This is a genomic window from Curtobacterium sp. L3-7 (assembly GCF_048756585.1).
Taxonomy (GTDB): domain Bacteria; phylum Actinomycetota; class Actinomycetes; order Actinomycetales; family Microbacteriaceae; genus Curtobacterium.
In genome coordinates this window covers 1-57671 of sequence record NZ_CP151474.1, presented here as the reverse complement: position 1 = coordinate 57671, position 57671 = coordinate 1, and the positions used below count along the sequence as shown (strand labels likewise).

Here is a 57671-nt window from a genome sequence, read left to right as displayed (position 1 = left end):
CCCCGCCGGCTTCGGTGAGGAGGCCGGAGACCTTGCACGCCACGTTCGGCCGGGTGGCGAAGTCCCGCATGCGTGCCCGCCAGGCGGTCGCCGTGGCGGTGCCGTCGTGCGCGATGTCGGGCTTGCCGGCGTGGTCGAGGACGAAGACGCCGTCGGGGACCGCGTCGACGAGGGTGAGGGCTGCGGCGTGCTCTCTGGCTCCGCGGATCAGGAGGTCGAATGCCAGTCCTGCCGCGGCAACGGCCCGCACGCCGCGGATGACGTCCTCGCGTGCGAGCCAGGACGGGTCCGGCTCGTCCTGCGCCTGGTGCCGGATGCCGACGAGCGGCGGGTGCGACCCGCGCTGCCGCGACCCGTGCTGCGGCGCCCCCGCTGTGGCCGTGCGGAGCGCCGCGAGTCGATCTGCCACGTCCGGCGCGGTCAGGTCGACCCATCCCACGACGCCGACGACGGGCTCCTGCTGCGCGAGGAGCCACGCGGTCTCGCCCGGGTCGTGCACGGCCTGCACGACGATCGTCGCCGTGACACCGGCCGGGGCCGTGACCGCGCGGAGGTCCGACGCGTCGAACCGGCGACGGATCGGCGCGACGGAGTCGTCCATCCAGGGGTACGTCCGGTCGGCGGGGTCCCAGAGGTGCTGGTGAGCGTCGATGATCACGCGCTCATCATGCCCGATTCATCCGATGTCCGCGTGGGCCGAGACTCACGGAGCCCGCGCCGAGACTCGGTCTGAGCGACACTTTTCGCGCTCGAACGCCCGAGAGCTGTCGCTCAGCCCGAGTCTCGGGCTGGCCGGCCCCGGTCAGACGGCGCCGGACGCCTCGAGCTCGGCCTGCAGCTCGGCGTCGGACGGCTCCACGAAGTGCTTGCCGTTGGGCAGCACCACGACGGGGATGTTCTTGCGCCCGCTGATCGCCTCGGCACGCGAGGCTCCCGACGGCTCCGCCTCGACGTCCACGTAGGTGTACTCCACACCGAGCTTGTCGAGCAGCGCCTTCGAACGTCGGCAGTCGCGGCACCAGTCCGCGCCGAACATCGTCACCTGGTCGAATGTCTCATCGCTCATACCCAGACACTACGTCCGGAGCGCAGGAGACATTCCTCAGGTCGGGCACCGATCCGGGCACGGCGCGGGCCGGCGATGCACGATGGTCCCATGTCCACGGCCAGCGAACCCGTCGCCCACCCGCACCACCGCCGTGGTTGGTGGTGGAAGACGCTGCTCGTCGGCTTCGTGCTCTGGGTGGTGACGATCGTCGTCACCGTGTACACGAGCAACACCAACCTGGTGCCGACGATCATCCTGCTCGGCAGCTTCCTCGTGCCCTTCACCGTGGTCCTCTTCGTCATCGAACGGGTCACCGGCACGGTGAGCACGATGCAGCTCGTCACGGCGTTCTTCGTCGGCGGCATCCTCGGGGTCCTCGGGGCGTCGCTGCTCGAGTCGGACCTGCAGCAGAACGCGCTGGTCTACCTCGTGGTCGGGTTCGTGGAGGAGTTCGTCAAGGGCGTGCTCCTCGTGGTCGTCGGATGGCGCGTCCGCCCGAAGACGGCTCGGCAGGGAGCCCTGCTCGGCGCGACCGTCGGCGCCGGGTTCGCCGCGTTCGAGTCCGCCGGGTACGCCTTCAACGCCGCGATCACCTCGCGGGGGATCGACCTGGTGTCGCTGCTGCAGACCGAGGTCCTCCGCGCGATCCTCTCCCCGGTCGGCCACGTGCTCTGGACCGCGATCCTCGGGGCGGTGCTGTTCGGTGCCGCGCACGGTCGGCCGCGGTTCCGCTGGGCCTGGAGCATCCTCGTCACCTACGTCGTCGTCGCGCTGCTCCACGGGCTCTACGACTCGAACTCCACGATCTCGACCCTCCTCGCGTTCCTCATCACCGGCACGCCGATCTCCGTGGCGCAGAACGGCGCGGTGCCGGCGTCGATCGTGGGGCTCTCGTCGACGCTGTACCTCGTCGGACTCGCGATCGTCTCCGCGATCGGCGTCGCCGTGCTGATCGGGATCCAGGTGCACTACCGCAAGCGCACGCGACAGCTCGGTGCCCCCGCCGCGCCGGGCTGGGCGGACGCCCCGCGCCCCGACGTGCTCCGCTGAGACCGCGACCGCTGAGACGGACCGACCGGCCACCGCACGGCTCTACCCTGGGACCATGCCGCTGCGCTCCGATCCCGACACCGCGGCCTGGGCATCCGCGGCCGTCCGGCACTTCGCGCGGACGACCAACATGCTCGTCGCCGCACGCCGCTTCCGGATCGTCGGGGGCGAGCGCGGTGACGTCGCCGCGCTGGACGCGCTGCTGACCGGTCTCGGCGCGCTCCGCGCGGACGAGCACGAGCCGATCGACCAGCTCTGGTGCCTCGGCACGCCGGAGCACAGCACGCCCGTCATCGAGCGGGAGTCCGACCGCCCCCGCGGCGCGACCCTGATCGTGATCGACGCCGGCCGGCACGCCCCCGCAGTCGACGAGGACGCGTTCGGCCCCGTCGCCCCCGCCCGACCCGGCGTGCTCGGCGTGCCGATGACCTCCGACGACGTGTTCCTGGTCTCGTCGGGCCGCGACCCCGAGGCCGCCCCCGCCGCCGAGGCCCGCCTGCGCTGGGCGCGCCGCTCGATGCCGGTCTCCCGCGCCGTCGCCGCCGAGCTCCGCGACGGCGGACTCCTCCGTGGCACCCGCATCGGCGTCGCGATGTTCCTCGAGCCGAAGACCGCCGTGCTGAGCCTGCTGCTCCGCGACGCCGGCGCCGAGGTCGTCGTCTACGCCCACGCCGACGAGACCGACGACGCCGTGGCTGACGCCCTCCGGAACGCGGGACTGACGGTCCACGCCAGCAGCACCGCGACGCTCGCGGAGCAGAAGGCGCTCGCACTCGCGATGCTCGACACCCGCCCGCACATCGTGCTCGACGACGGCTCGCACCTGATCCGCCTCGCACACCAGGAGCATCCCGACCTCCTGCCGACGATGCTCGGTGCCGCCGAGGAGACGACGAGCGGCCTCCGGCCCCTGCGCGTGATGGCCGAGCGCGGCCGGCTCGGCATCCCCGTGGTCGCGGTGAACGACGCCCGCACGAAGACGTTCTTCGACAACCGGTACGGCACCGGGCAGTCGACGGTGTTCGCGGCGCTCGACCTGGTCGACGGGCTCCCGACCGCCGTCGCGCACCGGATCCGGTCGGGAGGCTCGGCAACGGTCGCCGGGTACGGCCACGTCGGCGAGGGGGTCGCCATGGTGCTCCGCGCGCTCGGCTTCACGGTGACGGTCGCCGAGACGGACCCGGTCCGCGCCCTGCAGGCGCTGTTCGCCGGGCACGCCGTCGCCCCGCTCGCCGACGCCGTGCAGCACGCGGACCTCGTGATGAGCGCGACGGGCGTCCGCGACACGATCTCGGTCGACGTCCTGCGCTCCTGCGCTCCCGATGCGGTCGTCGCCGTCGCGGGCGGCGTCGACCAAGAGGTGGCGATCGACGACGCGCTGAGGGCCGGCGCCTCCCGGTCGACGATCGGACCGCAGGCGGAACGGTTCACGTTCCCGGACGGCCACGGCGTCGTGGTGCTGGACGACGGCGGGTGCATCAACATCACCGCTGCCGAGGGCAACCCCGTCGAGATCATGGACCTGTCCTTCGCGGCGCAGCTCGGCGCCGTGCGGATGCTGCTCGAGCGCGGTGACGAGCTGCCGCGCGCCGTCGTGCCCATCGACCCCGCGGTGGACGAGGCGACCGCCCGCGCGGCGCTGGCCGCCTTCGGGAGCCGAACCGAGCCTCCCGGCAGCCTCGCCGCACAGCCCGCCGAACGCGAGCCGGACGTCCGGACCCGCCGTTTCGGAGACCCTGCATGAGCGAGCTGCAGACCACCGTCCACTCGGCGCGCATCGTCGTGCCGATGACCGCGCCGCCGATCGCGGACGGCGCGGTCGCGGTCCGCGACGGACGCATCCTGCACGTCGGCGAGCGTGCCTGGGTCGTCGACCAGCTGGACGGCACGACGTTCACCGAGCGGCGGTGGAAGGGGGCGCTGCTCCCCGGGCTCGTGAACGCCCACTCCCACCTGCAGTACACCGGCATGGCCAGTGTCGGACGGGGCCAGTACCGCGGATTCGAGGACTGGGCCGCGGCGTTCAACGAGGAGTACGCCGAACCGCACGACTGGCGGGCCGAAGCTGCCGACGGGGCTGCGCAGTCGATCGTGGCGGGGGTGACGAGCATCGCGGACATCGTCACGGACATCGAGGCCGCCACCGCGCTCGAGACGTACGGCCTCGGCGGGATCGCCTACTGGGAGGTGATGGACTGGGAGAACGCGGCGTGGCAGGAGCACGGGCGCGACCAGGTGCTCGACGAACTCGCCCGGATCCCGACGACGCCGGGTGCAGGACTCTCCCCGCACGCGCCGTACTCGCTCGACGTCGCGCCGCTCCTCGAACTGCCGGACATCGTCCGCCAGCGCGGGCTCCGGTTGCACCTGCACCTCGGGGAGGCGGCGTTCGAAGGGGAGCGCCTCGCCACGTCGCCCGAGCACGGATCCGACTGGCACCTCGCGAACGTGCCGTCGTTCCGAGCGATGCGCGCGCTCGGGTTCGGCGCGAGCGCGACGTCGTTCGTGGACCGGCTCGGCGTCCTCGGGCCGGACTGCCACATCGCCCACGGCGTCTACATGACCGCCGCCGACCGAGCCCTGCTCCGCGCCCGCGGCACCGCCGTCGCGCTCTGCCCGCGCTCGAACGCCGTCATCGGCCTCGACCCGCCGCCCGTCGCGGACTACCTCCGCGAGGGGAGCCCGATCGCGATCGGGACGGACTCGTTGTCCTCGTCGCCGTCCCTCGACCTGATGGCCGACGTCACCGCGCTGCACCGGATCGCCCGCGCGCAGGGCTACGGCGACCACGACCTGCACGAGCGACTGCTCGCGGCGGCCACACTCGGTGGAGCGCACGCGATGGGGCTCGCCGTCGGCCCGGACCGGATCGGGCACCTCGCCGTGGGGGCCAGAGCGGACCTCGCCGTCTTCGACGTGGACGCCCGCACGGTGCCGGACGCGCTCGCCGAGCTCGTCGAGGACGGCGCCGGACGGGCCGCGGCGACGGTGATCCGGGGGCGTGTGCGAGCGGAGGACGGCCGTCTCGCAGACGACGGCCGGCTCGCGGACGACGGCCGTCTCGCGGGATGATGGTGCGATGAACGGGCAGATGGCACGACGGACGGTCGACGGCGAGATCATCGAGTGGCTGGACGTCCCGAAGCGGGCCGCGGCACTCGGGATGGAGCCGCACCCGGAGGGCGGCTGGTACGTCCGCACCTGGACCTCGCCCGCGACGGTGTCGACCCCGGCGGGCGAGCGGCCGGCCGCGACGCTCATCCACTTCCTCCTGCCCCCGGGTGAGGCGTCCGCGTGGCACCGGGTCACGAGCGACGAGATCTGGATGTGGCACGGGCCGGACTCGGTGGTCCTCGAGCTCGGCGGCGACGGTGAGCAGCCGGAACCGGGCGCGCAGATCACCCTCGGTGCCGATGCCGGCCGCGACCGGGTGAACGACGCGCAGGCGTTCGTCCGCGGTGGCGTGTGGCAGCGGACGCTCCCCGGTGACGGCGAGGTCCTGCTGAGCTGCCTGGTGTCGCCGGGGTTCTCGTTCGAGGACTTCACCCTGGCCGACTGAACCGGCAGCGTCGCGTGCCGGCGGCGGGGTCGCTCGATGACGGGCCGGGTCGCGGTGGTGTACCAGTTCCCCGTACGATTCTCCCTGCCCCCACCCCCTGCACGAAGGCCCGACCGTGACTCGTTCCCTCCGCATCTCCATCGCCGTCGCGACCGCCGCGGTCGCCGCCCTCGCCCTCTCGTCCTGCGCATCGGGGAGCGGGAACAGCGCCGACGGCACGGTCGCCGACGGCAAGCTGACGATCGCGACCGGGCAGCCCGCGTACTCGCCCTGGGTCGAGGACAACAAGCCGCAGTCCGGCAAGGGATTCGAGTCGGCCGTGGCGTACGCCGTCGCGAAGGAGATGGGCTACGCGAAGTCGGACGTCGTCTGGAAGCGCAGCACCTTCGACAGCGCGATCGCTCCCGGACCGAAGGACTGGGACCTCAACATCCAGCAGTTCTCGATCGACGCCAAGCGCAAGAAGGCCGTCGACATGTCCTCGGCGTACTACACGACCACACAGGCCGTCGTCACGACCTCGGGGTCGAAGGCCGTCGACGACACCACGGTCGACTCCCTCAAGAAGGACGCGATCGGTGTCGCGACCGGTTCGACGAGCATCGCCAGCGTGAAGGACGTCCTCGGGGTCACCCCGCAGGTGTTCAACTCGAACGACGACGCCGTGCTCGCGCTGAAGTCCGGCCAGATCGACGCGATCGTCACCGACCTGCCGACGGCCTTCTACATGGCGGCGGCGCAGCTCGACGACGGCACCGTGTCCGCGCAGTTCCCGGCGGACGGCAAGGGCGACCAGTTCGGGTTCGTGCTGCCGAAGGGCTCCGAGCTCACGAGCAAGGTCGACAAGGCGCTGCAGACGCTCGACGACGACGGCACACTCAAGCAGCTCCAGACGAAGTGGCTGTCGTCCGAGACGAACACCCCCGTCCTGAAGTAGCGCAGGTGACGGTCCCCACAGCCGTCACGGCGGCTCCCAGTCAGGTCGAGCTCGAGCGGCGGATCTACCGTCGACAGCGCGGGCGTCGAGCGGTCCTCGCATCCGTCGTGTCGACGGTCGTCGTGCTGGTGGTCGTCTACTTCGGCGTCGTGAACACCCCGGGGTGGGCTGCGGTCCAGCAGTCGTTCTTCGACCCGGGCACCGCCGTGTCGACGTTCCCGGACATCCTGCTCGGCCTGTGGCTGAACATCCGGATCCTGTTCTTCGCCGCCATCGGCGTCGCGGTGTTCGGCACGCTGCTCGCCGTCGTCCGGGGTCTGCGCAACCCGGTGTTCTTCCCGTTGCGGATGGTCGCCACCGGGTACACCGACCTGTTCCGCGGGCTGCCGCTCATCATCGTGCTGTACCTCGTCGGCTACGGAATCCCCGGGCTCGGGATCTTCCCGCGCCTGCCCGCCGAGGTCTGGGGCACGGTCGCGATCATCCTGACGTACTCGTCGTACATCGCCGAGGTGCTCCGCGCCGGCATGGAGGCCGTGCACCCGTCGCAGCGGCTCGCCGCCCGGTCGCTCGGGCTGTCGCACGCGCAGACGCTGCGGCTCGTCGTGATGCCGCAGGCGATCCGCAAGGTCACGCCGGCGCTCATGAACGACTTCGTGTCGATGCAGAAGGACGTCGGTCTGGTGTCGATCCTCGGCGCGGTCGACGCCGTCCGCTCGGCGCAGATCGCCCAGGCGGAGACCTACAACTTCACGCCGTACTTCGTCGCGGGTCTGCTGTTCGTCGTGATCAGCCTGCCGCTCATCCGCGTCACCGACGCCATCGCCCGCCGGCAGCAGCGCCGCGAGCAGATCGGGGGCACCGTATGACCGCCGTGCTCGAGCTCCAGGGACTCCGCAAGTCCTTCGGTGACCAGGAGGTCCTGCGCGGCATCGACCTCACCATCGACCGGCACGAGGTCATCTGCGTCATCGGTGCGTCCGGCTCCGGCAAGTCCACGCTGCTCAAGACGGTGAACCTCCTCGAGGGCATCGACGACGGGCAGATCTTCCTGCAGGGTGCCGACATCTCGGACCCGCGCGTGGACGTCGACGCCACCCGCGCCCGGATCGGCGTGGTGTTCCAGCAGTTCAACCTGTTCCCGCACATCACCGTGCTCGACAACGTGACGCTCGCGTCGCGGAAGGTGCACGGCGTCCCGCGCGCCACCGCCGAGGCAACCGCACGCCGGCTGCTCGACCGGATCGGGCTCGGGGACTTCGCCGGTGCGTACCCGGACCGGCTCTCGGGCGGGCAGCAGCAGCGTGTCGCGATCGTTCGGGCCATCGCGTCGGAGCCGGAGCTGCTGCTCCTCGACGAGGTCACGAGTGCCCTGGACCCGATGCTCGTCGGCGAGGTGCTCGATCTCGTCACCGAGCTGAAGCGCCAGGGTTCCACGATCCTGATGACGACGCACGAGATGCACTTCGCGCGGAACGTCGCCGACCGCATCGTGTTCCTGCACCGCGGTGAGGTCGTCGAGCAGGGCACTCCCGCCGAGGTTCTCGACGCTCCCACGCACCCGGCGCTGGTCGAGTTCCTCTCCCGCGTCGGCGCGTAGCGCGCGCTGGTCGCGACCGCCTGGAGGCCCGTCACCGGTCCGCCGGACCGCCGCCGGGCCTCCGGTCAGTGCGTTCCAGCCACTCGCCGCGCCCGCGCCGTCCGCGCCGGCTCGCACCCCCGGACGGACATCGCGCTCCGTCGGGACGGGGCGCGATGTCCGCAACGGGGTGCGAAGCGTCAGGCGACGGGAGCCGGCTCCGGCGCGCCCAGGGGCGCGACCGCCGCCACCGGCTCCGCCGACGCCACCCCGCGCCCGGCGGGCAGGAACACCGCCACCAGGGCCGACACCGCGACCACCGCTGCCCCGACGAGCACGGCTGGCTGTGCCGCGTCGACGTAGCCCGTCGGTGTGAGCTGCCCACCGGCCCCGGTGAACACCGCGGTCAGCACGGCGATGCCCAGGGCCACGCCGATCTCCCGCAGCGTGGAGTTCGAGCCGGAGGCCTTCGCGTGGTCCTCCTGCGGCATCCGGGCGAGCACCGCGGTCGAGATCGGCCCGAAGACCGCGCCCATCCCGATGCCGGCGAGCAGGAAGCCGGGGAGCAGGCCCGTGAACGTCACGTCGGCGGACATGGCGCCGGCGATCCAGAACAGTCCGGCCGACAGGAACGCCATGCCACCGGCGATGAGCACGCGGGTGCCGATCCGCGGTGCGACCATGCCCGCGAGCGGCGCGACCACCATCGGCGCGAGGGTCCACGGCATCGTCCAGACTCCGGCCTCGAGCGGGGAGCGGCCCTGCACGACCTGCAGGAACTGGATGAGGATGAACACCGCACCGAACGCCCCGAACGAGAACGTCATCGCGACGATGTTCGCGAGCGTGAAGCTGCGGTCGCGGAAGAAGCGGAGCGGCAGGAGCGGTGCGTCGGTCGTGGCCTGGCGCACGACGAACGCCACGAGCAGCAGGCCGCCGCCGACGAGTCCGGCGAGGACTTCGAACGAGGCCCACCCGGCGTCGTTGCCCCTGACGATGCCGAACACGACACCGAGGACCCCGAGCCCGGCGAACACCACGCCGAGGACGTCCGCGCGGACCCGGGCACCGAGGGTGTTCGGCAGTGCGAGCAGTGCCAGCGGGATCGCGATGATCCCGACGGGGACGTTGAGCCAGAAGATCGCCTGCCAGCTCCAGCCCTCGACGACCGCGCCGCCGATGAGGGGACCGAGCGCGACGCCGAGGCCCGAGATCCCGCCCCACGCGCCGATCGCGACGGTGCGGGTGCGGTCGGGGACGCTGCCGACGAGCAGGGTGAGCGAGAGCGGCATGATCGCCGCCGCTCCGGCGCCCTCGACGGCACGCCAGACGATGAGCGCGGTGGGGTCGGTGCTCATCGCGGCGAAGGCCGACGAGATCGTGAACACGGTGATGCCCGCGACGAAGAGGTGCCGTCGGCCGAGCCGGTCGCCGAGTCCGACGGCGAGGAGCATCAGCGCGGCGAAGGCGAGTGTGTACGCGTTGGTGATCCACTGCAGCTCCTCGACGGAGGCGCCGAGATCCGCGTGGACGGCGGGGAGCGCGCTCGTCACGACGAGGTTGTCGAGGGTCGCCATGAACATCGGGAGGGACGCGGCGGTGATCGCCAGCCAGACGGGGATGCGTCGTTTCATCGGGAGGGGTCCGTTCTGAGGTAATCGGATGATTACTAACGATGGCGACTGTAGTAATCGACTGATAACCTGTCAACCATGACTTCTGGAGCAGATGCCGCAGTGTCGCGGACCGGACGGATGCCGGCTGCCGAACGCCGCGCGATGATCCTCGACGCCGCGCGGGACCTGTTCGGCCGACAGGGCTACCACGGCACGACGACGGACCAGATCGCGAAGGCCGCCGGCATCAGCCAGCCGTACGTGGTCCGGATGTTCGGGGCGAAGGAGACACTCTTCCTCGAGGTGCTCGACGCCACGCTCGCCACGCTCGTCGACGCCTGGCGGGAGACGCTCGACGGACTGCCGCCCGGTGCGGACGAACACGAGCGGGCGCGCGCGATCGGGGAGCGGTTCGTCGACCTCGCCGCGACGCGCGGACTGCACACGATGCTCCTGCAGGCGTTCGTCTCCGGCGCCGAGCCTGCCATCGGCCGGGCTGCCCGTGAGGGGTTCCTCGGCATCTACCGGTTCCTGCGTGACGAGGCCGGCATCCCCGACGAACAGGTCCAGGGCTTCCTCGGCTCCGGGATGATCTTCAGCGTGATGCTCGCGATCGACATGCCGGCCCGCTTCGACGACGACGAGGACGCGGCGGCGCTGCTCCGCGCGACGTTCGGCGAGAAGTGCATGCAGGTCGTCGCGTTGGCGCGCGCAGCGGCCTGACCGCAACCGCCTGGAGGCCCGGTGCCGGTCCGCCGGACCGGCACCGGGCCTCCAGGCGGTTCCCGGCGCGCGTCAGGCCTGTAGCAGGAGCTTGCCGATGACCTCGCCCGCCGCCATGCGGCGGTGCGCTTCGCCCGCCTCGGCGAGCGGCAGCACGGCGTCGACCACCGGACGCACGCGACCGTCGGCGACGAACGGCCACACGTTGTACCGGACGGCCTCGACGATGGCGGCCTTCTCGGCGAGCGGCCGCGCGCGGAGCGTCGTCCCGCTGATCGTCGCCCGCTTGCGCATGAGCAACCCGAACGGCAGCGGTGCCTCGGTCCCGCTGCCCGACGCGATCACGGCGACGTGCCCGTTCGGCGCGAGGACCTCGAGGTTCCGCGCCAGGTAGTCCGGTCCCACCACGTCGAGCACGACGTCGACGCCCCGACCGTCGGTGAAGTCGAGCGCACAGGCGACGAAGTCCTCGGAGCGGTGGTCGATCACCAGGTCCGCACCGAGGGCACGCGAGGCGGCCACCTTGCGGTCGCCGCCGGACGTCGCGATCACCGTCGCGCCGAGCGCCTTCGCCCACAGGACGGCGTGTGACCCCATGCCGCCGGTGCCTCCGTGCACCAGCAGCGTCTGCCCCGGACGGAGCCCCGCGAGCATGCCGATGTTGGAATACACGGTGCACGCTGCTTCCGGCAGTGCAGCGGCCTCCACGAGGTCGACGCCGTCCGGCACCGGGAGCAGCTGCGTGGCGGGGACGACCACGTGCGTCGCGTACCCGCCGCCGGCGAGGAGCGCGCAGACCCGGTCGCCGACGGCCCAACCAGAGACGCCGTTGCCGAGCGCGCGGATCGTGCCGGACACCTCCAGCCCCAGGATCTCGGACGCTCCAGGAGGAGGCGGGTAGTTCCCCTGCCGCTGCTGCAGGTCGGCGTTGTTCACCCCGGCTGCCGCCACCTCGACGAGCACCTCGCCGTCGGAGGGCGTCGGGTCGGGGAGGTCGGTCAGGGAGAGTGCGTGCTCGTCGTACGTGATGGCCTGCATGCCCACGACGGTACGCGGCGACGTCATCCGGCGGTGGTGCGGACCCGACACCCTCGCCATCCGACCCTGTGGGTTTCCCATGTACGCTCGGTCGCGCATCCGTGTTCCCGCGAGGGACACGTCATCAGACCCTGGGGGATCACCATGCAGAAGTTCGCCGCACTCACCACAGCCGCCGTCGCCGTCGTCCTGCTCGCTGGATGCGCGTCCGGCGGAGCCGGCAGCGGATCGACGCCGACGCCGAAGGCGCAGACCAAGGCGCAGGCCTGCAAGACGCTGGAGAGCGACATGAAGTCGGTCTCCAGCGAGCTGCAGTCGCAGATGACGAAGATCCAGAGCGACCCGACCACCGCGGTCGCGAAGCTCAAGGAGTTCGACGGCAAGCTCAAGGCGGCCACCGACAAGGTGACGAACGAGGACGTCCACGACACGGCCTCCGGGTTCGAGCAGTCGTTCTCGAACCTCGTGTCGCAGCTCGAGGCCTACTCGAAGGACCCGCAGTCGGTGGACTCGACGAAGCTGCAGGACTCGATCACCGACGTCCAGAAGTCGACGCAGAAGATGAGCGAGGTCTGCGGCTGACGCCTCAGGCCGCAGCTGCCTGCGCGGCGTCGAGTCGCGCGATGTCCTCCGGTCGGAGCTTCACGGTCGCCGCGGTCACCGAGTTGAGGATCGACTGCGGCCGTGACGCGCCCGGGATCGGGATGACGACGTCGCTCTTCGCGAGCTCCCACGCCAGCGCGATCACCTGCGGGGTGACGCCCCGGTCCCGCGCGACGGTCGCGAAGTCCGCGTAGGTCGACCCGAGGTCCGCCGCTCCCGCGATGCCGCCGAGCGGGCTCCACGGCAGGAACGCGATGCTCATCTCGTCGCAGAGCTGGAGCTCGGCCTCGCTCGACCGGAACGCCGGCGAGAACTGGTTCTGCACGGACACGAGCCGTCCGTCGAGGACCTCGTTCGCGAGACGGATCTGGTCGACGTCGGCGTTCGAGATGCCGGCCATCCGGATCACGCCCTCGTCGAGGAGTTCGGCGAGTGCTCCGATCGAGTCCGCGTAGGGGACCGCCGGGTCCGGGCGGTGGAACTGGTAGAGGTCGATCGTCTCGACGCCGAGGCGCTTCGCAGAGGCCTTGGCCGCCTCCTTGAGGTACTCGGGGTGACCGTTCTGCGCCCACGCGCCCGGCTCCGGTCGGAGGTGCCCACCCTTCGTCGCGATGAGCACCTGGGACGCGTCGCCGTGGTACTCCCGCACCGCCCGGCCGATGAGCTCCTCGTTGTGCCCGACCTCGTCGTGTGCGGCCAGGTGGTAGGCGTCCGCGGTGTCGATGAGCGTCACGCCGGCCTCGAGTGCCGCGTGGATCGTCGCGATCGCCTGGCGCTCGTCCGGTCGTCCCTCGATGGACATCGGCATGCCGCCGAGTCCGATCGCGCTGACGTTGGTGTCCCCGATGGTTCGCTGCTTCATCCGCCCAGCATGCGCCGATGCTCGATGGCCGGACTCAGGAGGCCTGTCGAGCCCACGCCGGAGCGTGCTCGGGGAGCGGCCCGAACGCGATCCCGCGTGCGTAGACCCCGCTGGCCGGCGGCACGTACTTCGCCAGCAGGACCGGCAGCAGCGGCGGTCCGTCCTGCAGCTTCCCCGCGAACGCGCGCTCGAACACGATGCGGTGCAGTGCACGTTGCGCGCCCTGCACCAGCACCGCCGGCGGGGTCCTGCGGCGTTCGACCGCGGCGAGGGTCCGGTTCAGGGCCCGTCCGCGCACACCCCCGACGACCGCCGGCGCCAGGATCGCGGCCGTCGCGACGGCGTCCTGCACCGCGAGGTTGATCCCGACCCCGCCGGCCGGCGACATCGCGTGCGCGGCGTCACCGATGCACAGGAACCCCGGTCGCCACCACCGGCGCAGACGGTCCATCCGGACGTCGAGCACGTGCACGTCGTCCATCGACCCGATCGCGGACACCCGGTCGGCGAAGGACGGCCGGAGTCGTGCGACCCTGGCACGGAAGTCCTCGACCCCGCGGGCCCGGAGCGTGGCGTCCGACCCCTTCGGCGCGAAGTACGCGACCTGGTGGTAGTCGCGCCGCGGGAAGCTGAGCAGCACGTCGGTGCCGTCGAACGCGGGGACGAGTGCGGTCTCCGCGTCGCTCGGCTCCTTCGGCAGCCGGAACCACCAGGTGTCGAACGGCACGGGGAACTGCTTCGGGCGGAGGCCGGCAGCAGCGCGGAGGACGGAGTCGCGTCCGTCGCACGCGACCACGACGTCGGCGCGGAGCTCCTCGTGCTCGCCGTCACCGCGGTACGGGTGCAGGTGCACGCCGGCCACGACGCCGTTCTCGACGATCAGGGCCGACGCTGACTGCCCCATCGAGATCTCGAACGACGGCTCCTGGCGTGCTGCGCTGACGAGCATGTCGAGGAGGTCCCACTGCGGGACCATCGCCACGTGGTCGTACGGCGGGTCCAGGCGCGAGAAGTCGCCGAGCAGCAGCCGGGAGCCGTCCGGCATCGGCAGGGAGAAGTCGTCGAGCCGTGACTGCGGGATCGCCCGGAAGCGGTCGCCCAGTCCGAGCTCGTCGAGCAGACGGATCGTCGAGGCGTGCACCGTGTCGCCGCGGAAGTCGCGGTTGAAGTCGTCGCGCCTCTCCACGACGCGCACCCGGATCCCCGCCCGGGCGAGGAGCAGCCCGAGCACCACGCCGGCGGGCCCGCCGCCCACGATCGCGACCGTCGTCCGGCTCACCGTGACCATGGTGCAGACGGTACGCCCCACCGGACGGGAGGCTCGTGGCCAGTCCGCCACGAGCCTCCCGTCCGTCCCGTGACGGGGGTGGCGCGGGGCGCGAGTCAGGCGATGCCGCTGCTCGAGCTCGACGAGGGCGTGTCGTCCGCGGCGCCCGCGAACACGACGCCGCCCCACGTGATGCACGCCACCGCGAGCACGAAGCCGACCGCCGCGATCCACCACGACGTCCGGCGTCGGATCCAGGCACCGATCGCGAGCACCACCGTCGCGACGCCGATCACGAACGCGCCGCCGACCGCGAGCGCCGCGCCACCGAAGTACCCGCCGGGGGAGCACCCCGTGGCGGCGTCGCACGCCGCGGTCGCGGAGATCGTCGCGATCAGCCCGACGATCGCGGCGACGATGGTCATGAGCGCGCCGAACACCAGGAGCAGGATCGTGGTGATCCGGTCGGCGATCTTGCCGGGCGGGAACAGGGTCGTCGCGCCCTGCTGCCACTCGGTGGGCGTCGGGCGGCCCGGTGTGGGATCGGGTGCTGACCATGTCATCGCGGTACCCCTATCGTGCTTCGACGCCGAAGGCCTCGGCGAGTCGCTGGATCTTCTGCGCACGGCCGAGTCGCGGCAGGTCGGAGCCGTCGCGGATGACGCGCCCGCGCGCCTCGAAGTCGTCGAGGAAGTCCTGCGCCCAGGCGACGTCGGTCGGGGTGGGGGAGATGACCTCGTTGATGACCGGCAGCTGCTCGGTGTCGAGGCACAGCTTGCCGGTGAGCCCGAGGGACACGGCGACCTGCGACTGCTCGCGGAGGATCGGGTGCGACGAGCCGACCGTGGGGCCGTCGATCGGACCGGGCAGGTCGCCGACGCGGGACGCCACGACGAGCCGTGACCGCGGGTACGCCATCGCGAGCGTGTCCGCCGAGGTCCCGGTGTCGCGGCGGTAGTCGCCGCTGCCGAAGGCCAGCCGGAACGCGCCCTGCGCCCGGGCGATCGACGTCGCCTCCTCGATGCCGAGGGCGGACTCGACGAGGGCGATCACCGGCGTCTGTCCACCGAGTCGGTGCCAGGTGTCGGTGACCTGCGCGGGGCTCTCGGTCTTCGCGAGCATCACGCCCTGCAGACCGGGCAGCCCGCGGAGCTCCTCGACGTCGTCGGCCCAGAAGTCGGTCGTGACGTCGTTGATCCGCACCCAGGCGTCGCCGCCACCGGTCAGCCAGTCGGCCACGGTGGACCGTGCGGCGGGCTTCGCAGCGGGGTCGACGGCGTCCTCGATGTCGAGGATCACCTGGTCCGCGCGGGAACGGGTGGCGGACTCGAAGCGGTCGGACGCGGTCCCGGCGACGAGGAGCCACGAGCGCGAGATCTCGGCGGGGACCGATCGACGCCGCGACGGAGCGGCAGTGGGCGGGGCGGTGCGGTCGTCGATGGCCATGCCACGTTGGTACCACAGTCCGGGGTGGCGAACCGTCCGTGCGTCGCCCGATCTGCCCGAAACCTCGGTTCATTGCCAGAGACCACGGACGCTTCCGCTTACAGTGGGCGTTGTGTGGCGCGCGGACAGAGTGACCGGCGGCGAGGACGACGTGAACGACGACGTCTCCGCCGAGGTCACGCGCGCCTCGGGGGACGATCAGCACGTCGGGGGCGACCAGCGCGTCGGGGGCGACGAGCCGCACGACGACCAGCAGCAGCAGCACGGGCAGGACGAGACCACGAGCACCGCGGACGCCACCACCGACCCGAACGACGACGACCTCGACCGCTCGCTCCGACCCGAGCTCCAGATGACGAGCCCGCACGCGATCAGCCTCGGCGACCCGCGGCTCACGGCGACGAACGCGGCCGAGCCGGTCTGGGACGCCTGGCGCTCGCAGCTCGCCGGCGTCGGCGGCACCAGCCCGCTCGTGCACTTCGCTGACCACCCGCGTGCGCGCATCGAGCTCTCCACGACGCACCCCGGCGGACTCGCGCAGTTCATCACCGGCAAGACCACCCTGCTCTCCAGCCTGATCCGCGACGAGGTCGCCCTCCGTGCGGCGCGCATCGCTGCCGGACACGTCGAGGCGAAGGGCACCGAGCTCGCCACCGTGCGCGGCATCGACGCCGTGAACCTCGGCATCGGCATGGCCGACTGGAAGCACGGCGACGAGCAGTACCGCGGCCCGGTGCTCCTCCGTCCGCTCGCGATCCGTCGTCACGGCCGTGACTTCGAGGTCCGCCTGCTCGGGGAGCCCGTCCTCAACCCGGCCCTCGCCGATGCGCTCCGTGAGCAGTTCGGCGTCACCCTCGACGCGCAGGCGTTCGTCGCGCTCGCCCAGCAGGACGGCTCGTTCACCCCGAACCCGGTGATCGACCGCCTCCGCGGGCTGACCGCGCACATCCCCGGCTTCTCCGTGCACGCCCGGCTCGTCGTGTCGACCTTCGCCGAGGTCGCCACCGGCCTGGTCGAGGACACGAAGGACCTCTCGCACCCGGTGCTCGACGCCCTCGCCGGCAACCCCAGCGCCAAGTGGCAGGTCGAGCAGTCCTACCGTCCGGTCGAGCAGACCCCGTCGGACGAGCGCAGCCCCGACACCGACACGCTCCTGCTCGACGCCGACGACGAGCAGGAGAACGTGATCGCGCAGATCACGGCCGGCAACTCGATCGTCGTGAAGACCCTCCCGGGTACCGGCGGGACGCAGACCATCGTGAACGCGCTCGGTGGCCTCGTCGCCGCGAACAAGCGCGTCCTCGTCGTGAGCCCCCGACGCGCGACCCTGCGTGGGATCGCCGCGCGCTTCGCCGAGGTGCAGCTCCCCGGTGTCGCCGTGACGCCGTCGACGCTCCGCCGCGACGTCGTCCGGGCCATCGCGCGCAACGAGAAGGCGACCCGTCCGAGCCTCCGCGAGGTCGACGACGCCCTGGTCCGCCTCCGCAAGGTCCTGAAGGACTACCGCGGCGCCCTGTCCCGCACCGACCGCGACTTCGGCGTCAGCGTCCTCGACTGCCTGGTCGAGCTCTCGCGCCTGTCGCTCCTGCCCGTCCCGCCGTCGACGACGGCACGGCTCTCGAAGCAGTCCGTCGCCGCCATGGTCCAGGGGCGCTCCCGCGTCGCCGAGACGATGGTCAGCGCCGCGAACCTCGGGGAGTTCCGCTACGGCCCCGACGACTCGCCCTGGTACGGCGCGAAGTTCTCGTCGAGCGACGGTGCCCAGCGCGCGCACAAGATCGCGAAGGACCTGCACGACGGCGCCCTGCCGACGCTGCTCCAGCGGGCGCACGAGCTCATCGCGTCCACCCGGATGCGGCAGTTCACCACGGTGAACGAGCTCGGCATCTACCTGCGCCTGCTCACCGAGATCCGCGACACCCTCGACCGCTTCCTACCGGTGGTGTTCGACCGCTCGGTCTCGGAGCTCGTGGCCGCCACCGCCCCTCGCGGCGAGGGCGCCCCGATGTCGAGCACGAACCGCCGTCGCCTGAAGAAGCTGGCGCGCGAGTACGTCCGACCGGGTGTGCACGTGTCCGACCTGCACGAGGCACTCACCCGCGTCCAGCAGCAGCGTGTGCTCTGGCAGCGCTACGTCGCCGCCGGCGTGAACCCCGAGGTCCCCACCGGCATCGCGGACGTGCAGGTGCTGTTCTCCAACGTGGTCGAGGACCTCGCGCGCCTCGACGAGCCGCTCGGTCGCACCAGCCGCGACGAGCAGCTCGCGAACATGCCCGTCGAGGACCTCGTGCCGTACATCGGCACGCTGGCGGCGGACTCCGACGTCCTGCACAACCTGCAGGAGCGCACCGAGCTCATGCAGACGCTCCGTGACCTGCAGCTCGAGCCGCTCATCACCGACCTCGCGAACCGGCACGTCCCGGACACCCAGGTGCCCGCGGAGCTCGAACTCGCCTGGTGGCAGTCCGCGCTCGAGACGATGCTCGAGTCCGACCGGGCACTGCTCGGCGCGAACACCGACATGCTCGACCGGGTCGAGGCCGACTTCCGACTCGTCGACGACGCGCACGCCGCCGGTGTCTCGCAGGGGCTCGCGTGGCAGCTCGCCGAGAACTGGAAGGTCGGCCTCGTCGACTGGCCGGAAGAGGCGGCGGCGCTGAAGTCCCAGCTCAAGGCGGGCGCGATCACCTCGCGACTCCTGCAGGACTCCGCGCCGCACCTGTCCCGCTCGATCGCGCCGGTGTGGCTGGCGTCCCCGTACGAGGTCCCGCAGATCGCCGACACGATGCCGTTCGATACGGTGATCCTCGTCGACGCCGGTGCCGTCACCATCGCGGAGACCGTCGACGCCGTCCGCCGTGCCCGCCAGACCGTCGTGTTCGGCGACCCGGTGACGCAGACGCCGTCCCCGTTCCGGATCGCCGTCGACCCGACGCACCGCGCACTGCAGGTCGACGAGGATACCCTCGACGCCCTGCACGCCGACTCCGCACTCGCGAAGCTCTCGACCCTGCTGCCGACCCTGTCCTTGACGACGTCGTACCGGGCCGGCGGCGAGGACCTCGCCGAGCTCGTGAACCGTCGCTTCTACGGCGGCCGGATCGAGTCGCTGCCGTGGGCCGGCTCCTTCCTCGGCCACGGCTCGATCGCACTCGACTACGTGAGCGACGGCAAGGCCGTTCCCGACCCCGAGTCCGGCGCGGTGGAGAGCGTCGACGCCGAGGTGGACCGCGTGGTCCGGCTCGTCATCGACCACGCCAGGACGCGTCCCACCGAGTCGCTCATGGTGATCACGGCATCGGCGAAGCACGCCGTGCGTGTCGAGCAGGCGGTGCTCACCGCGGCGCAGGGGCACAAGGACCTCACCGAGTTCGTCATCGGCGACCGCGCGGAGCCGTTCATCGTGGCCACGCTCGAGCAGTCGGTGGCGCAGAGCCGCGACCGCGTCGTGTTCTCGATCGGCTACGGCCGCACCCCGCACGGCCGGGTCCTGCGCGACTTCGGTCCGCTCGGCAAGCCGGGTGGCGAGCGGCTGCTCGCGGTCGCGATGACCCGTGCGCGTCGCTCGATGGTCATCGTCACGTGCTTCCAGCCGTCCGACATCGAGGCGGAGCGCATGGGCCACGGCACCGTCGCACTGGCCGAGATCCTCGCCGAGGTCCGCGCCCGCACCACTGCCGAGTACGTCCCCGACGACTCCGACCCGCTGCTCGTCGACCTGGCGCGCCGGCTCGAGATGCGCGGCATCCCCGTCGCGCTCGGGCACCGCGGCAAGCTCGGCCTGGTGGCCGCGCACGGCGGCGTCTGCGTCACGATCGAGACCGACGCGACGCTCCAGCAGGGTTCGCTCCGCGAGTCGCTGCGGCTCCGTCCCGAGGTCCTCCGTCGACTCGGCTGGCACTACGTGCGCGTGCACGCCTTCCAGCTGTTCTCCGACCCGGACCGGGTCGCGAACACGGTCGCGGCCGTCCTCGGTGTCGACCGTGGGGCAACGCAGGAGATCAGCATCCCCCCGGTACCGGCCCGTCGATGAGTCGGAGGGCCTCCCGGGCCGCCGGTCCGGTCACGCCCGGCACGGACCACCTGGTGGGCACGTGGTCGCGAGCCGACGACGCGGCCGCACCCGAGCCTCCCGTCGGTCCGAACCCGGCCCCGGAGCGGGCGGGAGGCTCGGTGCGGCGCAGCAGGCGCGTCACCACCCAGCCGGTGCCGGGTTCCGACCCGTCCCCGGCCCCGGAGCCGCCCCGGCACGACCGCGGCGAGAACGACGCCCGGCTGCTCGGCGACCGCCCTCCCCACTGGGGGTAGGTACGCTGGAGGCCCCGGCCCCCGACGAGAGCAGCTGATGACCGACCCCGCAGTGCGCGAGCGCCCCGACTGGCAGACCTGGCCGAACCTCATCACGCTGGTCCGGTTCCTGCTCATCCCGGTGTTCGTCATCCTGGTCGTGCAGGGGCACCCCGGCTGGGCGCTGGTCTCGCTCGTCGTCCTCGGCGTCTCGGACTGGGCGGACGGCTTCATCGCGCGGAAGTTCGACCAGGGCTCCAAGCTCGGCACCGCGCTCGACCCCGTGGCCGACCGGCTCGCGATCATCGCCGTCGTGCTCTCCCTGGTGCTCGTCGGGCTGCTGCCGTGGATCGTCGTCGTGATCATCGTCGTGGTCGACGCCCTGCTCGCCGTGCTGTCGAGCGTGTGGTTCAAGGGGGACCCCGACCTCAAGGTGTCGTGGACCGGGAAGATCCGCTCCGCCTTGCTCTTCGTCGGGCTGCCCGTGCTGTTGTTCTCGGAGACGTCGTGGGCGTCGGAGCACTCCTGGATCCGGATCACGGCCCTCGTCTTCGTGTGGCTCGGCACCGCGGGGCACGTCCTCGCGGGTGCGCAGTACTTCGCCGCGATGCTCGCGAAGCGTCGCCGCGTCCCCGCCGCGTAGCGCCCGCCGCCTCTGCGTCGCGCCGGGCCCCGCCCGAACGTCCACCTCTGCGTAGCGCCCCCGTACGAGCATCGCGCCCCGTCGTGACGGGGCGCGATGTTCGTGCGCGGGTGCGATCGAGAACGGCTCGCTAGAGCTTCGTCGTGCTCGGGAGCCCCGGGCCCTCGGGGGCGTCGTTCGGTGCGACGTGCGCGCCACCGTCGAGCGAGCGGCCCTGCTGTGAGCGCAGGAGGTCGCGGATCTCGACGAGGACCTCGACATCGGTCGGCGGGACGTCCTGCGGCGTCTGCTCCTCGTCCTTCTGGAGCTTGGCGAACGTGCGCTTGATCAGGTGGTTCACCGGCAGGATCAGCGCGAAGTAGACCACCGCGGCGATGATGATGAAGTTGATCGCCGCGCCGATGACCGCGCCGAACTTCAGGGAGGCGTCCCCTCCGGAGACGGTCGGGATGTGCACGATCAGCGTCTTGTCGAGCATCGACGCGTTGAACACGGCGCCGATGAGCGGGTTGATCACGTTCGTGACGATCGAGGTCACGATGGCCGTGAACGCGGCACCGATGACCACAGCGACGGCCAGGTCGATCACGTTTCCGCGGAGCAGGAACTCCTTGAAGCCCTTCACGGGTCTCCTTCCGGGTCGAGGACGGCCGCCGGGCGGCGACCAGTCAAACCTAGCGAGGAGGCGCGACGGGCGTCAGGACGCGGCGGGCTTCGAGGGTGCAGCGGATGCAGCGGGTGCAGCGGCCGGCGCGGGCTTCGCGGACTCGGACTTCGCGGGCGTGCTGCTGGACGAGCCCTCGGACTTCGGTGCCGGGCGGGAGTCGGTCCGGTAGAAGCCGCCGCCGTTGAACGTCACGCCGACCGGCGAGAACACCTTCCGCAGGACACCGCCGCACGTGGGGCACTCGGTGAGCGTGGCGTCGGAGAACGACTGCTTGATGTCGAACGCGGTGTCGCACTCGGTGCAGCGGTACGAGTAGGTGGGCACGTCAGCTCCGGAACGTGATGATGCGCGACGGCGTGATGATGCCGTCCACGGGTTCGTCGTGGGGTTCGCGCGGGACCTCGTCGAGGTACTCCGCGTCGAAGATCACAGCATAGACGGGCGGACGCTTCGCCATGGAACCGAGGGTCTTGTCGTAGTAGCCGCGCCCCCAGCCCATCCGGACGCCGTCGTGTCCGACCGCGGCGGCCGGGGTGAGGATCGCGTCGACGTCGTTGATCGCGAGCGGGGACAGCACCTCGCCGACGACCTCGGGCATGCCGGAGATCCCCTCGGTCTCGCTCGACCCGTCGCCGACCGCCCAGTCGAGCAACCCGTCCTCGCGGGTGATGGGCAGCAGTACGCGGATGTCGCGCTCGAACGCCCAGTTCAGGAAGGGTCGGACGTTCGGCTCGTCCGAGGCCGAGAGGTAGAGGGCGATCGACTCGACCTGACGCTCCTCGGCGAACCGTTGCAGGGTCTCGGTGAGCGCCGCCGTGTCCTCGTCGCGTTCGGTCGTGGTCCTGGTGCGTCGGCGCTGGCGGAGCTCGGCCCGCAGCGCACGCTTCTCGTTGCCGAGATCGGGGATCATGCGAGGGAGTCTAACGATGGCGTCGATGCGGCTTTCCGACTGATCGTGTCCTCATCCCGTGTCCTCTCTTCGTTTACGTCCCCGTAATGGGGGCATCCGATACGGTCATTGGCATGGGCTTCCAGATTTCCAAGGCGGTGATCCCAGCGGCAGGGCTGGGCACCCGCTTCCTCCCCGCGACCAAGGCGATGCCGAAGGAGATGCTCCCCGTCGTCGACAAGCCAGCCATCCAGTACGTGGTGGAAGAGGCCGTCGGCGCAGGACTCACCGACGTGCTGATGATCACCGGGCGCAACAAGAACGCACTCGAGAACCACTTCGACCACGTGTCGGAGCTCGAGGAGACCCTCAAGAAGAAGGGTGACCACGAGAAGCTGCAGAAGGTGAACCAGTCCACGGACCTCGCCGACATGCACTACGTCCGACAGGGCGACCCGCTCGGTCTCGGCCACGCGGTGCTCCGCGCCAAGATGCACGTCGGCCGCGAGCCGTTCGCCGTGCTCCTCGGTGACGACATCATCGACGCCCGCGACCCGCTGCTCCAGCGCATGATCGAGGTCCAGGGCGAGAAGAACGCGACCGTCGTGGCCCTCCTCGAGGTCCCCGAGTCGCAGACCCACCTCTACGGCATCGCCACGGTCGAGGAGACCGACACCGACGACGTCGTGAAGATCACCGGCCTCGTCGAGAAGCCGGCGCAGGGCGAGGCGCCCTCGAACCTGGCCATCATCGGCCGCTACGTCATCCGTCCCGAGGTCTTCGACGTCCTCGAGAAGCAGGAGCCGGGCAAGGGCGGCGAGATCCAGCTGACCGACGCGCTCATGAAGATGGCGAGTGCGGAGGAGTGGACCGGCGGCGTGTACGGCGTTGTGTTCCGTGGACGCCGGTACGACACGGGTGACAAACTCGACTACATCAAGGCGATCGTGCAGCTCGCCTCGGACCGCGATGACCTCGGCCCCGACCTCAAGTCGTGGCTGAAGGAGTTCAACGCGGGCGAATGAGTCGACCCATCCCGCACGGGTCCGGTACCGCCGGACCCGTGCGGGACACCCCGCTCCGGAGCCTCCCCGGGGCACCGGAGGAACCTGAGCGATGACGACGATCCCGACCCTGTCCCACGGGCGGGTCACCATCCGCCCCCTCCGGCTCCGTGACACCCGTGACCTCGACGCAGCGCTCGCGACGAACCGCTCCTGGCTCCGCACCTGGGAGGCGACGAACCCGTCCGGCCACGTGTCCACCGACGTCCGCGGCTCGATCCGCGCGCTCCAGGCCAACGCCCGTGCTGGACTCGGACTGCCGTTCGCGATGGAGCTCGACGGTCGCTTCGTCGGCCAGCTCAACGTCTCCGGCGTGACGTACGGATCGCTCGCCAGCGCCTCCATCGGCTACTGGGTCGTCGAGAACGCCGCCGGCCACAACGTCACACCGATCGCCGTGGCACTCGCCGCCGACCACTGCTTCCGCACCGTCGGCATCCACCGCATCGAGATCTGCATCCGGCCCGAGAACGCGCCGTCGCTCCGGGTCGTCGAGAAGCTCGGGTTCCGGTACGAGGGACTCCGCCGGCGGTACATCCACATCAACGGGGACTGGCGCGACCACTTCTGCTTCGCGCTCGTCGCGGAAGAGGTGCGCGAGGGCATCCTCGAGCGCTGGGTCCGCGGACAGGTGCCCCCGGGGGTCGGCAGCGTGCCCCTCGCCGCGCGCGACGAGGCCGCCATGCCGATCATCACCAGCCCGCGCGCCTGAACCAGCCCGCGCCCCCAAAACCCCCAGCGCGCCCGAATCTCCCGACGACACGCGCAACACACGCCACGCAATCACGAGTGCGAAGTATCCCCGCCCCTAGCCTCTCCCCATGGGAATCGGGTCATGGGGCGGCGGCATCGTCCTGCTGGTCGCCGCGGTGCTGTGGCTCGTCTACCTCATGCCCTCGTGGGCAGCCCGTCGCCAGTACCTCGCCACCGAGCGGAACGCGATCCGGCTGCAGCAGACCCTCCGGATCCTCGCGCAGACGGCCGAGCTCCCGGACGAGGTCCGCATCGAGATGAACGCGAAGTCCCTCGCCGAGGCGCAGAAGGTCGCGAAGTCCGAAGAGGCGAAGCGTTCGGCGATCGTCCGCGCGCACGAAGCCGCACGGCAGCGTGAGATCACCCGACGACTCGCGGAGCAGGCTCCGGCGCTCGAGCGGGCCTCGGCGGTCCCCGCGCTGACCGCGATGCGCATGCGTCGTTCGCGGCTCGGCGCGACCGGCCTCGGCGTGCTCGGCCTCGTCGTCGCGCTCGTGGTGCTCGTCGCAGCGCCCGGCGCGTGGCTCGTCGCCGTCGCCGGGATCGTCGCCGCGGGTGGGTCCGCAGCCGTCCTCGCCCAGCTGCACCAGGTCGCCCAGGCGCGCAAGGCGCGGGCCGCAGCGGCTCCTGCCAGCGCGACCCGTGCCTCCCGTCCGACGACGGCCTGGACCGACCCTGCGCCGCCGCTCACGAGCCACCAGCCGACCGAGGCCCCGGCGACGGAGCGGACCTGGACGCCCGGCCGTGTGCCGAAGCCGCTCTACGTGGAGCGGCCGGCCGCTCCCGTGGCGTCCCCGGAGTCGTCGGCGGAGCTCGCTGCGCGGCTCAAGGAGCGCGTCGCCGAAGCCAAGGCCGAAGCGGACGCCGAGGCCGCGGCGATCCGGGCCGGGGACGCCGATCCGTCGCTCGCGACGGTGTCGCGGATGCGCCCGGACGTGGAGGAAGCGGTCGCCTCGTTGTCGGCGCACGACCAGGGTCGGCTCGCCGAGCGGCTCGGGCTGCGGGCCGCGTCGACGGCGCCGGAGCCGGAGCGGTCAGCGCCTGCCCCGCAGGCCGCGCCGGAACAGCCCAGCAAGTGGGCCGGTATGGGTGTCATCGGCGACGACGCCTACCAGCAGGCCGACCTCGACGCGATCATGCGTCGCCGCCGCGCGGTCTGAGATCGCGGCACGCCCGGCCGGCTCCGATCGATTTCGGTGCGGGCCTGGCGGGTGCTAGTGTGGTCGAGCACTTGGGGCTATGGCGCAGTTGGTAGCGCGTCTCGTTCGCAATGAGAAGGTCAGGGGTTCGAATCCCCTTAGCTCCACCAAGGCACCGCACGACAGCAAGGAACTGCACGACAGCTGCCCCGGACTACACGGTCCGGGGCTGCTGTCGTTTCGGCGGGTCAGCCGCCGTACTGTGCGGTCGACACGACCGAGGACCCGGACTCCTGGCACGCGGTGTTGAGCGAGCGCATCGCGAGGTCCCACTCCGGGGAATCGTCGAGTGCGGGTCCGGACGCCGGGGCCGGGTGGTCCTCGAGGTAGCGCTGCGTGTACGCGATGGCGTTCGACAGGCGCGTGTCCGTGCTCGAGAGGTGCTCGTAGCCGAACCGTGCGGCTGCGAGCAGGGCCTCGAGCTCGGCTTGGGTCAGGTCGCCCTGCTGGAGCCCGACCCGTGCGTTGAGCGTCACCGTCGAGAGTGCGCTCAGCTGGCCGCAGACGGCCGGGGCGCTCTGGTCCTCGTCCATGACGACGGGGTCCGGGTCGGCGGCGGCGGTCGGCGTCGCGGGCGTGGACGTGGGCGACGGCGTCCGGTCGGCAGCGGCGGTGTCGGCGGACGAGCACCCGGTGAGGGCGAGCGCTGCGCTCGCCAGCAGCGCTGCACCGAGGACGGACGGGCGGACGGATCGGAGGTTCCCCATGTGCCGATCCTGACGGATCGCCGGCGGGCGGCGGCACGTGGTTGCGCAATCGAGATCGGCTCGATACTGGATCGTGACGGACGGGAGGCCCGTGGCGACACCGCCACGAGCCTCCCGTCCGTCACCCGGTCACGTCGGGGACGTGACTCAGCTCGGGATGCTGGCCGTCAGCGCGCCCGTGGCGGCGAGCCGTCCGTGGATCGCGTTCGCTGCCTGCTCGAACGCCCGGTTGCCGCGCGAGACACCGATCGCGCCGCCCTTCAGCGCCGACTTTCCCGAGCCGCGCAGCAGGCGCGCGACGGTCTGCCCGTCCTGCGTCACCATGATCTGCACCGCGAGCGTCGTGTGGAACGTGCGGTCGTTCGCGAGTCCGCCGATCAGCAGCGTCAGCCCGAGCTTGCCGCGGCTGGCGCGGAGCGACCCCTGCTCACCGTCCTCGACGGTGTAGCCCTCGGACGCCAACGCCTCGCGCACCGTGGCGCGGACCTGGTCGGGGGAGGCGGACGCGAAGAAGTCGTGGCTCTCGGGCATGGCATCAGTCTGGCGTGGATGGTGCCGGGGCGGAACCATCGTTGCGGGGCCGAGCGGCCGGTGCCACGATGACCGTGCGCGCCGCGACGCCCGCCGCGGGCGGACGAAGGAGTCCATCATGACCTCGCGACTGAACCCGTACCTCGGCTTCCGCGACACCGCCAGGGCCGCGATGGAGTTCTACCACTCGGTGTTCGGCGGTGAGCTGACGCTCAGCACGTTCGGGGAGATGCACGCCTCCGAGGACCCGGCCGAGGCGGACAAGATCATGCACGGCCAGCTCGAGACGCCGAACGGGTACCTGATCATGGGCGCCGACACCCCGAACAGCATGGAGTACACGGCGGGCAGCAGCATCTCGGTGTCCCTGTCCGGCGACGACGCCGAGGACATGCGCCGTTTCTTCGCCGGGCTCTCCGAGGGCGGCACCGTGATCGAACCGTTGACCAAGGCGCCGTGGGGTGACGAGTTCGGGATGCTCACCGACCGGTTCGGGGTGAGCTGGCTGGTGAACATCACCGGTCGCTGAACTCCGCCGGTTCCCGGACGGGATCACGTAGCCTGGTCCCGTCATGGCTTCCTCGTTCACGCGCCGCTCGCTCCTGTCCCTCGCCGGTGTCGCCGGAGTCGGGTTCGCCGTCGCCGCGTGCTCGAAGTCGTCCGACGGCGGGTCACGGCCCTCGTCGTCCCCGTCGGCGTCCGGCGCTCCGGCCGCCACTCCCGCCGCGACCGCTCTCGAGCCTGCGCAGGTCCCCCTCGCCGGTGGTGTGACGGTGACCGTGACCGGCACCGGTCTCGCTGCGGTCCGCGGTGTCACCGTGGGCGGCATCGTCGCCCGCGACGTGCAGGCCACCGCGACGAAGGTGACCTTCACGGCGCCGCACCAGGCGATGTACACGGCCGGATCCGCGGACGTCGCGCTGTTCGACTCGGAGCTGACGCCCGTCGCGTCGGCGAACCAGAGCTCCGACGGCAACGGCAGTGCCGCGAACGACGGCCAGTCCGGAGCCACGCAGGACTCGTCGACCGCGACGCCCACGCCGACCGCGTCGCCGGCGCCGGATGCATCGAAGGCGCTCGCCACCACGTCGCTCGCCTATGCCGCGCTGACCGCGGTGGACCGGCAGCTCGAGTACGCGATGCGGTACTGGAAGGACTACAACCTCGCCGAGTACGGCACCATGAACCCGATCGGTGGCGACTGCGCGAACTACGTCAGTCAGACGCTGATCGCCCGTGGCTGGGAGCAGCGCGACGACTGGTACAGCCGCTCCGGAGGCGCTGCGCACTCCGCGACGTGGACGTACTGCCCGGCGATGGACCCGTGGATGTCGACGAACGCGGCGACGTTCGGGCTCACGCGTCGGACCCTCGACGAGCGCGACAAGGTCAAGGTCGGGGACATCGTGTTCTTCGACTGGAACCACAACGACTCCCCGGACCACACGACGATCGTGTCCGAGGTCTTCACGGAGCCGGACGGCACGATCCGCATCAAGTCGGCGAGCCACAACCAGGACGGCCCGTACCGCGACCTCGACGAGATGATCACGGTGCAGCACCCCGGTGGCACGGCCTGGTTCCACACGTTCGACGCCTGACGCCCCGCGGGCGGGTGGCCCGCGGATGGGCGGTCTGCACAACCGAAGTCATTTCGCGCCACGAGATGCCGTGGTGCCGCGTGCTTTCGGTTGTGTGCATGCGATCCGCACCACGGCCCGCCGCCGGCCCTACGGGTACCCGAGGAACCAGAGCAGCACGATCGCGACCGGCTGCAGGCACACGCCGACGACCAGCCACGTCAGCGCCCGCCGCCGCGTCCGGACGAACACGTCCGACCCGAGCAGCGGTGCCATCGGCATGAGCAGCCGCGGCAGGCTCTGCTGGGGGAGGAACACCGCGACGAGGTAGAGCGCGTACGAGGCCGTGAACCCGAGCACCTCCGGCCCGAGCGCGCGAACGTCGCGTCGCCGGAAGAACCAGACCATTCCCACGAGGACGAGCACGACGAGCACGATGCCGATCGGCCCGAGCCACCGCCCCGCCATCACGAACCACGGGGTCAGCGGCGCGAAGTGCTGGCGGCCCACGAACCCGACCCACCATGACAACTCGGTGTCGAGGTACGCGCTCGGCCGACCGGTGACCGCGCTCGCGATCACCGGCCACGCCAGTCCCGCGACCGCGACGACGAGCCCCGCGACGACGATCGCGATCCGGTCCCGCCACGGGAACGGTTCACGCCGACGGACCAACCCCACCCAGCGGACGACGAGGTGCACGGCGAGCGCGACGGCGAGGGCCAGGACGCCGGGCTTCGTGAACGCGGCGACCGTCCCGAGCACCGCGACCAGCCAGTAGCGCCGGTGCACGAGGGCGAGCAGCCCGCCGAAGAGCAGCACCAGGAACGTGGTCTCGGCGTACGCCACCTGCAACAGGAACCCGGTGGGTGCGAACGCGAACAGTGCCGTCGCCCACCGCGCCCGGTGCGCGCCCCCGACGGCGAGGACGAGACGGTGGAGCAGCACGCACGCTCCGGCGCCGGCGACCGTCGCGACGAGCATGCCCACGACCCAGAACGACCCATCGGTCACGGACATGACGACACGCACCAGTGCAGGGAACACCGGCAGGAACGCCCACGGATTGGGGAGTACGTGCCCGTCGCCGTCCGTCGGCAACGTCGACGGGTACCCGTGCTCCGCGATGGTCCGGTAGAACGACGCGTCCCACGATCCGGAGAACGTGAAGAACGACGGGTCCTTGCGGTACGAGGCGAAGTCCCACCCGCTCGCCGTCGCGACGACGAACATCGTCGCGAGCAGCAGCGTGCTCAGGATCCGAGACCCCGCCCAGATCACGAGCGGCGCGGTCCACGCGCCGCGCGGCCCGGACAGCAGGGACCGCAGCACCGGCCGGGAGGCTCGGCTCGCTTCCGCCACGTTGGTCACGGAGGCGATCCTCCCAGACCCGACACCGCGGCCGGGACCGCAGACCGGTGACTGTGGAGAACTCGGCTAGCGCCCCGTCACCGCTCGCCGGATCTGCTCGATCGGCACCTTCGGGGTGCGGTCGGCGCTCAGGAGCCCGTTCGTCTCCTGCATCGTGTCGGTCAGCTGCGTGTAGCAGGAGCCGGCGAGGAACGAGCTCGCGCGGATCGCGTCGTACAGCGCGGTGATGCGGACGATCCAGTCGTCGCCGTCCGAGGCCGAGGTGTAGCCCCACCCGTCCTCGCGCTGGGCACCCGGCTGGTAGTTCACGCCGCCGAACTCGGTCAGCATCACCGGCTGACCGTGGTCCTCGGCGCCGCCGACGAGCACCCAGCGGTCCGCAGGGCCCATCCCGTGGAACAGCTCCGTGCGTGCTGTGTCGTCCGCGTACCGACGCGCGAGGCTCTCGCCGTTCCCGTCGTAGTCGTGGATGGTGATGATGTCGGAGTTGGTGTGCTCCCAGCCGTCGTTCGAGATGACCGGACGTGTCGGGTCGAGTGCCCGTGTGACGTCGGCGAGCGACCTGGCGTAGGCCTGCTGCGCCGGGTCGGTGGTGATGTGCTGGACGCCCCAGCTCTCGTTGGCCGGCACCCAGGTCACGATCGACGGGTGCGACGCGTCGCGTTCGACGGCGTCCATCCACTCCCGCATCAGTCGCTGCACGGCGCGCGGCGAGAACGCGTACGCACCGGGTGCCTCGCCCCACACGAGCAGACCGAGGCGGTCCGCCCAGAACAGGAATCGCGGGTCCTCGACCTTCTGGTGGTTGCGCGCGGCGTTGAAGCCGAGTTCCTTGATCAGCTCGACCTCGCGCCGGAGGGCCGCCCGCGACGGGGCGGCGATGTGCGAGTCCGGCCAGTAGCCCTGGTTCAGGACGCTGCGGACGTCGTAGCTCCGGCCGTTGAGCACGAACACGCCGCCGTCGACGCCGACCGTCCGCAGGCCGAAGTAGCTCGCCACCGTGTCCACCGTGGAGCCGGCGCGATCGAGCAGCGTCACCGTGGCGTCGACCAGCCGTGGTGTCTCCGGCGTCCAGTGCAGCTCGTCCTCGGCCTGCCCGTTCGACTGCCGCGCGATCGGTACGACCACGTCGAACTCGTCCACGGTGTCACCGAGCGTCGCCTCGATCGTCGCGAGGTGCTCGTCCCGCTCGTCCCACCACGCCTCGACGCGGATGCGGTCGCCGCCGGCCCGGACGCCGGCGACCCGGACGGTCAGACGGACGGTCTCGTGGTCGACGTTCGTCCAGCGCAGGGACTCGATCGACGCGGTCGGCACGGCTTCGAGCCAGACGGTCTGCCAGATCCCGGTGGTCCGGCGGTACCAGATGGCGTGCGGGTCCTCGTGCCAGTCCTGCTTGCCACGGGGCTGGGTGAGGTCGTGCGGGTCGTCCTCGGCACGGACGACCAGGGTGTGCGCGGCGTCGGCGTCCCCGGTGAGGGCATCCGTCACGTCGAAGCCGAACGGCGTGTGGCCGCCCTCGTGGGACCCGATGAACGCGCCGTCGATCCAGACCGAGGCGCGGTAGTCGACGGCACCGAAGTGCAGCAGGAGTCGCGGGCTGCTCGTGCCGTACCCGGCGGCCTCGAGATCGGACCGGGTGATCGTTCGGGAGTACCAGACCACCGGGTGGAAGCCCGGCTCGTCGATGCCGGACGCGACGGACTCCGGCGGGAACGGGACGACGATGTCCCTGGCGTCCGGGAAACCGGCACGCCACGCGGCGTCGTCGCCGTCGTTCCGGAACGACCACGTCCCGTCGAGGTCGGCCCACTGTTCGCGGAGCATCTGCGGGCGGGGGTACGTGCCGTCCTGCCGTGTGGCGAGCGGGAGGACGGGCGCTGGAGTGCTGTTGGGTGCGGCGACGGTGCCGTCGAGCGTGCTCATGCGTCCATGGTGGACCAGTCCTACATCGTTGTAAACCGGCGTGCACCGATTGCCGGGACCATTCGGGGACGGCTCAGCCGATCGCTGCGTCCCGCGTCAGCACCATGACGTCCATCCGACCCTGCTGCACGACCTCGCCGTGCTGGTTCCGCAGCGTGACCGTGCGATCGACGATCCCCGTCTTGCCGGAGCTGGTGAGCCGGGTGGCGAGGATCTCGACCTCGCAGGTGACGGTGTCCCCGATGAACACCGGGGCCGTGAACCGCCACTGGTCGATGCCGAGCAGCGCGACGGCCGATCCCTCGAAGACACCCGTGCGGGCGATCAGGCCGAGGCAGAGCGACGCGCCGAGCATGCCGTGCACCACACGCTGGCCGTACCGCGTCCGAGCGGCGAACTCGACGTCGGTGTGCACCTGGTTGTTGTCGTTCGTCCACGAGGCGAACGACATGACGTCCGTCTCGGTGATCGTGCGACCAGGGGTGGTGAAGGTCTGTCCGGCGGCGAGGTCCTCGAGGTAGTGCGGCACCAGCTCATCTTCGCAGAGCCCGTGCCCGCGGCCGGTCAGAGTCCCGCGAGGAGCCGGCGCCCCTCCGTGATCCGCTGCTCGACCACCGCGCGCTCGGACGTCGCCAGCGCCCCGTACCCGAACGTGTCCTCGCCGTCGGCCGCGGCATCGACGGCAGCCTGTCGGTACGCATCCGCGGCGTGTGCGGCGTCGAGCGCGTCGCCCAGGGTGTCCTGGACCCGTCGGAGTCGTCCGAGTCGCCGCTTCCCGACGTCCGCGAGCCCGCCGGCTGCCTGCAGGGCGTACCGCAACCGACGCGCGGCCTTCCGGATCTCGTGCAGGGACACGAGGTCGCCCGTGCTCCGGTCGAGGGTCTTCGCCAGCCGCGCGCGTTCCCGTTCGATCCGTGCGGTCACGAACGCCGATGCGTCATCGCGGGCGTGCCCACCCGTCGGCGCGGAGTCCACCAACCGGTCGACGGCGTCGAGGGCGTCGAACCACGCCGCCGTCCGGAGGGTCTGCCGGAGTTCCGCTGCGGACGTCGCCCGGGTGTCGTCGAACCGCGAACCGAGTCGATCGAGCGTCCGGGCGTCGACGTAGCCCGCCGGGGTCCGCGCCGCGGATCGGAGCAGCCGGTCACGCAGGACCTCGGCGTCGCGAGCCGTCCCCGCCGTTCGACCGATCTGCGCGAGAGCGGCACGGAGGGGTTCGGTGGCGTCGCGGTCGAGGGCGCCGCGGAACGCCGCGAGCACACTGCGGGTCCGGCGCAGGACCTTGCGGAACGCGTGCACCGCATCGCGCTCGTCGGCACGCACCAGGGGGTCGACGGCGACGAGATCGGCCCGCAACCCGACGAGGGTCTCCCGGACGAAGGCCGCTGCGGTCCCGGAACGCGGCAGGTGCGCCCGTGCGGTTGCCGGACGGCGGACCGGTGCCAGGCGCGGCACCGGCCCGCGGTCGGACCGGCCGGGATCGTCCGCCGCGTCCGTCAGCGCTCGCTCGACCGCGCGTGCGATCGAGCCGGGATGCCCGTCGTCGGTGAGCGCCCACCACCGGCCACTCGTCACCAGCGTGGTGTCCGAATCGCCTTCGTCGATGCGGACGTCGGCGACCTCGACGCGGACCTTCCTGTCCTTGCCGCGGACCACCACCAGGGTCGTCGTGGTGTCCCGGACCCGGACGGGTCGGACGGTGCGACCGCGGAGGAACACCTCCACCACGTCGCGCGGCACCACCGGACCGTCGTCCGACGGCGCGGTCGCACGGTCGAGGTCGTCCGGGACGGGAGTCGGACCGTCGCCGCGGTCGATGCTCCACGTGGGCGATCCGTCCTCGGCGTGCAGGAACTCGACGCCCTCGAACGCGAGCACCCGGTCGTCGGTGTCCCAGAGGGTCTCGCGCACGGTGATCGGGGGAGCCCGGTGCACCGCGTCCGAGTACGGGTCGATCGCCGGCAGTCGTCGGTCGTCCGGGATGCGCCAGGTGTGCCGCGGCTCGGCGAGCACGTCGGTGGCGGGGTCAGGGGCGGGTGGCGAGGTCTCCATGCACGCCAGTGTCGTCCGCGGACCGGCATCGGTGCGCCGGCATCCGCATCATGTGGACACCTCTGTCAGAGTCGCGCGTTGTGGAGGACCTGGGACGGCGCCCCGAGCGCTCGCGTAGCCTCCTGACGCATGAGCGACGTCGCACAGTGGATGGCCCGCCAACGTTGGTACGCCGCGAAGGGCGGGACGCCGAACCTCCGGACGATCGCCCGGACCGACGACACCACCGACGGGGCGCGGATCACGACCCGGTTCGTGATCGACGACGCCCGGACCGGGGCCGTGCTGTACCAGGTGCCCACGACGGCGCACGCGCACGCGGTGGCCGGTCTGGAGCACGCGCGCATCGACACGGAAGGCGCCGGAGACGCCGACGTGCCAGGCGCAGCCCCCGACGCGACCACGACCTACGACGGCCCCCACGACCCCGCCTACGCCCGCTGGCTCCTCGCGCAGATCGACGCCGGCGCCGAGTCCCTCACCCCGGTCGGCCCCGTCCGCAGCGCCCGGGTCCTCCGCGGCGAGCAGTCGAACACCTCGATCATCTGCGAGACCGAGCACAACGGCACCGTCATCGTGAAGGTCTTCCGGGTGCTGCACCACGGCGACAACCCCGACGTCACGACCCAGCAGGCACTCTCGGCCGCGGGCTCGTCACGCGTCCCGAAGGTCTTCGGCGCCCTCCGCGGCGAGTGGCCGGACGTCGGACGCGCCGACGGTGTGGCGAGTGGCCACCTGGCCTTCGCGCAGGAGTTCCTCCCCGGCCTCGACGACGCCTGGCGGGTGGCGCTCGACGACGCCCGCCGAGGCGACTCCTTCGCGGCAGGAGCTGACCGGCTCGGCGCGGCGCTCGCCGACGTGCACGTGACCCTCGCCAGCGTGATGCCGACCGAGCCCGCGACCCCTGACCGCATCCGGACCGCGATCGACACCATGCACGCCCGGCTCGAGGCCGCCGCCGCCGAGGCGCCGGAGATCGCCGAACACGCCGACGCCGTCCGAGCGGTCTACGCGAGGGCCGCCGACGTCGCGTGGCCGCCGCTCCAGCGGATCCACGGGGACCTGCACCTCGGGCAGGTGCTGTCCGCGCCGGAGCCGCGTGGATGGGTGTTCCTCGACTTCGAGGGCGAGCCGCTCCGACCGCTCCACGAGCGTTCGCTGCCGGACGTGCCACTCCGTGACGTCGCCGGCATGCTGCGCTCGTTCGACTACGTCGCCGGAGCCCTCGCGCACGACGACGACCCGGTCGACGCCGGGGCGTGGGCGCACGAGGCCCGCGCAGCGTTCCTCGACGGCTACGAACGGGGCATCGGCGTCGACCTCCGCGCACACCGCGAGGTCCTCGACGCCTTCGAGATCGACAAGGCCGTCTACGAGGTGGTCTACGAGGCGCGGAACCGCCCGACCTGGGTCGGCATCCCGGTGACGGCCGTGACGCGCCTGGCCGCGCGCTCCGCGCACTGACCAGGACCACACGACGGACGGGAGGCTCGTGGCGACGCCGCCACGGGCCTCCCGACCGTCACGTCGTCAGTTGACGGGACCCGTGTACTTCTCGCCGGGACCGGCGCCCGGCGCGTCCGGGATGGCCGATGCCTCGCGGAAGGCGAGCTGCACCGAGCGGAGCCCGTCGCGCAGCGGGCGGGCGTGGTGGTCGCCGATCTCGGTGGCGGCCGCGGTGACCAGGCCGGCCAGGGCGGTGATGAGCTTGCGCGCCTCGTCGAGGTCGGTCTGCTCCTGCGGGTCGTCCGCCAGTCCGACCTTCACGGCGGCGGCGCTCAGCAGGTGCACGGCCACCGTGTTGATCAACTCGACGGCCGGTACCTCCGAGATGTCCCGGGCGGCGTCGTCGGCGTCGTCGACGGGGATGTTGGGCGGGGTGTCGGTCACGGTGCTCCTCTGTTAGACTCTTCGCGGCAGATGCTGTCCGTGTGCCCGGAACGATTCGCGAGAACCAGACCGGACCGGCGGACAACATCACGAAGAGGAGTCACTCCCACCCGCGGCCACGAATCACCAGGCTACCGGGTCACCACCGCTCCGCCGAGCGCCAGCGTTCGGCAGTCCGGCACGACTGGCAGCGTCCAGTGGTGCAGGAGTCGGGCGGCTGCCGAACGGGTCCCGATCCGTGCGTCAGATCTCCTCTCGTGCCGTCGTCCAGGCAAACGCCCCGGACGGCCATCACTGATTGAAGGAGCTCCGCATTCCCGATCCCCGTACCAACGACCGAATCCGCGTCCCCGAGGTCCGTCTTGTCGGACCCCAGGGCGAGCAGGTCGGCGTTGTCCCCATCGCCGTCGCACTGCGCCTCGCGCAGGAAGCCGAGCTGGATCTGGTCGAGGTCGCGCCGAACTCGAAGCCGCCCGTGGCCAAGATCATGGACTACGGCAAGTTCAAGTACGAGGCCGCTCAGAAGGCCAAGGAAGCCCGTCGCAACCAGGTGAACACGGACCTGAAAGAGGTCCGTTTCCGCCTGAAGATCGACGTGCACGACTACGAGACGAAGCGCAAGCGCGCCGAGGGCTTCCTCCTCGGTGGCGACAAGGTGAAGGCGATGATCCTCTTCCGTGGTCGCGAGCAGTCGCGTCCGGAACAGGGTGTCCGACTCCTGCAGAAGTTCGCCGAGGAGATCGCCGAGTTCGGCGTCGTCGAATCGCGTCCGACGCAGGACGGCCGGAACATGACGATGATCATCGCTCCGCTCAAGAACAAGTCCGACGTCAAGGGCGAGCAGAACGCCAAGCGCGCGGCCGAGAAGGCCGAGCGTCGTGCGTCGGAGCACGCCTCGAAGGCGAAGCCGGACGACGCGGCACCTGCCGAGTCGAAGGAAACGGCACCCGCCGAGACCCCGGCCGAATAGGTCAGGGCCCACGCGGGCCCTCCAGACCCACCCGCAATGGCGCGGCCCCCCATCCATCCCACGGAAAGGCACCACCATGCCCAAGCAGAAGACCCACTCCGGGTCGAAGAAGCGCTTCAAGGTCACCGGCAGCGGCAAGATCATGAAGCAGCAGGCCGGTATGCGTCACAACCTCGAGGTCAAGTCTGCCAAGCGCAAGGCTCGCCTCAACGAGGACCAGGTCCTCTCGAAGGCCGACGCGAAGAACGTCAAGAAGCTCCTCGGCCACTGAGCCCCCGGATCGTAAAGGAATAGTGCAATGGCACGAGTAAAGAGAGCGGTCAACGCCGCCAAGAAGCGTCGCGTCGTCCTCGAGCGCGCCGAGGGCTACCGCGGCCAGCGTTCGCGTCTGTACCGCAAGGCCAAGGAGCAGGTCACCCACTCCCTCGTCTACGCGTACCGCGACCGTCACGCGAAGAAGGGCGAGTTCCGTCGCCTCTGGATCCAGCGCATCAACGCTGCGTCCCGCGCCAACGGCCTGACCTACAACCGCCTCATCCAGGGTCTCAACCTGGCCGGCGTCGAGGTCGACCGTCGCATCCTCGCCGACCTCGCCGTGAACAACGCCGACACCTTCGCCGCGCTCGTCGAGACGGCCAAGAAGGCCCTGCCGGCCGACACCTCGGCCCCGAAGGCCGCAGCGTAGTCGTCACTGCCCTCACCGAAGCCCCCGTTCCGTCCGCGGACCGGGGGCTTCGTGCATGCTGCGACACTTGTGGCGTGACTGATCTCCTCGAGAACCCCCGTGCCGGCCGCGTCAAGGCCGTCGCCGCCCTGTCCAAGAAGGACCAGCGTGCCGAGACGGGCCTGTTCCTGCTCGAGGGGCCGCAGGCCGTCCGCGAGGCGATCGAGTACGCGCCGGAGCTCCTCCGCGAGCTCTACGTCACGCCGACCGCAGCAGAGCGGTACGACCTGCACGACGCGCCGGTGGACACCTGGTTCGTCACCGAGCAGGTGCTCGCCGCGATGGCCGACACGGTCACCCCGCAGGGCGTCGTCGCGGTCTGCCAGCAGTTCCCGACGTCGGTCCGGCAGGTCTTCCCCGACCCCGGTGCGACCGGACTGGAGGCTCGGGTCGACCCCGCCACGAACCGTCCGTTGCCCGGACTGGTCGCGATCCTCGAAGAGGTACGTGACCCGGGGAACGCCGGCACGATCATCCGCGCCGCCGACTCCGCCGGCGCCGACGCGGTCATCCTGACGGGCCGTAGCGTCGACCCGTACAACCCGAAGGTGGTCCGCTCGACGACCGGGTCCCTCTTCCACGTGCCGGTGTCGGTCGGCGTGTCGCTCGTCGACGCCGTGTCCCGTGCTCGCGCGCTCGGGTACACGATCCTGGCCGCCGACGTCTCGGGCGACGACCTCCCGCAGGTCCGCGCGGAGGGGCTGCTCGACGGGCCGACCGCGTGGGTCTTCGGGAACGAGGCCCGCGGCCTCACCGCCGAGGACCTGGCACTGGTCGACCGGGCCGTGAAGGTCCCGATCTACGGCGCGGCCGAGTCGATGAACCTCGCCACCGCGGCGTCGGTCTGCCTGTACGAGTCGGCGTTCGCGCTCCGGACCGCCTAGTCCTCCACAGCCGGTCCGGGGGCCGCTCTGTGCACGGCAGGTGCAGGACAGAACGGCGGTATCCCAGGGGCCGGTAGGATCGGTTGCTGTGTCAGAACCTCTCGAGATCAGCGAATCGGCGGTCGCCGACGCGGTCGACGCGGCCCTCGCCGCAGTCCGCGCCGCGACGACGGTCGCCGAACTGAAGCAGGCCAGGGCCGAGCACACGGGCGAACAGTCCGTGCTCGCGCGCATGAACGCCTCGATGCGCAGTGTGCCGCCGGAGCAGAAGGCCCAGGCCGGCAAGCTCGTCGGGCAGGCGCGGGGCCGCGTGAACGGCGCCGTCGCCGAGCAGGAGTCCGTGCTCGCCGAAGCCGAGGAGCGTGCCCGTCTCGAGGCCGAACGCGTCGACGTGACCGCGCTGCCGTCCACCCGCACGCCTGGCTCCCGCCACCCGCTCTCGCTCCTGAACGAAGCCGTCGCTGACATCTTCGTCGGCATGGGGTGGGAAGTGGCAGAAGGCCCGGAGCTCGAGCACGAGTGGTTCAACTTCGACGCGCTGAACTTCGACGAGGACCACCCCGCGCGCGCCATGGCCGACACGATCTTCGTCGAACCAGTGGACCGGCACCTCGTGATGCGCACCCACACCTCGCCGGTGCAGGTGCGGTCGCTGCTGTCACGCGAACTGCCGCTCTACGTCATCGCTCCCGGGCGCGTGTACCGCGCGGACGAGCTCGACGCGACGCACCTGCCGGTGTTCACCCAGGTCGAGGGCATCGCGATCGACAAGGGTCTGACGATGGCGCACCTGCGCGGCACGCTGGAGCACTTCGCGCGCCAGGTCTTCGGCGCGGAGGCACAGATCCGTCTCCGTCCGAACTACTTCCCGTTCACCGAGCCGTCCGCCGAGATGGACGTCTGGCAGCCGAACGCCAAGGGTGGCGCACGGTGGGTCGAGTGGGGCGGCTGCGGCATGGTCAACCCGAACGTCCTGCGCTCCGCCGGCATCGACCCCGACGAATACCAGGGCTTCGCGTTCGGCATGGGCATCGAGCGGACCCTGCAGTTCCGCAACGGCCTGAACGACATGCGTGACTTCCTCGAGGGCGACCTCCGCTTCTCGCAGCAGTTCGGAACGGTGGTCTGATGCGCGTCCCACTCCGTTGGCTCGGTGAGTCGGTCGACCTCCCCGAGGACGTCACCCTCGAGCACGTCCACGCGGCGCTCGTGTCGGTCGGTTTCGAAGAAGAAGCGGTCCACACGTTCGACCTGACCGGGCCCGTCGTGGTCGGTCGGGTGCTTGAGCGCGTCCCGGAGCCGCAGAAAAACGGCAAGACCATCAACTGGTGCCAGGTGGACGTCGGCGAGTCCGAGCCCCGCGGCATCGTCTGCGGCGCGCACAACTTCGACGTGGGCGACCTCGTCGTCGTCACGCTCCCCGGTGCCGTGCTCCCCGGACCGTTCCCGATCGCCGCGCGCAAGACCTACGGCCACGTGTCCGACGGCATGATCGCCTCGGCGCGCGAGCTCGGACTCGGCGACGAGCACGACGGCATCCTGCGCTTCGCGGACCTCGGGATGGAGCCGCAGGTCGGACAGGACGCGATCGCGCTCCTCGGCCTGGACGACGCCGCCGTCGAGATCAACGTCACGCCGGACCGTGGGTACGCCCTGAGCATGCGCGGTGTCGCACGGGAGTACGCGCACGCCACCGGTGCCTCGTTCCACGACCCCGTCGACCGCGTCGCTCCCCGCAGCGGCGAGGGCTTCACGGTGTCGATCGCCGACGACGCCCCGATCCGCGGCCGCGTCGGTGCGAGCACGTTCGTGACCCGGGTGGTCCGCGGCGTCGACGCCACCCGACCGACACCTGCTTGGATGGTGTCTCGACTGGCCCTCGCCGGTGTGCGCTCGATCTCGCTGCCCGTCGACATCACGAACTACGTCATGTTCGAGCTCGGCCAGCCGCTGCACGGGTACGACCTGTCAACGGTCGTCGGCGGGCTCGGCGTCCGTCGTGCGGCCGCGGGGGAGACCCTGACCACGCTCGACGACGTCACCAGGAAGCTCGACCCGGAAGACCTCGTCATCACCGATGACCAGGGTCCCGTCGGCCTCGCCGGGGTGATGGGTGGTGCCCGCACCGAGATCACGGCGTCGACCACAGACGTCCTGATCGAGGCCGCCGGCTTCGACCAGGTCTCGATCGCACGCACCGCCCGTCGGCACAAGCTCCCGAGCGAGGCGTCCCGGCGGTTCGAGCGTGGTGTCGACCCGCTCGTCGCCGACGCCGCTGCCAACCGTGCCGTCGAGCTCCTCGTCGAGCTCGCCGGCGGCACGGCGGACGCCCTCGGATCGACGCTCGTCGACGACGCGTCCCGCCCGGCCGTCACGATGCGGCTGTCCCGCGCCGAGGAACTCATCGGCGTCCCCTACACGGACGCCGAGGTCATCGACACGCTGCGTGCGATCGGCGCCTCGGTGGAGGCCGACGGCGAGCAACTCGTCGTCACGGCACCCACCTGGCGCCCGGACCTCACCGACGACACCACGCTGGTGGAAGAGGTCGCCCGCATCGTCGGCTACGACCGCATCCCGAGCGTCCTGCCCGTCGCTCCGCCCGGACGCGGCCTCACGACACACCAGAAGGCACTCCGTCGCGTCGCCGCAGCGCTCGCTGCCGACGGCCTCGTCGAGGTCGTCACGGCTCCGTTCGTGTCCGCAGCGACGACCGCCGCCTACCCAGGGATCGACCCGGACGGCGGACCGAGCGTCGCGCTCGCGAACGCCCTCGACAGCGAGCAGAGCCTCCTCCGCCGGAGCGGTCTCCCCGCGCTCGTCGACGTCGCGCGTCGCAACGTGTCCCGCGGGCTCGTCGACGTCGCCGTGTACGAGACCTCACGCGTGTTCCTGCCGGTCGACGGCGCCGAGCTCGGCACCCCCGCGGTCCCGGTCGGAGCCGCGCACCCCGGCGCGGAGGCACTCCGTGCGCTCGACGCCGCACTGCCGGCGCAGCCGTTCCACGTGTCAGCGCTCCTCACCGGGAACCGCGTCGTCAAGCAGCCCGGCGTGCAGCCGGAGCCGTTCGGCATCGCGGACGCCCTCGACGTCGCACGCACCGCGGCGTGGGCAGCCGGCACCGAGCTCACGGTCGCGCAGACCACGCACCCGTCGCTGCACCCCGGCCGTGCGGCGTCGCTGCTCGTCGGTGACGTCGTCGTCGGTGTCGCGGGAGAGCTCCTGCCCGAGCTGACCGCCGCTGCGGACCTGCCCCGGGTCGTCGCGGTCGTCGAGCTCGACCTCGACGCACTCGTCGGAGCCGTGCCCGAGATCCCCGCCGTCGCACCGATCGTGACCTACCCGGCGGCGACGCAGGACCTCTCGTTGGTGGTCGGCATCGACGTTCCGGCGGGTGATGTGCTCGACGTCGTCCGGACTGGTGCCGGAGAGCTGTTGGAGTATGCTCGCCTCGTGGATGACTACCGGGGCTCCGGCGTGGACGAGGGACAGAAGTCCCTGACGTTCGCGCTGCGCTTCCGTGCCACGGACCGCACCCTGACTGCTGCCGAGGCCTCTGAGGCCCGTGACGGCGCCGTCCGACGTGCCGGCGAGCGATTCGGGGCGACCCTGCGCGACTGATCCCACTGGGACCAGCACCGCCCGGGGCCGCCGCCTCCGATCTCTCGACGAACAGTCCGACCTAAGGTGGAATCCCATGTCCGTATCCGTCGCCGTGGCGGGAGCCAGCGGCTACGCGGGCGGTGAGCTGCTGCGCATCCTCTCCGCACATCCCGAGTTCGACGTCAGGACGGTGACGGCGTTCTCGAACGCCGGACAGCCGCTCATCGCGACGCAGCCGCACCTCCGTTCGCTGGCGCACCTGACGCTGGTCGAGACGACGGCGGAGAACCTCCGCGGCCACGACGTGGTGTTCCTGGCGCTGCCGCACGGACAGTCCGGCGCGATCACGGCGGAGCTCGACGCGGACACGCTCGTCGTCGACTGCGGCGCCGATCACCGGCTGACGGACCCGGCGGCCTGGGAAGCGTTCTACGGCGGCGACTACTTCGGCGCGTGGACCTACGGGCTGCCGGAACTCCTGCACGCAGCGCCGAAGCCGGGGTCGGCGGAGGAATGGCGCGACGTCGACGACATCGTCGCGCAGGGTCGGCAGCGGGTCGAGCTCGCGAACACCAAGCGGATCGCCGTTCCCGGGTGCAACGTCACCGCGGTCACGCTCGGCATCCAGCCGGGCGTCCAGGCCGGTCTCGTCCAGGCGGACGACATCGTGGCCGTGCTCAGCGTCGGGCCGTCGGGGGCAGGCAAGAAGCTCGCGACGACCTACCTCGCGTCGGAGATCATGGGCTCTGCCAGCGCGTACGCCGTCGGCGGGAAGCACCGGCACATCCCGGAGATCCAGCAGAACCTGCGCGCGGCAGGGGCCTCGGACGTGACCATCTCGTTCACGCCGGTCCTCGTGCCGATGTCCCGTGGCATCCTCGCGACGACGACCGCCAAGCTCGCGCCCGGCGTCACCGCACGTGACGTCCGCCTCGCCTGGGAGCAGGCGTACGCGGACGAGCCGTTCGTGCACCTGCTGCCCGAGGGTGAATTCCCGCGGGTCGCGGACACCATCGGTGCGAACACCGCGCTCGTCGGCATCGCCGTCGACGAAGCCGCCGGCCGTGTCGTCGCGGTCAGCGCCCTCGACAACCTCGCCAAGGGGACCGGCGGCGCCGCGGTGCAGTCGGCGAACATCGCCCTCGGCCTGCCGGAGACACTCGGCCTCAGCGTGGACGGAGTCGCACCGTGACGGACGCAAGCAAGCAGGGCCAGGCCGAACCGAGCCTCCGAGCCGGGTCGGACCTGCAGGGCGTGACCGCTGCTGCCGGCTTCCGCGCCGCCGGCGCGACCGCCGGACTCAAGGCGAGTGGAACGCCGGACGTGGCACTCGTCGTGAACGACGGTCCGGAATCAGCCGTCGCCGCGGTGTTCACCAGCAACCGCGCACAGGCCCATCCGGTGATCTGGTCCCGCCAGGTCGTCGGTGACGGCATCGCGAAGGCGGTCTTCCTCAACTCCGGCGGCGCGAACTGCTTCACCGGACCGTTCGGGTTCCAGACCACCCACATGACCGCAGAGGCGGTCGGCGAGTCACTCGGCATCGGAGCCGGCGACGTCGTCGTCTGCTCGACCGGTCTGATCGGCCGCGGCGACCAGACGTTCCGCGACCACGTCCTGCACGGCGTCGCACTCACCACGGACGCCCTGTCGGAGACCGGCGGCCCTGACGCCGCCGCCGCGATCATGACGACGGACACCCGGGCCAAGCAGGCGTCGGTCTCCGAGGACGGCTGGACCGTCGGTGGCATGGCCAAGGGCGCAGGCATGCTCGCGCCGGGGCTCGCGACGATGCTCGTCGTCATCACGACCGACGCGCTCCTCGGCTCCGAGGAACTCGACCAGGCACTCCGTGCGGCGACGCGCGTGACGTTCGACCGCGTCGACTCCGACGGCTGCATGTCGACCAACGACACCGTCGTGCTCATGTCGTCAGGGGCCTCGGGCGTGACGCCGGAGGTCGGCGACTTCCAAGAGGCACTGACCGCGGTCTGCGCGGACCTCGCTCGGCAGCTCCAGCAGGACGCCGAGGGCGCGAGTCACGACATCGCGATCCACGTGGTCGGTGCCGCCAGCGAGGACGACGCCGTCACGGTCGGCCGGAGCGTCGCCCGGAACAACCTCTTCAAGGCCGCGATGTTCGGCAACGACCCCAACTGGGGCCGGGTACTCGCGGCGATCGGCACGACCGACGCCGAGTTCGACCCGTACGCGGTCGACGTCTCGATGAACGGCGTCCGGGTCTGCCACGCCGGCGCTCCCGACCGCCCGAGCGACGAGGTCGACCTCACCCCGCGTGACACCGACGTGCTCATCGACCTCGGGGTGGGGCCGTTCGCGGCGACCATCCTGACGAACGACCTGACGCACGACTACGTCCACGAGAACAGCGCGTACTCCAGCTGATGGCCGACGACAGCAACCTCTCGAAGGAAGAAGAGCACGAGCTCGCGACCGTCAAGGCCGCGACCCTCATCGAGTCCCTGCCGTGGCTCAAGCGGTTCTCGGGCAAGATCGTCGTCGTCAAGTTCGGCGGCAACGCGATGGTGAACGCCGACCTGAAGCGCGCGTTCGCCGAGGACATGGTCTACCTCCGGTACGCCGGGCTGCACCCCGTCGTCGTGCACGGCGGCGGCCCGCAGATCTCCGCAGCGCTGAAGGAACAGGGCATCCAGTCCGAGTTCCGAGGCGGCTACCGCGTGACGACGACCGAGGCGATCACCGTCGTCCGTGACGTCCTCGCCGGCGAGGTCAACCGCGAGATCGTCGACCTGATGAACGAACACGGCGACGGCATCGGCGTCGGCGTGTTCGGCGACGGCGGCTCGCTGTTCACGGGCGAGAAGAAGGGCGTCGTCGTGGACGGCGAGCACTTCGACCTCGGCCACGTCGGCGACATCACGCACGTCGATCCGTCCGGGGTGCTCGCCGCGATCCGTGCGAACCAGATCCCCGTCGTGTCGAGCATCGCGATCGACGACGCCCACCCCGACCAGGCGCTCAACGTGAACGCCGACGCGGCCGCCGCGGCGCTCGCGATCGCACTCGGGGCGTCGAAGCTCATGATGCTGACCGACGTCCCTGGTCTGTACCGCAACTGGCCGGACCGGGACTCGATCATCGACCTCATCGCGGTCGAGGAACTCCGCGAACTGCTCCCGACGCTCGAGTCGGGCATGATCCCGAAGATGACCGCGTGCCTGGACGCCGTGGTCGGCGGGGTCGGCGGCGCGACGATCATCGACGGCCGGATCCCGCACTCGATCCTCCTCGAGGTCTTCACGCTCCGTGGCGCGGGCACCGAGGTGATCCCGGACCCGAGCCGGCGCACCGAGAACCAGAACACCCACGCCGAGATCGGCCGACGCGGCCCGGCGGTCACGCACGACACCACGCACGGCACGAACACGAAGGGACCCGCACGGTGAACACCGAGACGCAGACCGAGACCTGGAACGACCGGTTCGGGGCGTCGCTGATGCGATCCCTGACCCCGCCGAAGGTCATGCTCGAGCGCGGGCAGGGCTGCCGCGTGTGGGACGTCGACGGCAAGGAGTACCTCGACTTCCTCGCCGGCATCGCGGTGAACTCCCTCGGGCACGCGCACCCCGTCCTCGTCGAGGCGATCGCCGACCAGGCCGCCAAGCTCGTGCACGTGTCGAACTACTTCGCGACGCCCCCGCAGCTCGAACTCGCCGAGCGGCTGAAGCGCATCACCGGCGCCGGCGACGCGGGCCGCGTGTACTTCGGCAACTCCGGTGCCGAGGCGAACGAGGCCGCGTTCAAGCTCGCCCGGCTGAACAAGGGTGCTGATGGTCGGAAGACCCGGATCCTCGCGCTCAAGCAGGGCTTCCACGGCCGCACGATGGGCGCGCTCGCGCTCACCGGCAAGCCCGCACTGCAAGAGGACTTCTTGCCGATGGTCCCGGGGGTCGACCACGTCGACACCACGATCGAGGCGCTCGAGCACGCGATCGACGACACCGTCGCGGCGCTCATCCTCGAGCCGATCAAGGGCGAGGCCGGCGTCGTCGACCTGCCCGACGGGTTCCTCGCCGCCGCTCGTCGCTTGACCGAGGAGCACGGCGCGCTGCTCATCCTCGACGAGATCCAGACCGGTGTCGGCCGGACGGGGTCGTGGTTCGCGTTCCAGCACCTCGGGGTCGTCCCCGATGCCATCACGATCGCGAAGGGCATCGCTGGCGGGTTCCCGATCGGGGCGCTCGTGACCTTCGGTCGCGCCTCTGAGCTCTTCTCCGCCGGGCAGCACGGCTCGACGTTCGGCGGCAACCCCCTCGGCACCCGTGTCGCGAACGCGGTCCTCGGCGAGATCGAGGACGCCGGCCTCGTCGACGCAGCCCTGGTCAAGGGGGAGCGGATCCGTGCGGGCATCGCCGCGATCGTCTCGCCGCTGGTCGAGGAGATCCGCGGGCGCGGCCTGCTCATCGGGGTCGGGCTGCACCGCCCCGTCGCGGCGGCCATCTCGGCTGCCGCCCTCGAGCGGGGTCTCATCGTGAACGCCCCCAACGAGGCGAGCCTGCGCATCGCGCCGCCGCTCATCGTGTCCGACGCCGAGATCGACGAGTTCCTGTCGATCCTCGCCCAGAGCATGGCGGCCGTCGAGGGCGCCGACCAGGAGACCTCCGCATGACCCGCCACTTCCTCCGCGACGACGACCTCTCGCAGGCCGAGCAGTCCGCCATCCTCGACCTCGCGGTCGGGATGAAGCGCGACCGCTGGGGCGCGAAGCCGCTCGCGGGCCCGCAGAGCGTCGCCGTGATCTTCGACAAGTCGTCGACGCGAACCCGGGTGTCCTTCCACGTCGGGATCAGCGACCTGGGCGGCAGCCCGCTCATCATCTCGACGGCGAACAGCCAGCTCGGCGGCAAGGAGACCCCGTCCGACACGGCCCGTGTGCTCGAGCGCATGGTGTCGGCCATCGTCTGGCGCACGTACGGGCAGGCCGGACTCGAGGAGATGGCCGAAGGCACCACGGTCCCCGTCGTCAACGCCCTGTCCGACGACTTCCACCCGTGCCAGCTGCTCGCCGACCTCCTGACGATCCGTGAGCACCGCGGTGCACTCGCCGGACAGACGGTCGCCTTCGTCGGTGACGGCGCGAGCAACATGGCGCAGTCGTACCTGCTCGCCGGAGCCACCGCGGGCATGCACGTCCGTGTCGGGTCCCCGGCTGCGTTCTCGCCGGCCGTCGACGTCGTGTCGGACGCCGAACGCCGGGCTGCCGAGACCGGTGGATCGGTGCTCGTGGTGACGGACCCGGTCGCCGCCGTGGCCGGTGCGGACGTCGTCGTGACGGACACCTGGGTGTCGATGGGCAAGGAGGACGAGAAGCAGCAGCGTCTCGACACCTTCAACGGCTACCGCGTCGACGACGCGATGATGGCGCACGCCGCGGACGACGCCGTGTTCATGCACTGCCTGCCCGCCGACCGTGGGTACGAGGTCACCGCCGACGTGATCGACGGTCCGCGCAGCATCATCTGGGACGAGGCGGAGAACCGCCTGCACGCCCAGAAGGCACTCCTCGCCTGGCTCCTCGCCGCCAACACGGCGACCGCCGCGAACACGGGCGCCTAGGAGCACCCGTGGCAGACCGCGTCGTCCTGGCCTACTCCGGCGGACTCGACACGTCCGTCGGCATCGGCTGGCTGCGCGAGGCCACCGGCAAGGACGTCGTGGCCCTGACGGTCGACGTCGGTCAGGGCGGCGACGACCTGCAGACCGTCCGCCAGCGCGCCCTGGACTGCGGCGCGGTGGAAGCCGTGGTCATCGACGCGAAGGACGAGTTCGCCGACGAGTACGTCGTGCCCGCGATCAAGGCGAACGCGCTCTACCAGAAGCGGTACCCACTGGTCTCCGCCCTGAGCCGCCCGCTCATCGCGAAGCACCTCGCGGCCACGGCGAAGCAGCTCGGCGCGGACACCGTCGCGCACGGGTGCTCCGGGAAGGGCAACGACCAGGTCCGCTTCGAGGCGGCGGTGGCCGCGATCGCCCCCGAGCTGACGTCGATTGCCCCGGTCCGTGACCTCGCGCTGACCAGGGACAAGGTGATCGCCTACGCCGACGCGCACGGTCTCCCGATCCGGCACCGGAGCGACTCGGTCGACCAGAACGTGTGGGGACGCGCGGTGGAGGCCGCTTCCCTCGAGGACCCGTGGACCGCCCCGACCGAGGACCTCTACGCGTCCACGCAGGACCCGACGCTCCCACGTGACCCGGACGAGGTCACGATCACGTTCGAGCAGGGCGTCCCGGTCGCCATCGACGGTCAGCGCTTCAGCGTGCTGCGCGTCGTCCAGGAGCTGAACGCCCTGGCCGGCCGGCACGGCGTCGGTCGCATCGACGTCCTCGAGGACCGCCTCGTGGGCATCAAGTCGCGCGAGGTGTACGAGGCCCCTGCGGCGATCGCACTCATCGCCGCGCACGAGGAACTCGAGAGCCTCACCCTCGAGCGTGACGTCGCCCGCTACAAGCGCAGGGTCGAGGCCGACTGGGCAGAGCTGGTCTACGACGGGCTCTGGTTCGGAGGCCTCAAACGTGGTCTCGACGCGTTCATCGACCACTCCCAGCAGCACGTGTCCGGGGACGTCCGACTGCAGCTCCACGGTGGCCGTGCGACGGTCACGGGGCGCCGCTCCGAGCAGAGTCTCTACGACTTCGAGCTCGCGACGAACGCCACGGGCGACACCTTCGACCAGGAGCAGGCGAAGGGCTTCATCGACATCTGGTCGCTCCCGAGCCGCATCGCGGCCCGCCGCGACCGCGCCAACTGAACCACCGAAGGACGAACGCAGGACGACATGACGGACCAGACGAACGCCAAGACCGACGCCACGAACACCGGCGCACTGTGGGGCGCCCGCTTCGCGGACGGCCCGAGCGCCGAACTCGCCGCCCTGTCGAAGTCCACCCACTTCGACTGGCAGCTCGCGCCGTACGACATCGCCGGTTCCCGGGCCCACGCCCGCGCCCTGCACACGGCCGGGTACCTGACCGCCGACGAGCTCGAGCAGATGACCGCCGGCCTCGACCGCCTGGAGCAGGCCCACGCCACGGGCGAGCTGCAGCCCGCCGACAGCGACGAGGACGTCCACGGCGCTCTGGAACGCCTGCTCATCGCCGACCTCGGCCCCGAGCTCGGGGGCAAGCTCCGCGCCGGCCGCAGCCGGAACGACCAGATCGCCACCCTCGGCCGGATGCACATGCTCGACCACGGGCGCCGCATCGGCCGCCTGGTGATCGACCTGGTCGACGCGATCAGCCAGCAGGCGAGCGAACACCCGGCGGCGATCATGCCCGGCCGCACGCACCTGCAGCACGCCCAGCCCGTGCTCCTCGCGCACCACCTCCTCGCACACGCCTGGCCGCTGGTGCGCGACCTCGAGCGACTCCGCGACTGGTCCACCCGCGCGAGCGTCAGCCCGTACGGCGCCGGCGCCCTCGCCGGCAGCTCCCTCGGACTCGACCCCGCGGCGATCGCCCGCGAGCTCGGGTTCGACCGCCCGGCGGAGAACTCGATCGACGCCACCGCTGCCCGAGACACCGTCGCGGAGTTCGCGTTCGTCCTGGCGCAGATCGGCATCGACGTGTCGCGGCTCGCCGAAGAGGTCATCCTCTGGAACACGAAGGAGTTCGGCTTCGTGCGGTTGCACGACGCGTTCTCCACCGGGTCGAGCATCATGCCGCAGAAGAAGAACCCGGACATCGCCGAGCTGGCACGCGGTAAGTCCGGTCGACTCGTCGGCAACCTGACCGGCCTCCTGACCACGCTGAAGGGCCTCCCGCTCGCGTACAACCGCGACCTGCAAGAGGACAAGGAACCCGTCTTCGACTCGGTCGCCACGCTCGAGGTCCTGCTGCCGGCCTTCACCGGCATGATCGCGACGCTGACCTTCGACACCGAGCGCATGGCCGAGCTGGCACCGCAGGGCTTCTCGCTCGCGACCGACGTCGCCGAGTGGCTCGTCCGCCAGGGCGTCCCGTTCCGCGACGCGCACGAGATCTCGGGCTCCCTGGTCCGGTACTGCGAGGAGCGCGGCATCGAGCTCGACGACCCGTCCGACGACGAGTACCTCGCCGTCTCCGAGCACCTCACCCCCGGCGTCCGCGCGGTCCTCACCATCGAGGGCAGCACGTCGTCCCGCTCGGGCGTCGGCGGGACGGCCCCGGATCGCGTCGCCGAGCAGCTCACGGGTCTGACGCAGCGTGTCCACGACCTGGCGAGCGGGGCGCCCTTCACCCGATGACGGCGGGCCTCCTCGCGCTCCTGGCGGAGCCGGCACCGGTCTCCGCGCCGGCCCTGCTCGGTGCGACGCTCACGGGTCGAGGCGTGACGATCCGCATCACCGAGGTCGAGGCGTACTTCGGCCCGACCGACCCCGGTTCACACGGGCACCGTGGGATGACCGAGCGGAACAGGCAACTGTTCGGCCCGCCCGGCACCCTCTACGCGTACCGCTCGTACGGCATCCACACGTGCGTCAACGTCGTCAGCGGACCGGCCGGGACGTCGTCCGGATCGCTCCTCCGTGGTGCCGAGGTCGTCGAAGGCATCGACGTCGCCCGCGAGCGGCGGGGCCCGTCGGTGTCGGACGTGCAGCTGGCGCGTGGACCCGGCAACCTCGGCAGCGCGCTCGGTGCGGTCCTCGGCACGGACGACGGCTCCTCCGTCACGGACGGTCGCGGCCCGTACGTGCTCGCCCTGGCACCCGGCCTGGAGGCTCGGCTCGCCTCCGACGGACCGGCTGCGGTCCTCGCCGGGCTGGCTGCCGACCCGCTGATCGGTCGCGGGCCCCGCACCGGGGTCGCCGGCATCGCCGGCGGTGCCGGCTTCCCCTGGCGTTTCTGGCTGCCCGGTGAGCCCACGGTCTCGACGTACCGACGGCACCAGCGCGCCCTCGACTGACGGACCAGCACCGGGCCTCCAGTGTGCCGTGTGCGTCACCGGCCGCCGCTACGATGGCTGGGTGTCCAGTGATACCGCTCCCGATGTCCTGACACGCCAGCAGAACGACCCCACCTTCGCCTCGGTGTGGGACGAGCTGCGCTGGCGTGGTCTGGTGCACGTCTCGACCGACGAGACCGCACTCAAAGAGGCCCTCGACGGCGAGCCGATCACCTATTACTGCGGCTTCGACCCGACGGCTCCGTCACTGCACTGCGGCAACCTGCTCCAGCTCCTGACGATGCGGCGGCTGCAGCTCGCGGGGCACAAGCCCCTCGCACTCGTCGGCGGTTCGACCGGCCTGATCGGCGACCCGCGTCCGACGGCAGAGCGCACCCTGAACACCCGGGAGACCGTGTCCGAGTGGGTGGCCCGCTTGCAGGAGCAGGTGTCGCGGTTCCTCAGCCCGGACGGCGACAACGGCGTGCGGCTCGTGAACAACCTCGACTGGACGTCGCCGATGTCCGCGATCGACTTCCTCCGCGACGTCGGCAAGTACTTCCGCGTCAACTCGATGCTCAAGAAGGACGCGGTCGCCGCCCGGCTGAACTCGGACGCCGGGATCAGCTACACGGAGTTCAGCTACCAGATCCTGCAGGGGATGGACTACCGCGAGCTGTTCCGGCAGTACGGGTGCACGCTGCAGACGGGTGGCTCCGACCAGTGGGGCAACCTGACCTCGGGGACGGAGCTCATCCGTCGAGCCGAAGGTGCCACGGTGCACGCGATGGGGACGCCCCTCATCACGAACTCCGACGGCACGAAGTTCGGCAAGAGCGAGGGCAACGCCATCTGGCTCGACGCCGACATGACGTCGCCGTACGCGCTGTACCAGTTCTGGCTCAACACCACCGATGCCGACGTCGTCGACCGCTTGCAGAAGTTCACCTTCCTGTCGAGGGCCGAGATCGAACGGCTCGAGCAGGCGGTGGCGGATGAACCGTTCCGGCGCGAGGCCCAGCGGACCCTCGCGTTCGAGGTGACGTCCATCGTGCACGGTGTCCCGGCGACCCAGGCGGCGATCGATGCCTCGGCGGCGTTGTTCGGCAACGGTGACCTGGAGGCGCTCGACGAACCCACGCTCCGGTCCGCGATCGCGGAGCTCCCCGGGTCGATCTCGCTCGCTCCGGATGCCGACCTGGCGAAGGCGCTCGTCGAGACCGAGCTGGTGAAGTCCCTCGGGGAAGCCCGACGTGCCATCGACCAAGGCGGCGTCTACGTGAACAACGCCCGAGCCGAGGACCCGACGGCCCCGCTGTCCGACCTCGCCCTGCCCGGGGGAGTGCTCGTGCTCCGTCGAGGCAAGAAGACCCTCGCCGGCGTGACCCTCGTCGGCTGATCCACCCGGACGCGCGAAGCCCGGTTCCACGAGTGTGGGACCGGGCTTCCGTGCGTCACGGGTACCGTGTTGCACGATGCGACACGCCCGGGATGTGGACCGTCTTGGCGCACCCGTCCAGCGCTGCGTATAGTTCTTACTCGTCACCCCAAAGGTGCGGCGGAGCGGCTGGAGCGGAAGCCCAGAGCACGTCGGCCCTCAAGCGGGACCATCCTCCACTGGAGTTCAGATCCGGCCTTGCGCTGGACAGCTTCGACGCCTAGGATGACTACTCCACCGGTTCTCTCCCCTCGGGGATGAGCCCACTGGACTTCGAGTCCGACGACACCGGTGGTCAAACCAAGAACGAATGCCTCTCTGGCGGAACCTCTTTCGGGGTCGAGCGGGGAGTGCGTCTGGTCCTTGAGAACTCAACAGCGTGCACATTGTCAATGCCAATTTATTGACCCCGTGCTCGGCCGGTTTTGCTGGTCGAGTCGGAGACAATTCCTTTTGGATTGAAGATTGTCAGTAGACAGTCAACAGTCAAGATCAACTCGGCCTGACGCTTTCGGGTGTTGGGTCTGTAATTTTTTTACGGAGAGTTTGATCCTGGCTCAGGACGAACGCTGGCGGCGTGCTTAACACATGCAAGTCGAACGATGATGCCCAGCTTGCTGGGTGGATTAGTGGCGAACGGGTGAGTAACACGTGAGTAACCTGCCCCTGACTCTGGGATAAGCGTTGGAAACGACGTCTAATACTGGATATGATCACTGGCCGCATGGTCTGGTGGTGGAAAGATTTTTTGGTTGGGGATGGACTCGCGGCCTATCAGCTTGTTGGTGAGGTAATGGCTCACCAAGGCGACGACGGGTAGCCGGCCTGAGAGGGTGACCGGCCACACTGGGACTGAGACACGGCCCAGACTCCTACGGGAGGCAGCAGTGGGGAATATTGCACAATGGGCGAAAGCCTGATGCAGCAACGCCGCGTGAGGGATGACGGCCTTCGGGTTGTAAACCTCTTTTAGTAGGGAAGAAGCGAGAGTGACGGTACCTGCAGAAAAAGCACCGGCTAACTACGTGCCAGCAGCCGCGGTAATACGTAGGGTGCAAGCGTTGTCCGGAATTATTGGGCGTAAAGAGCTCGTAGGCGGTTTGTCGCGTCTGCTGTGAAATCCCGAGGCTCAACCTCGGGCTTGCAGTGGGTACGGGCAGACTAGAGTGCGGTAGGGGAGATTGGAATTCCTGGTGTAGCGGTGGAATGCGCAGATATCAGGAGGAACACCGATGGCGAAGGCAGATCTCTGGGCCGTAACTGACGCTGAGGAGCGAAAGCATGGGGAGCGAACAGGATTAGATACCCTGGTAGTCCATGCCGTAAACGTTGGGCGCTAGATGTAGGGACCTTTCCACGGTTTCTGTGTCGTAGCTAACGCATTAAGCGCCCCGCCTGGGGAGTACGGCCGCAAGGCTAAAACTCAAAGGAATTGACGGGGGCCCGCACAAGCGGCGGAGCATGCGGATTAATTCGATGCAACGCGAAGAACCTTACCAAGGCTTGACATACACCGGAAACGGCCAGAGATGGTCGCCCCCTTGTGGTCGGTGTACAGGTGGTGCATGGTTGTCGTCAGCTCGTGTCGTGAGATGTTGGGTTAAGTCCCGCAACGAGCGCAACCCTCGTTCTATGTTGCCAGCGGGTTATGCCGGGGACTCATAGGAGACTGCCGGGGTCAACTCGGAGGAAGGTGGGGATGACGTCAAATCATCATGCCCCTTATGTCTTGGGCTTCACGCATGCTACAATGGCCGGTACAAAGGGCTGCGATACCGTAAGGTGGAGCGAATCCCAAAAAGCCGGTCTCAGTTCGGATTGAGGTCTGCAACTCGACCTCATGAAGTCGGAGTCGCTAGTAATCGCAGATCAGCAACGCTGCGGTGAATACGTTCCCGGGCCTTGTACACACCGCCCGTCAAGTCATGAAAGTCGGTAACACCCGAAGCCGGTGGCCTAACCCTTGTGGAAGGAGCCGTCGAAGGTGGGATCGGTGATTAGGACTAAGTCGTAACAAGGTAGCCGTACCGGAAGGTGCGGCTGGATCACCTCCTTTCTAAGGAGCATCTGGCATCGCTTGCGATGTCCAGGCGCCGGATCGAGACGAACGTTCTCGCCGGTAGCTCATGGGTGGAACATTGACAGTGCAGTCGGGAGCGCGGCTTCCGGTCTTAGTACGCCAGGTCTTCGGGTCTGGTTGGAAGGGGTCGGGGGTGAGCGGGCTGGCTGGTGCACGTTGTTGGGTCCTGAGGGACCAGGCTTCCTGCCGTCCACGTGAGTGGTGGCGGGGGTTGGGCCGGCGGAGTGATCCGCATGGTTCTTCGATGGGCCACATGAAGCTAGCTGTTATGGCTGGGGGAGTGTGGTGCCGATCGTATGTTGAGAACTACACAGTGGACGCGAGCATCTTAGATCGCTCGCAACGATGACTGTTCTTCGGGGTGGTCGTGTTGTCGAGTCGATCGCAATTTTAATCTTTGTGGTCAAGTTTCTAAGAGCAAACGGTGGATGCCTTGGCATCTGGAGCCGAAGAAGGACGTAGAAATCTGCGATAAGCCTCGGGGAGCTGATAATCGAGCTGTGAGCCGAGGATTTCCGAATGGGGAAACCCCGCCAGGCGACTTGTCGACCTGGTGACTCCCGCCTGAATATATAGGGCGGGTAGAGGGAACGTGGGGAAGTGAAACATCTCAGTACCCACAGGAAGAGAAAACAACATGTGATTCCGTGAGTAGTGGCGAGCGAAAGCGGATGAGGCTAAACCGATCATGTGTGATAGCCGGCGGGCGTTGCATGGTCGGGGTTGTGGGACACGTCGCTCAGTTCTGCCGGACTGGGGCGGTTACAGCGCATCATAGTCGAACCGGTTTGAAAGCCGGGCCGTAGTGGGTGCCAGCCCCGTAGACGAAATGGTGTTATGGCCGGATGTGTATCCCAAGTAGCACGGGGCCCGAGAAATCCCGTGTGAATCTGTCAGGACCACCTGATAAGCCTAAATACTCCCAGATGACCGATAGCGGACAAGTACCGTGAGGGAAAGGTGAAAAGTACCCCGGGAGGGGAGTGAAATAGTACCTGAAACCGTTTGCTTACAAACCGTCGGAGCCTCCTTGTAGGGGTGACGGCGTGCCTTTTGAAGAATGAGCCTGCGAGTTAGTGATATGTGGCGAGGTTAACCCGTGTGGGGCAGCCGTAGCGAAAGCGAGTCTGAATAGGGCGATTTTAGTCGCATGTCCTAGACCCGAAGCGAAGTGATCTATCCATGGCCAGGTTGAAGCGACGGTAAGACGTCGTGGAGGACCGAACCCACTTCAGTTGAAAATGGAGGGGATGAGCTGTGGATAGGGGTGAAAGGCCAATCAAACTTCGTGATAGCTGGTTCTCTCCGAAATGCATTTAGGTGCAGCGTTGCGTGTTTCTCGCCGGAGGTAGAGCTACTGGATGGCCGATGGGCCTCAACAGGTTACTGACGTCAGCCAAACTCCGAATGCCGGTGAGTGAGAGCGCAGCAGTGAGACGGTGGGGGATAAGCTTCATCGTCGAGAGGGAAACAACCCAGACTACCAACTAAGGCCCCTAAGCGTGTGCTAAGTGGGAAAGGATGTGGAGTTGCATAGACAACCAGGAGGTTGGCTTAGAAGCAGCCACCCTTGAAAGAGTGCGTAATAGCTCACTGGTCAAGTGATTCCGCGCCGACAATGTAACGGGGCTCAAGCACACCGCCGAAGTTGTAGATTTCGCATGTTAGACAAGCCTTCGTGGTTCAGTCGTGCGGAGTGGTAGGAGAGCGTCGTGTGGCGAGTGAAGCGGCGGAGTAATCCAGCCGTGGACGCCACACGAGTGAGAATGCAGGCATGAGTAGCGAAAGACGGGTGAGAAACCCGTCCTCCGAAAGACCAAGGGTTCCAGGGCCAGGTTAATCCGCCCTGGGTAAGTCGGGACCTAAGGCGAGGCCGACAGGCGTAGTCGATGGACAACGGGTTGATATTCCCGTACCGGCGAACAACCGCCCAAGCTAATCCAGTGGTGCTAAGAGTCCTAACCCGTATCCAGCGGATCCCTTCGGGGTGAAGCGGTGCGGTCTAACGCTCGACCCCATGCTGGTGCGGTTAGCGTATGAACAGGTGTGACGCAGGAAGGTAGCTGAGCCAGGCGATGGTATCCGTAAGGTGAACCTGGTGTAAGGATGTAGGGCTGACGATAGGCAAATCCGTCGTCTGTACGCCTGAGATCCGACGCGTACCCGTTAGGGGAAATCAGTGATCCTATGCTGCCGAGAAAAGCATCGACGCGAGGTTGCAGCCGCCCGTACCCGAAACCGACTCAGGTGGTCAGGTAGAGAATACCAAGGAGATCGAGAGAATCGTGGTTAAGGAACTCGGCAAAATGCCCCCGTAACTTCGGGAGAAGGGGGGCCGGACACGTGACCGGATTCACTCCGTGAGCGTTGAAGGCCGCAGAGACCAGTGGGAAGCGACTGTTTACTAAAAACACAGGTCCGTGCGAAGTCGCAAGACGATGTATACGGACTGACGCCTGCCCGGTGCTGGAAGGTTAAGAGGAGGGGTTAGGTTTCGGCCGAAGCTCTGAATTTAAGCCCCAGTAAACGGCGGTGGTAACTATAACCATCCTAAGGTAGCGAAATTCCTTGTCGGGTAAGTTCCGACCTGCACGAATGGCGTAACGACTTCCCAGCTGTCTCAACCGCGAACTCGGCGAAATTGCACTACGAGTAAAGATGCTCGTTACGCGCAGCAGGACGGAAAGACCCCGTGACCTTTACTACAGTTTGGTATTGGTGTTCGGAGTGGCTTGTGTAGGATAGGTGGGAGACTGTGAAGCGGGCACGCTAGTGTTCGTGGAGTCATTGTTGAAATACCACTCTGGTCACTTTGGATGTCTAACGTAGGACCCTGATCGGGTTCATGGACAGTGCCTGATGGGTAGTTTAACTGGGGCGGTTGCCTCCCAAAGAGTAACGGAGGCGCCCAAAGGTTCCCTCAACCTGGTTGGCAATCAGGTGGCGAGTGTAAGTGCACAAGGGAGCTTGACTGTGAGACTGACAGGTCGAGCAGGGACGAAAGTCGGGACTAGTGATCCGGCAGTGGCTTGTGGAAGCGCTGTCGCTCAACGGATAAAAGGTACCTCGGGGATAACAGGCTGATCTTGCCCAAGAGTCCATATCGACGGCATGGTTTGGCACCTCGATGTCGGCTCGTCGCATCCTGGGGCTGGAGTAGGTCCCAAGGGTTGGGCTGTTCGCCCATTAAAGCGGTACGCGAGCTGGGTTTAGAACGTCGTGAGACAGTTCGGTCCCTATCCGCTGCGCGCGTTGGAAATTTGAGAAGATCTATCCCTAGTACGAGAGGACCGGGATGGACGAACCTCTGGTGTGTCAGTTGTTCTGCCAAGGGCACCGCTGATTAGCTACGTTCGGACCGGATAACCGCTGAAAGCATCTAAGCGGGAAGCCGTCTTCGAGATGAGATTTCCATGCACCTTGAGTGTGAGAGGCTCCCAGCAGACTACTGGGTTGATAGGCCGGATGTGGAAGCGGGGACTAACGACCCGTGGAGCTGACCGGTACTAATAAGCCGAAGACTTGACAACACAATTATTTCCGTGGCCTTCGGGTCACGGGCTCGCGTCCACTTTGTGGTTCCCGACAGACGATCGGGAATCAACTGAATACTTCAGCAACGGCTTGAAGGAACATGTTGAGACCAGATCATGGTCGACAGTGTTCCGGTGGTCATAGCGAGAGGGAAACGCCCGGTCACATTCCGAACCCGGAAGCTAAGCCTCTCAGCGCCGATGGTACTGCAAGGGGGACCTTGTGGGAGAGTAGGACGCCGCCGGA

Annotated in this window: 50 protein-coding genes, 1 tRNA gene and 3 rRNA genes (1 of these 54 running past the window's edge); 36 read left to right on the top strand and 18 right to left on the bottom strand. The window is 69.7% G+C overall.

The window, feature by feature from the left end:
- Positions 1-658 carry the 5' portion of an amidohydrolase family protein gene (locus tag AAEP80_RS00270; protein ID WP_420365524.1) on the bottom strand. The gene continues 233 nt to the left of window position 1, outside the view, so 658 of the gene's 891 nt are visible here — the first part of the coding sequence; its start codon is at positions 656-658; its stop codon lies off the left edge, out of view.
- A gap of 144 nt (positions 659-802) precedes the next feature.
- Complete coding sequence (locus tag AAEP80_RS00265; protein WP_281265793.1) at positions 803-1066, bottom strand: glutaredoxin family protein; 264 nt, start codon at positions 1064-1066, stop codon at positions 803-805.
- A gap of 90 nt (positions 1067-1156) precedes the next feature.
- Here AAEP80_RS00265 and AAEP80_RS00260 point away from each other — a divergent pair, with 90 nt between their 5' ends.
- The 7 genes from AAEP80_RS00260 (at position 1157) to AAEP80_RS00230 (ending at position 8194) form a co-directional block, all read left to right on the top strand.
- Positions 1157-2098: a PrsW family intramembrane metalloprotease gene (locus AAEP80_RS00260; protein ID WP_420365523.1), complete on the top strand. Its 942-nt coding sequence runs from the start codon at positions 1157-1159 to the stop codon at positions 2096-2098.
- A 55-nt stretch (positions 2099-2153) separates the two neighbouring features.
- Positions 2154-3842, top strand: coding sequence for an adenosylhomocysteinase (locus AAEP80_RS00255; protein ID WP_420365522.1), 1689 nt, complete (start codon positions 2154-2156; stop codon positions 3840-3842).
- Positions 3839-5170 (top strand): amidohydrolase family protein, encoded by a 1332-nt coding sequence (locus AAEP80_RS00250; RefSeq protein ID WP_420365521.1) that lies wholly within the window; start codon positions 3839-3841, stop codon positions 5168-5170. Before AAEP80_RS00255 ends, AAEP80_RS00250 begins: the two co-directional genes overlap by 4 nt.
- Positions 5171-5177: 7 nt before the next feature.
- Positions 5178-5657: a cupin domain-containing protein gene (locus AAEP80_RS00245; protein WP_413600957.1), complete on the top strand. Its 480-nt coding sequence runs from the start codon at positions 5178-5180 to the stop codon at positions 5655-5657.
- A 115-nt stretch (positions 5658-5772) separates the two neighbouring features.
- Positions 5773-6594, top strand: coding sequence for an ABC transporter substrate-binding protein (locus AAEP80_RS00240; protein WP_420365520.1), 822 nt, complete (start codon positions 5773-5775; stop codon positions 6592-6594).
- Between the two features lie 5 nt (positions 6595-6599).
- Positions 6600-7463, top strand: a complete 864-nt coding sequence (locus AAEP80_RS00235; protein ID WP_420365519.1) for an amino acid ABC transporter permease — start codon at positions 6600-6602, stop codon at positions 7461-7463.
- Complete coding sequence (locus AAEP80_RS00230) at positions 7460-8194, top strand: amino acid ABC transporter ATP-binding protein (protein WP_420365518.1); 735 nt, start codon at positions 7460-7462, stop codon at positions 8192-8194. Before AAEP80_RS00235 ends, AAEP80_RS00230 begins: the two co-directional genes overlap by 4 nt.
- A 179-nt stretch (positions 8195-8373) precedes the next feature.
- On the opposite strand, the gene AAEP80_RS00225 is transcribed toward AAEP80_RS00230, so the two are convergent.
- Positions 8374-9807, bottom strand: coding sequence for a DHA2 family efflux MFS transporter permease subunit (locus AAEP80_RS00225; RefSeq protein WP_420365517.1), 1434 nt, complete (start codon positions 9805-9807; stop codon positions 8374-8376).
- A gap of 78 nt (positions 9808-9885) precedes the next feature.
- Between AAEP80_RS00225 and AAEP80_RS00220 the strand changes: the two genes are divergently transcribed.
- Positions 9886-10512, top strand: a complete 627-nt coding sequence (locus tag AAEP80_RS00220; protein WP_420365516.1) for a TetR/AcrR family transcriptional regulator — start codon at positions 9886-9888, stop codon at positions 10510-10512.
- Between the two features lie 72 nt (positions 10513-10584).
- Here AAEP80_RS00220 and AAEP80_RS00215 read toward each other — a convergent pair whose 3' ends face one another.
- Positions 10585-11550 carry an NAD(P)H-quinone oxidoreductase gene (locus tag AAEP80_RS00215; RefSeq protein WP_420365515.1) on the bottom strand — a complete coding sequence of 322 codons (966 nt, stop codon included), beginning with the start codon at positions 11548-11550 and terminating at the stop codon, positions 10585-10587.
- Positions 11551-11694: 144 nt separating this feature from the next.
- On the opposite strand from AAEP80_RS00215, the gene AAEP80_RS00210 reads away from it, so the two are divergent.
- Positions 11695-12132: a hypothetical protein gene (locus tag AAEP80_RS00210; protein WP_413600963.1), complete on the top strand. Its 438-nt coding sequence runs from the start codon at positions 11695-11697 to the stop codon at positions 12130-12132.
- A gap of 4 nt (positions 12133-12136) precedes the next feature.
- Here the strand turns inward: AAEP80_RS00210 and AAEP80_RS00205 are convergent, their stop codons facing one another.
- The 4 genes from AAEP80_RS00205 to AAEP80_RS00190 form a co-directional block, all read right to left on the bottom strand.
- The gene (locus AAEP80_RS00205) at positions 12137-13015 is read right to left on the bottom strand and encodes an aldo/keto reductase (RefSeq protein ID WP_413600964.1); all 879 of its coding nucleotides are present in this window, start codon (positions 13013-13015) and stop codon (positions 12137-12139) included.
- A gap of 34 nt (positions 13016-13049) precedes the next feature.
- Positions 13050-14303, bottom strand: a complete 1254-nt coding sequence (locus AAEP80_RS00200; protein WP_420365514.1) for an FAD-dependent oxidoreductase — start codon at positions 14301-14303, stop codon at positions 13050-13052.
- 95 nt (positions 14304-14398) lie between these two features.
- Positions 14399-14845 (bottom strand): DUF6264 family protein, encoded by a 447-nt coding sequence (locus AAEP80_RS00195; protein ID WP_281265775.1) that lies wholly within the window; start codon positions 14843-14845, stop codon positions 14399-14401.
- A 10-nt stretch (positions 14846-14855) separates the two neighbouring features.
- The gene (locus AAEP80_RS00190) at positions 14856-15728 is read right to left on the bottom strand and encodes an HpcH/HpaI aldolase/citrate lyase family protein (protein ID WP_420365513.1); all 873 of its coding nucleotides are present in this window, start codon (positions 15726-15728) and stop codon (positions 14856-14858) included.
- A gap of 352 nt (positions 15729-16080) precedes the next feature.
- Here AAEP80_RS00190 and AAEP80_RS00185 point away from each other — a divergent pair, with 352 nt between their 5' ends.
- Together AAEP80_RS00185 and AAEP80_RS00180 are read left to right on the top strand one after the other, a co-directional pair.
- Entirely contained in the window at positions 16081-19761 is a 3681-nt protein-coding gene (locus tag AAEP80_RS00185) for an AAA family ATPase (protein ID WP_420366828.1), read from the top strand.
- Between the two features lie 312 nt (positions 19762-20073).
- Positions 20074-20658, top strand: coding sequence for a CDP-alcohol phosphatidyltransferase family protein (locus AAEP80_RS00180; protein WP_402727066.1), 585 nt, complete (start codon positions 20074-20076; stop codon positions 20656-20658).
- Positions 20659-20788: 130 nt separating this feature from the next.
- Here AAEP80_RS00180 and mscL read toward each other — a convergent pair whose 3' ends face one another.
- The 3 genes from mscL to AAEP80_RS00165 all read right to left on the bottom strand — a co-directional run bounded on the left by mscL (position 20789) and on the right by AAEP80_RS00165 (position 22235).
- Positions 20789-21283, bottom strand: a complete 495-nt coding sequence (mscL, locus tag AAEP80_RS00175; protein ID WP_281265771.1) for a large conductance mechanosensitive channel protein MscL — start codon at positions 21281-21283, stop codon at positions 20789-20791.
- Positions 21284-21355: 72 nt separating this feature from the next.
- Positions 21356-21649 (bottom strand): FmdB family zinc ribbon protein, encoded by a 294-nt coding sequence (locus AAEP80_RS00170; protein ID WP_413600969.1) that lies wholly within the window; start codon positions 21647-21649, stop codon positions 21356-21358.
- 1 nt (position 21650) lies between these two features.
- Positions 21651-22235 (bottom strand): 5-formyltetrahydrofolate cyclo-ligase, encoded by a 585-nt coding sequence (locus tag AAEP80_RS00165; RefSeq protein ID WP_413600970.1) that lies wholly within the window; start codon positions 22233-22235, stop codon positions 21651-21653.
- Positions 22236-22348: 113 nt separating this feature from the next.
- Between AAEP80_RS00165 and galU the strand changes: the two genes are divergently transcribed.
- The 4 genes from galU to AAEP80_RS00145 all read left to right on the top strand — a co-directional run bounded on the left by galU (position 22349) and on the right by AAEP80_RS00145 (position 25340).
- Positions 22349-23239 carry a UTP--glucose-1-phosphate uridylyltransferase GalU gene (gene galU, locus AAEP80_RS00160; protein ID WP_281265768.1) on the top strand — a complete coding sequence of 297 codons (891 nt, stop codon included), beginning with the start codon at positions 22349-22351 and terminating at the stop codon, positions 23237-23239.
- 91 nt (positions 23240-23330) lie between these two features.
- Positions 23331-23990: a GNAT family N-acetyltransferase gene (locus tag AAEP80_RS00155; RefSeq protein ID WP_413600971.1), complete on the top strand. Its 660-nt coding sequence runs from the start codon at positions 23331-23333 to the stop codon at positions 23988-23990.
- Between the two features lie 109 nt (positions 23991-24099).
- On the top strand, positions 24100-25191 hold the full coding sequence (locus AAEP80_RS00150; protein WP_420365512.1) for a hypothetical protein: 1092 nt from the start codon (positions 24100-24102) through the stop codon (positions 25189-25191).
- Between the two features lie 73 nt (positions 25192-25264).
- Positions 25265-25340 (top strand) — tRNA-Ala (locus AAEP80_RS00145).
- 78 nt (positions 25341-25418) lie between these two features.
- Here the strand turns inward: AAEP80_RS00145 and AAEP80_RS00140 are convergent.
- Positions 25419-25937, bottom strand: coding sequence for a hypothetical protein (locus tag AAEP80_RS00140; protein ID WP_420365511.1), 519 nt, complete (start codon positions 25935-25937; stop codon positions 25419-25421).
- A gap of 147 nt (positions 25938-26084) precedes the next feature.
- Entirely contained in the window at positions 26085-26468 is a 384-nt protein-coding gene (locus AAEP80_RS00135) for a hypothetical protein (RefSeq protein ID WP_420365510.1), read from the bottom strand.
- Positions 26469-26586: 118 nt separating this feature from the next.
- Between AAEP80_RS00135 and AAEP80_RS00130 the strand changes: the two genes are divergently transcribed.
- Both AAEP80_RS00130 and AAEP80_RS00125 read left to right on the top strand, forming a co-directional pair.
- Complete coding sequence (locus AAEP80_RS00130; RefSeq protein ID WP_420365509.1) at positions 26587-26997, top strand: VOC family protein; 411 nt, start codon at positions 26587-26589, stop codon at positions 26995-26997.
- Between the two features lie 43 nt (positions 26998-27040).
- Positions 27041-28069 carry an amidase domain-containing protein gene (locus AAEP80_RS00125; protein ID WP_420365508.1) on the top strand — a complete coding sequence of 343 codons (1029 nt, stop codon included), beginning with the start codon at positions 27041-27043 and terminating at the stop codon, positions 28067-28069.
- Positions 28070-28198: 129 nt separating this feature from the next.
- On the opposite strand, the gene AAEP80_RS00120 is transcribed toward AAEP80_RS00125, so the two are convergent.
- The 4 genes from AAEP80_RS00120 to AAEP80_RS00105 form a co-directional block, all read right to left on the bottom strand.
- Entirely contained in the window at positions 28199-29419 is a 1221-nt protein-coding gene (locus tag AAEP80_RS00120) for a hypothetical protein (RefSeq protein WP_420365507.1), read from the bottom strand.
- 66 nt (positions 29420-29485) lie between these two features.
- A complete protein-coding gene (locus AAEP80_RS00115; RefSeq protein WP_420365506.1) occupies positions 29486-31345 on the bottom strand; it encodes a glycoside hydrolase family 2 protein in 1860 nt (619 codons plus the stop codon).
- Between the two features lie 73 nt (positions 31346-31418).
- Positions 31419-31874: a MaoC/PaaZ C-terminal domain-containing protein gene (locus tag AAEP80_RS00110; protein WP_413600979.1), complete on the bottom strand. Its 456-nt coding sequence runs from the start codon at positions 31872-31874 to the stop codon at positions 31419-31421.
- A gap of 35 nt (positions 31875-31909) precedes the next feature.
- The gene (locus AAEP80_RS00105) at positions 31910-33397 is read right to left on the bottom strand and encodes a CHAD domain-containing protein (RefSeq protein ID WP_420365505.1); all 1488 of its coding nucleotides are present in this window, start codon (positions 33395-33397) and stop codon (positions 31910-31912) included.
- Between the two features lie 129 nt (positions 33398-33526).
- Between AAEP80_RS00105 and AAEP80_RS00100 the strand changes: the two genes are divergently transcribed.
- Positions 33527-34861, top strand: a complete 1335-nt coding sequence (locus AAEP80_RS00100; RefSeq protein ID WP_420365504.1) for a maltokinase N-terminal cap-like domain-containing protein — start codon at positions 33527-33529, stop codon at positions 34859-34861.
- Between the two features lie 66 nt (positions 34862-34927).
- Here the strand turns inward: AAEP80_RS00100 and AAEP80_RS00095 are convergent, their stop codons facing one another.
- A complete protein-coding gene (locus AAEP80_RS00095) occupies positions 34928-35287 on the bottom strand; it encodes a DUF1844 domain-containing protein (RefSeq protein WP_281265756.1) in 360 nt (119 codons plus the stop codon).
- A gap of 298 nt (positions 35288-35585) precedes the next feature.
- Between AAEP80_RS00095 and infC the strand changes: the two genes are divergently transcribed.
- The 18 genes from infC to rrf all read left to right on the top strand — a co-directional run bounded on the left by infC (position 35586) and on the right by rrf (position 57671).
- Positions 35586-36257: a translation initiation factor IF-3 gene (gene infC, locus AAEP80_RS00090; protein ID WP_402727052.1), complete on the top strand. Its 672-nt coding sequence runs from the start codon at positions 35586-35588 to the stop codon at positions 36255-36257.
- A gap of 76 nt (positions 36258-36333) precedes the next feature.
- The gene (gene rpmI, locus AAEP80_RS00085) at positions 36334-36528 is read left to right on the top strand and encodes a 50S ribosomal protein L35 (protein ID WP_065961871.1); all 195 of its coding nucleotides are present in this window, start codon (positions 36334-36336) and stop codon (positions 36526-36528) included.
- Positions 36529-36555: 27 nt separating this feature from the next.
- Positions 36556-36942: a 50S ribosomal protein L20 gene (gene rplT, locus AAEP80_RS00080; RefSeq protein WP_144759956.1), complete on the top strand. Its 387-nt coding sequence runs from the start codon at positions 36556-36558 to the stop codon at positions 36940-36942.
- A 74-nt stretch (positions 36943-37016) separates the two neighbouring features.
- Positions 37017-37865: a TrmH family RNA methyltransferase gene (locus AAEP80_RS00075; protein ID WP_420365503.1), complete on the top strand. Its 849-nt coding sequence runs from the start codon at positions 37017-37019 to the stop codon at positions 37863-37865.
- Between the two features lie 88 nt (positions 37866-37953).
- Complete coding sequence (gene pheS, locus AAEP80_RS00070) at positions 37954-38994, top strand: phenylalanine--tRNA ligase subunit alpha (protein WP_413600983.1); 1041 nt, start codon at positions 37954-37956, stop codon at positions 38992-38994.
- Positions 38994-41486: a phenylalanine--tRNA ligase subunit beta gene (gene pheT / locus AAEP80_RS00065; RefSeq protein ID WP_420365502.1), complete on the top strand. Its 2493-nt coding sequence runs from the start codon at positions 38994-38996 to the stop codon at positions 41484-41486. Before pheS ends, pheT begins: the two co-directional genes overlap by 1 nt.
- A gap of 76 nt (positions 41487-41562) precedes the next feature.
- The gene (locus AAEP80_RS00060; protein WP_420365501.1) at positions 41563-42660 is read left to right on the top strand and encodes an N-acetyl-gamma-glutamyl-phosphate reductase; all 1098 of its coding nucleotides are present in this window, start codon (positions 41563-41565) and stop codon (positions 42658-42660) included.
- A 53-nt stretch (positions 42661-42713) separates the two neighbouring features.
- On the top strand, positions 42714-43874 hold the full coding sequence (gene argJ, locus AAEP80_RS00055; RefSeq protein ID WP_420366827.1) for a bifunctional glutamate N-acetyltransferase/amino-acid acetyltransferase ArgJ: 1161 nt from the start codon (positions 42714-42716) through the stop codon (positions 43872-43874).
- Positions 43874-44896, top strand: coding sequence for an acetylglutamate kinase (gene argB, locus AAEP80_RS00050; RefSeq protein ID WP_413600986.1), 1023 nt, complete (start codon positions 43874-43876; stop codon positions 44894-44896). The genes argJ and argB overlap by 1 nt, the downstream gene beginning before the upstream one ends.
- Entirely contained in the window at positions 44893-46119 is a 1227-nt protein-coding gene (locus tag AAEP80_RS00045; protein WP_420365500.1) for an acetylornithine transaminase, read from the top strand. The genes argB and AAEP80_RS00045 overlap by 4 nt, the downstream gene beginning before the upstream one ends.
- Positions 46116-47066 (top strand): ornithine carbamoyltransferase, encoded by a 951-nt coding sequence (gene argF, locus AAEP80_RS00040; RefSeq protein ID WP_420365499.1) that lies wholly within the window; start codon positions 46116-46118, stop codon positions 47064-47066. The genes AAEP80_RS00045 and argF overlap by 4 nt, the downstream gene beginning before the upstream one ends.
- Before the next feature lie 8 nt (positions 47067-47074).
- Positions 47075-48262 (top strand): argininosuccinate synthase, encoded by a 1188-nt coding sequence (locus AAEP80_RS00035; protein ID WP_420365498.1) that lies wholly within the window; start codon positions 47075-47077, stop codon positions 48260-48262.
- Positions 48263-48289: 27 nt separating this feature from the next.
- Positions 48290-49735: an argininosuccinate lyase gene (gene argH / locus AAEP80_RS00030; RefSeq protein ID WP_420365497.1), complete on the top strand. Its 1446-nt coding sequence runs from the start codon at positions 48290-48292 to the stop codon at positions 49733-49735.
- Entirely contained in the window at positions 49732-50394 is a 663-nt protein-coding gene (locus tag AAEP80_RS00025) for a DNA-3-methyladenine glycosylase (protein WP_420365496.1), read from the top strand. Before argH ends, AAEP80_RS00025 begins: the two co-directional genes overlap by 4 nt.
- Positions 50395-50455: 61 nt before the next feature.
- Complete coding sequence (gene tyrS / locus AAEP80_RS00020; protein WP_420365495.1) at positions 50456-51772, top strand: tyrosine--tRNA ligase; 1317 nt, start codon at positions 50456-50458, stop codon at positions 51770-51772.
- A gap of 573 nt (positions 51773-52345) precedes the next feature.
- A 16S ribosomal RNA gene (locus AAEP80_RS00015) occupies positions 52346-53867 on the top strand.
- A gap of 425 nt (positions 53868-54292) precedes the next feature.
- A 23S ribosomal RNA gene (locus AAEP80_RS00010) occupies positions 54293-57421 on the top strand.
- Positions 57422-57555: 134 nt separating this feature from the next.
- Positions 57556-57671: ribosomal RNA gene (rrf, locus tag AAEP80_RS00005) — 5S ribosomal RNA — on the top strand.
- Together the 16S, 23S and 5S rRNA genes form the textbook arrangement of a ribosomal RNA operon.

Coding starts and splice junctions, on each gene's coding strand:
- AAEP80_RS00260 (WP_420365523.1), top strand. CDS start 1,157: ATGTCCACGGCCAGCGAACCCGTCGCCCACCCGCACCACCGCCGTGGT.
- AAEP80_RS00250 (WP_420365521.1), top strand. CDS start 3,839: ATGAGCGAGCTGCAGACCACCGTCCACTCGGCGCGCATCGTCGTGCCG.
- argF (WP_420365499.1), top strand. CDS start 46,116: ATGACCCGCCACTTCCTCCGCGACGACGACCTCTCGCAGGCCGAGCAG.
- AAEP80_RS00105 (WP_420365505.1), bottom strand. CDS start 33,397: ATGGAGACCTCGCCACCCGCCCCTGACCCCGCCACCGACGTGCTCGCC.
- rpmI (WP_065961871.1), top strand. CDS start 36,334: ATGCCCAAGCAGAAGACCCACTCCGGGTCGAAGAAGCGCTTCAAGGTC.
- AAEP80_RS00245 (WP_413600957.1), top strand. CDS start 5,178: ATGAACGGGCAGATGGCACGACGGACGGTCGACGGCGAGATCATCGAG.
- AAEP80_RS00130 (WP_420365509.1), top strand. CDS start 26,587: ATGACCTCGCGACTGAACCCGTACCTCGGCTTCCGCGACACCGCCAGG.
- AAEP80_RS00255 (WP_420365522.1), top strand. CDS start 2,154: ATGCCGCTGCGCTCCGATCCCGACACCGCGGCCTGGGCATCCGCGGCC.
- AAEP80_RS00205 (WP_413600964.1), bottom strand. CDS start 13,015: ATGAAGCAGCGAACCATCGGGGACACCAACGTCAGCGCGATCGGACTC.
- AAEP80_RS00225 (WP_420365517.1), bottom strand. CDS start 9,807: ATGAAACGACGCATCCCCGTCTGGCTGGCGATCACCGCCGCGTCCCTC.
- AAEP80_RS00210 (WP_413600963.1), top strand. CDS start 11,695: ATGCAGAAGTTCGCCGCACTCACCACAGCCGCCGTCGCCGTCGTCCTG.
- AAEP80_RS00100 (WP_420365504.1), top strand. CDS start 33,527: ATGAGCGACGTCGCACAGTGGATGGCCCGCCAACGTTGGTACGCCGCG.
- galU (WP_281265768.1), top strand. CDS start 22,349: ATGGGCTTCCAGATTTCCAAGGCGGTGATCCCAGCGGCAGGGCTGGGC.
- rplT (WP_144759956.1), top strand. CDS start 36,556: ATGGCACGAGTAAAGAGAGCGGTCAACGCCGCCAAGAAGCGTCGCGTC.
- AAEP80_RS00200 (WP_420365514.1), bottom strand. CDS start 14,303: ATGGTCACGGTGAGCCGGACGACGGTCGCGATCGTGGGCGGCGGGCCC.
- AAEP80_RS00060 (WP_420365501.1), top strand. CDS start 41,563: ATGTCCGTATCCGTCGCCGTGGCGGGAGCCAGCGGCTACGCGGGCGGT.
- pheT (WP_420365502.1), top strand. CDS start 38,994: ATGCGCGTCCCACTCCGTTGGCTCGGTGAGTCGGTCGACCTCCCCGAG.
- AAEP80_RS00025 (WP_420365496.1), top strand. CDS start 49,732: ATGACGGCGGGCCTCCTCGCGCTCCTGGCGGAGCCGGCACCGGTCTCC.
- argB (WP_413600986.1), top strand. CDS start 43,874: ATGGCCGACGACAGCAACCTCTCGAAGGAAGAAGAGCACGAGCTCGCG.
- AAEP80_RS00190 (WP_420365513.1), bottom strand. CDS start 15,728: ATGGCCATCGACGACCGCACCGCCCCGCCCACTGCCGCTCCGTCGCGG.
- AAEP80_RS00155 (WP_413600971.1), top strand. CDS start 23,331: ATGACGACGATCCCGACCCTGTCCCACGGGCGGGTCACCATCCGCCCC.
- AAEP80_RS00185 (WP_420366828.1), top strand. CDS start 16,081: ATGACGAGCCCGCACGCGATCAGCCTCGGCGACCCGCGGCTCACGGCG.
- AAEP80_RS00150 (WP_420365512.1), top strand. CDS start 24,100: ATGGGAATCGGGTCATGGGGCGGCGGCATCGTCCTGCTGGTCGCCGCG.
- AAEP80_RS00230 (WP_420365518.1), top strand. CDS start 7,460: ATGACCGCCGTGCTCGAGCTCCAGGGACTCCGCAAGTCCTTCGGTGAC.
- AAEP80_RS00180 (WP_402727066.1), top strand. CDS start 20,074: ATGACCGACCCCGCAGTGCGCGAGCGCCCCGACTGGCAGACCTGGCCG.
- AAEP80_RS00115 (WP_420365506.1), bottom strand. CDS start 31,345: ATGAGCACGCTCGACGGCACCGTCGCCGCACCCAACAGCACTCCAGCG.
- AAEP80_RS00220 (WP_420365516.1), top strand. CDS start 9,886: ATGACTTCTGGAGCAGATGCCGCAGTGTCGCGGACCGGACGGATGCCG.
- AAEP80_RS00265 (WP_281265793.1), bottom strand. CDS start 1,066: ATGAGCGATGAGACATTCGACCAGGTGACGATGTTCGGCGCGGACTGG.
- AAEP80_RS00140 (WP_420365511.1), bottom strand. CDS start 25,937: ATGGGGAACCTCCGATCCGTCCGCCCGTCCGTCCTCGGTGCAGCGCTG.
- AAEP80_RS00135 (WP_420365510.1), bottom strand. CDS start 26,468: ATGCCCGAGAGCCACGACTTCTTCGCGTCCGCCTCCCCCGACCAGGTC.
- AAEP80_RS00195 (WP_281265775.1), bottom strand. CDS start 14,845: ATGACATGGTCAGCACCCGATCCCACACCGGGCCGCCCGACGCCCACC.
- AAEP80_RS00215 (WP_420365515.1), bottom strand. CDS start 11,550: ATGCAGGCCATCACGTACGACGAGCACGCACTCTCCCTGACCGACCTC.
- AAEP80_RS00165 (WP_413600970.1), bottom strand. CDS start 22,235: ATGATCCCCGATCTCGGCAACGAGAAGCGTGCGCTGCGGGCCGAGCTC.
- AAEP80_RS00125 (WP_420365508.1), top strand. CDS start 27,041: ATGGCTTCCTCGTTCACGCGCCGCTCGCTCCTGTCCCTCGCCGGTGTC.
- argH (WP_420365497.1), top strand. CDS start 48,290: ATGACGGACCAGACGAACGCCAAGACCGACGCCACGAACACCGGCGCA.